The following is a 55,019-nucleotide window of genomic DNA, read 5'->3' on the forward strand; positions in this document are numbered from 1 at the left end:
CCATCGGAAGCCTGGGCATGGAAGTGCGTGCGGGCCGGGCCATGCCGCGTGCACATGCCGGGGCCGCGGTGCTGTCGTGCGTTGCCACCATGGCACAGATCCTGGTGGTGGCGGCCACCGTACAGCCGCAGTGGCTGGGGCTGCTGTGCTTGCCGGCGCTGGCGGGCGGGTGCGTGGCGGGGGCCATAGGCTGGTGGGGCGTGCGGGGTGTGCGCCACCTGCCCGGCCAGGGTGCCGAAGCAGCATCGGCCCCCGCGCTGCCGCCCGACACGCCCATGTTCAAGCTGCGGGATGCGTTGGTCATCGCCGCCCTGCTGACGGGCATCCAGGCCGGTGTACAGCTGCTGACGGCGTGGCAAGGCGATGCCGGCATGCTTGTCGGCGCGCTGCTGGCGGCCCTGGCCGATGTGCATGCCGCGACCGCCGCCGTGCTGGTGCGCGGCGGGCCGGCGAGCGCTGCGGCACCCGCCATCGCGCAAGCCCTGATGGCCGCGCTGCTGGTGCATGCGGGCAGCAAATGTGTGGTGGCCCTGGCCAGCGGAGGCTGGCGCTACGCCCTGGCGGTGGTACCGGGCGTGCTGGCGCATACGCTGGCCTTTGTGGGGGTTCTGGCCCTGAAGTCATAGCGGCCTGTAGGGGGCGGGCCGGATAATCGGCCCATGACCTTCAAAGAAAACCAAGCCCGCACTGATTTCAGCGCGCTGGCCCTGAGCCCAGCCATGCTGGCCAACCTGCAGCAGCTGGGCTACACCACGATGACGCCCATCCAGGCGGCCAGCCTGCCGCCCGCCCTGCTAGGCAAGGACCTGATCGCCCAAGCCAGCACCGGCAGCGGCAAGACCGCCGCGTTTGCGCTGGCGCTGCTGGCGAACCTCAACCCCCGCCGCTTTGCGGTGCAGGCCCTGGTGCTGTGCCCCACCCGCGAGCTGGCCGACCAGGTGACCACTGAGATCCGCCGCCTGGCGCGCGCGGAGGAAAACATCAAGGTCGTGACCCTGTGCGGCGGCGTGCCGCTGCGCGGCCAGATGCTCAGCCTGGAGCACGGCGCGCACATCGTGGTGGGCACTCCCGGCCGCGTGATGGACCACCTGGAGCGCCAGCACCTCACGCTCGAGGCGGTCAACACCCTGGTGCTGGACGAAGCCGACCGCATGCTCGACATGGGCTTCTTCGACGACATCGTCGTGGTGGCCAAGCAGTGCCCCAAGGAGCGCCAGACCCTGCTGTTCTCGGCCACCTACCCTGAGGGCATCGCCAAGCTCAGCGCCAGTTTCATGAAGTCGCCCGAGCAGATCACCGTGCAGGTGCAGCATGCCGAGGGCAAGATCGAGCAGCGCTGGTACGAGGTGAAAAACAGCGAGCGCCTGCATGTGGTGTCGCAACTGCTCAACCACTTCCGCCCAGAATCGTCCATTGCCTTTTGCAACACCAAGCAGCAGTGCCGCGACCTGGTGAGCGTGCTGCAGGCCCAGGGCTTCAGCGCGCTGGCGCTGTTTGGCGAGCTGGAGCAGCGCGAGCGCGACCAGGTGCTGGTGCAGTTTGCCAACAAGAGCTGCTCGGTGCTGGTGGCCACCGACGTGGCCGCGCGGGGGCTCGACATTGCCAACCTGGCCGCCGTCATCAATGTGGACGTGACACCCGATGCCGAGGTGCACATCCACCGCATCGGCCGCACCGGCCGGGGCGATGCCGACGGCCTGGCGCTGAACCTTGCCAGCCTGGACGAGATGGGCAGCGTGGGCAAGATCGAGCAGCTGCAGGGCCGCGAGTCGCGCTGGTTCCCGCTGACAGAATTGACGCCCACGGGCAGCGGCCCGCTCGTGCCGCCCATGGTCACCATCCAGATCATCGGGGGCCGCAAGGAGAAGATCCGCGCTGGTGACGTACTGGGCGCACTGACCGGCGACATGGGTTACACCCGCGAGCAGATCGGCAAGATCAACGTGAACGACTTCTCCACCTACGTGGCGGTGGACCGCACCATTGGCGCTCAGGCCGTGCAGCGGCTCAACAGCGGGCGCGTCAAGGGCAAGAGCGTGAAGGCCCGTCTGGTGACTGGAAACCAGGAATTTGAATAAAAAGGGCCGGATGCGCTAGTGCATCATGCGCTAATAGCTATCAAATTGGTAGCGTTTGACTTCTACCTTTGCTAGGTTCAGCGGCGGATGGCGGCCGCTTCCAGCATCTGCACCATCTCTCCATATCCACGCTGGCGCGCCAGTTGCAGGGGCGTGGTTCCTTGGCGGTCGGTCAGTGCCTGGCTGGCGCCGGCCTTGAGCAGTGCCTGCAGCGTGGCCTGGTGGCGCGGGCCACCGTTGCCCAGCACGATGGATTCGATGAGCGCCGTCCAGTGCAGGTTGTTCACATGGTCCAGCGGCGCCCCGGCCGCTATCAGCTGGCGCACGACGCCGTCGTGCCCCAGGTGGGCGGCGGCGATCAGGGCCGTGCCGTCATAGCGGCTGGTCACCTGTTTGGCGCTGGCGCCCAGTTGCAGCAGCAGGCGCAGCGTGGCCTCGTCATCGGCCACGGCGGCGATGGTCACGGCGTCGTAGCGATCGTTTTCCAGCGTGTTCAGATCGGCCCCGGCCTGGGCGAGCGCGCGGATGGCGTCGGCCTGCCGGGCGTACGTGGCCACATGCAGGGGCGTGCGGCCGTAGGCGTCGCGGGCGTTCAGATCGGCTTTTGCCGCGATCAGCTTGGTGAGCGCGGGCATGTCGCCCCGCGCCGCCGCCGCATGCAGGCCCTGGTAAGCCGCAGTTTCGGCCGCCGTGGGTGGCACCTGGGCCTGGGTCGGAGTGGCACAGGCCAGTGCGGCGGCCAGGGCGAAAACAAGATTCCACGGCTTCATGGGGGCCTCCGTTGAATGCTCAGCTGCCTGTGGTGGGGCTGGCTTACTTCAGCAAATCCTGCACCTTGGCGATGCCCGCCACCGCGCACTGCTCGTCCAGGTGGCCGCCGGGCGCACCGCCCACGCCCACGGCGCCGATCACTTCGTTGCCCACCTTCACCGGCACGCCGCCGCCCAGCAGCAGATAGCCGGGAATGTTCACCAGGTTGGCGGCCGCGGGGTTCTTCTGCGCGCCTTCCATCATGGCCAGCGTGGTGTTCTTGGCCGATGCCGAGGTGTAGGCCTTGAGGCGGCTGGCTTCCAGTGTGTGGGGGCCCGCGTTGTCGGCGCGATGCACGGCGCGCACGGTGCCTGCACGGTCCACCACGGTGGCAGTCACGGCGTAGCCGTTGGCGGTGCAGGTGGCAACGGTCTGGGCGGCGATCTGCGTGGCCAGGTCCAGCGACATATTCTTTTCCGTGCGCACGCCTTCGGCGCTGGCGGCGGTGGCGATCAGGGACAGGGTGAGGGCGGCGGCTTTGACGAGGGTGCTTTGCATGGTGTTCTCCGGTGTTTGTGACGTCGGTGCCACCCTTTGTGGCGCCGTGGGAGAACTGTAAAAATCGCCGCCGTTTTCAGCCATTCGGGCGGCTACGCGCGGGCCTCCGTAGAACTACGGAAGGCCTTTGCAGGCCGATTCAGGATGCGGCATCCACCAGCGCCGCATACCGCCGGATCAGCTGCGCCAACGACTCGGCCCCCAGCTTGGCGAACAGGTTGGCGCGGTGTGTTTCCACCGTGCGGGGTGAGAGTTCCAGCGCCCGGCCGATTTCCTTGTTGGTGAGGCCCTCGACGATCAGCCCCAGCACCTCGCGCTCGCGGGCCGAGAGCTGCGCAAAACGCTCGCGCGCCTGCTGGTCGGCCTGGTGGCGCTCGCGCGAGCGCACATGCTGGCGCACGGCGTTTTGCAGGGCCTCGATCAGCACCTCGTCGTCCACCGGCTTTTCCAGAAACTCGGCCGCCCCGGTCTTGAACGCGCGGCGGCACATCTCCACCGTGCCGTGGCCGGTGAGCAAAATCACGGGCTGGTCCACGCCCTGCGCCAGCAACTGCTCCAGCACCGTGAGGCCGCTGATGCCGGGCATGCGTACATCGAGCACGATGGCGCCGATGCTGGCGCGGTCAAACCCGGCCATGAAGGACTGCGGGTCGGCCCAGGTCTGCACGCGCAGGCCCACGGTGCTGATGAGCAGCGAGAGGCCCTCGCGCACGGCGGCATCGTCGTCCACCAGGTGGATCAGGGGCGAGAGGGAGGGGGCGCTATCGGTCATCGGTGGGTGGTGCGGCTTGCAGGGTCAGCACAAACTCGGCGCCCCGCTGGGCGGCGGACGGGGGCGTGGCCTCGGGCGCCAGGGCGAGCTGCGCGCCCATGGCCTGCGCCAGGCTTTCGCACAGCGTGAGGCCCAGGCCCAGCCCGCCGGTGCGCGTGGTGTAGAAGGGCTCGAACAGGTGCTGGCGCGCTTCGGGCGGGATGCCGGGGCCGTGGTCGCGCACCGACAGGGTTACCTGCCCGCTTGCCGCGCGCGCCATGCCCAGGCGCAGCTGGCGTTCTGCGGGCGGCACCTGCTCCAGCGCCTGCAGCGCGTTCATCAGCAGGTTGTGGACGATCTGCTGCAGGGCCACAGGCTCGGCCAGCACCGGGGGCAAGTCTGCTGCGGCCAACACTTCGGGCACTACGCCACGCTGCGCCAGCTCGGGCTCCAGCAGGTGCAGCACGTCTTGCACGGCGGTGGGCAGTGCCAGGGGCTGGGCCTGGCCTGCCAGGTCGGGCCGCTCCACCAGACGGCGCAGGCGGCCCACCACGGTGGATGCGCGGCGCGCCTGCTCCACGGCGCGGGCCATGGCGGTCTGTGCGGTGTCGAGGTCGGGCGGGTCGTCGGCCAGCAGGCGCTGGGCGGCCTGCGTGCTGGACAGCAGTGCCGTGAGCGGCTGGTTCAGCTCGTGCGCCATGCCCGCGGCCAGTTCGCCCAGCGTGTTCAGCCGCGCCACCTGGCCCAGGCGCAGCAGCTCTTCGGCCCGCTGGCGCGCCAGGCGCTGGCGCCACAGGGCGCGGCCTGTGGCCCACAGCGCGGCGGTCAGCAGGCACCAGCCCAGCATGCGCCACCAGGGCAGCTCGTGCAGGCCCACGCTGCGGCGGGCCACCACGTCCAGCGGCTGGCTGGCGGCGGCCAGCAGTTTGTGAAAGTCGTAGGTGCGGATGCCGCTGTTAGGAGCGACCTGGCCAGGCTGCACCACAACGGCCGTGCCGCCGTGCTCCAGCGTCACGCGCACCGGGCTGGTGGCCAGGTCCATGGGCCACTCGTCGGTGGGGATGGTGGTGCGCAGGTCGATGTGCAGCGCATAGCTTGTGGGCGTGCCCGCCAGCACCAGGTAGTAACGGCCTGCGGGCAGGTCCAGCCCCGCCATCGCGGCGTGGCCCGTGCGCCGTGATGTGGCCTCGGCCGCTGCCAGCTCGGTCTGCAGCGCGGGCGGCCAGTCGCTGTGGGCCGAGCGCTGCAGCACGGCCAGGATTTGCGGGTACACCGACGGGAGGCGGGGCAGGGGCGATGCCCGTTTGTGCAGGCTGTCCGCTGCAGGGTCTGGCTGCAGCAGCGCCAGTGTGGCCATGATGGCGTCGTGCTGCACCACGCGCTGGCTCAGCAGCCGGTGCACGATGCGTGCGTCGGTCTCAAACGCTGCGTGCAGTTGCTGCAGGCGGTCCACCACCAGCCAGCCGCAACCGATGCAGGCCACCAGCCCCCACAGCAGCAGGCTGGGCAGGTGGGGCATGTGTCGCAACAGGAGGCGCCAGGCTGGGAGCATGCGCGGATTCTGGCATGGGGCTGCGTTGCATCAACGCTGGGTGCACACTCTGGGTGCTCTGTTAAACGGAGCTTAAGGTGGCTCTGGTGTAATTTCAGATTCGCATGTTTGTCGCTCCTTCGCCTACCCACCATGTCCGCTGCATCGCCCGCATCCCACCCCTGGCTTTCACCCCGCAACCTGCTGTGGGCCTCGGTGGCTGTGGCGGTGGTCACCATCGCGCTCAAGACACTGGCCTGGGTGGTCACGGGCTCGGTGGGTTTGCTGTCGGACGCGATGGAGTCGTTTGTGAACCTGGCCAGCGCCATGTTTGCGCTGGCCATGGTGACGGTGGCGCAGCGCCCTGCCGATGACGACCACCCCTATGGCCACCACAAGGCCGAATACTTTTCGTCGGGGTTCGAGGGCATCCTCATCATGGGCGTGTCGGCGGGCATCCTGTGGGCGGCGGGGCACCGCTTGTTTGACCCGCAACCCATCGAGCAGGTGGGCTGGGGCCTGGGTCTGTCGGTGCTCAGCTCGGCCCTGAACGGGCTGCTGGCCTGGGTGATGTTCCGCTCGGCGCGCGAGCATCGCTCCATTGCGCTGGAGGCCGATGCCCGCCACTTGGTCACCGATGTGTGGACCTCGGCCGGTGTGCTGGTGGGTATTGCGGGGGCGGCCCTGACCGGGTGGCTGTGGCTGGATGCGGTAGCGGCGATTGCGGTGGCGCTGAACATCCTGAAAGAGGGCGTAGAGCTGGTCTGGCGGTCGTCCCAGGGCCTCATGGATTCAGCGGTGGAGCCCGAGGTGCAGTCCACCATCGACGCCACGCTGCAGCAGTTTGTGGCGGCCCAGGCGCCGGGTGCCGTGCGGTTCGACCATGTCTCCACACGCCGCGCGGGCCAGCGCCAGTTTGTGGACATGCACCTGCACATGCCCGCCGACTGGACCCTGCGCCACGCCGCCGAACTGCGCGGCCAGGTCGAGCGCGCGCTGATGACGGCCGTGCCGGGCCTGCGCGCCACCATCGAGCTGCTGCCCACCGATGTGGAGGCGCACTTTGACGACCCCCGTGACGATTTGAAGGATGCTGTGAAGTGATCACCGTATTGCAACGTGTGCGCGAAGCGCGTGTGGATGTGGACGGGCAGACCGTGGGCGCCATCGGCGCGGGCCTGCTGGTGCTGGTGTGCGCCGAGCGTGGAGACACCGAGGCCGAGGCCGACAAGCTGCTGGCCAAGATCCTTAAGCTGCGCATTTTTTCGGACGCTGCGGGCAAGATGAACCAGAGCGTGCAGGACATCGATGGACGTGGAGCCTGCGGGGGCCTGCTGCTGGTCAGCCAGTTCACGCTGGCGGCAGACACCACCGGCGGCAACCGGCCCAGTTTTACCCAGGCGGCTGCGCCCGACGAGGGCCGGCGGCTGTATGACTATGTGGTGGCTCAGGCCCGCAAGGCGCATCCCGATGTCGCCACCGGGCAGTTTGCAGCCGACATGCAGGTGCATCTGGTCAACGACGGGCCGGTGACGATTCCGCTGCGCGTGGCGCCTGCGTCTCCCACGTTGCCGGCATGACCCGGTGCTGCGCGTGACCGGGCCCGAGCGCCACCCTGCCGCTCCTGCCCCGCCCTCCGCGGCGCTGTGGATCATGTACCTGTGCCTGCTCTCGGCGTTTTCGCTGAGCCAGGCGTTCCGCACGGTAACCAGCATCATTGCCACCGGGCTGCAGGCAGACTTCGGGATCTCGCCGGATTCGCTGGGCGCGTTTGCAGGGCTTTTCGGGCTGTCGTTTGGCGTTACGCAGTTGCTCATGGGCATTGGCATGGACCTGTACGGCCTGCGCAAAACGGTGCTGACAGCCTTCCCCCTGGCGGTGCTGGGGGCTGCGGTGTCGGCCGCTGCACCCAGCTACGGGTGGCTGATGCTGGGGCAGCTGCTGATCGGGGTGGGGTGCTCGCCGGCGTTTCTGGCCTGCACGGTGTTTATCTCGCGCCACTTTCCAGCACAGCGCTTCGCATTTTTTTCGGGCCTCGGGATGGGCGTGGGTGGGCTGGGCCTGCTCTTCACCGGCACACCGCTGGCCTTCATGGTGCAGCACGGGGGGTGGCGCATGGGCTTTGGGGTGCTTGCGGTGCTTTCGCTGTTGTCGTGGCTGCTGATTTTCTGGAAGGTGCGCGAGCCCGCGCTGCCGCACGCTTCCTCAGACCCGCGCGAATCGTGGGGCCAGGCGGCAGCCCGGTTTGGCACGCTGTTCAGGGTGCCGCACACCTGGGGCATCCTGATCCTGGGCATGACCTGCTATGCGGCGTTTCTGTCATTGCGCGGCCTGTGGCTGGGCCCGCTGCTGATGGAGCGCCACCACTTCTCGCTGGTGGAAAGCGGCAACGTGGCGCTGGTCTTGTCGATGATTTCGGTGGTGGTTCCGGTCGTCTACGGGCGCATGGACCCCGGGGCCACGCACCGGCGCGCCTGGATCACAAGGCTTTCATTGCTCATGGGTGGCCTCTTCGTGCTGCTGGGCCTGTTGCAGCACGCAGCGGCCAGTGTGGCGCTGATTTTCCTCATGGGGTTGCTCTCGGGTTACGGGGTGCTGCAGTACGCTGATGTGCGCTCGTCGTACCCCGCGGAGACGACGGGCCGCGCGCTGTCTCTGTACACGATGTCGATGTTTCTGGGGGTGGCCCTGATGCAGTGGTTCACCGGGGTGGTGGCCACATGGGCACAACATGGCGGGCATGACCCCTACCAGGCGGTGATGGTGTGCATTGCCTGCATGCTGGCCGCGGCCTCCACGGCTTTTCGCCTGTTGCCCCGCTCGCCCCTGCTGCTGCCTGGCGCGCACTGAGGCTGTGCCTGCAGCCGATGGCTCAGGCCCGCAGGAAGAACAGGCCCGCCATCACCAGGCCCGTGGCCACGATGCCCCAGCGCAGCCACGCAGCCGGTATGCGCCGCGCCACCCGCGCGCCCCCGTAGCCGCCCGCCGTGGCGGCCACCATCATCATCAGCGCCTGCGGCCACAGCACCACGCCGCCAGCGGCGTAGATGGCCACGGCAATGGCGGTGAGCAGGGCCGACACCCAGTTCTTGAGGCCGTTCATGGCGTTCAGGTTCGTCTGCCCCAGCAGGCCGAACAACGCCAGCAGCAAGATACCCAGCCCGCCGTTGAAGTAACCACCGTAGGCCGCCACCGCCAGGATGCCCACGGTGGCCTTGGCCGTGGACGGCTTGCCACCCGCGAGCAACTTGCGCAGCTGCGGCCCGAAGGCGAACAGCGCCGTGGCCGCCAGCAGCAGCCAGGGCACCACGCGGCGGAAGGTGGCATCGGGCGTGACCAGCAGCAGAGCCGCACCGGCCGCGCCGCCCAGCAGCGATAGCACCACCAGCAAACGCATCGACAGGCCCGGCGGCGGGGCGGTGTCCTCCCGAAAGCCCCAGGCCCCCGCCATGTAGCCCGGCAGCAGCGCTACGGTGCCCGTGGCATTGGCCACCACAGGGGGAACGCCGGTGAAGACGAGCGCAGGCAGGGTCAGAAAGCTGCCGCCTCCGGCAACGGCGTTCAGGGCGCCGGCCATGAAGGCGGCCGCGAGCAGCAGGGCGATTTCGGTCATTTTCTCGGGGTCGGAAGGGGGGGCGCCCCACCACGATGGCGCCCGGGTTGAAGCATTCGTCTGATCTTAGGTGTGCAAGACCCCTGTTTTGCCCACCATTACATACAAAAAAGGTTGCACTGATGTGCTGTGTGATACGGCCCTGCGGCCCGCGCTGGCCCTCTGCAGCCAAGCCTGGGGGGCCGCTGGCTAGCGGGCGTAGGGGTCTGCGTAACCCAGCTCTTGCAGGATGGCGGTTTCGTAGTCTTCCATCTCCTGCGCATCCGCCTCGCTGGTCTCGTGGTCCCACCCTTGTGCGTGCAGCGTGCCGTGCACCAGCATGTGGGCGTAGTGCTCTTCCAGGCTCTTGTTCTGCTCCTTCGCCTCGCGCTCGATCACGGGGGCGCACAGCACCAGGTCGGCGGTCACCACGGGCTCCTGGGCGTAGTCGAACGTGAGCACGTTGGTGGCGTAGTCCTTCTTGCGGTACTCACGGTTGAGCTGCTGGCCTTCTTCAGCACCCACGATGCGCACGGTGATTTCGGCATCCGCGGCCAACGCGTGGCGAATCCAGCGTGTGACCTTGTGGCGGGGCAGCACGGCACGGTGGGCGGCCACGGCGTCAAAGGAGCCGAATTGCAGAGACAGGGCGAGTTGGTTCAAAGGCATTTGGAGTGTTTTTGGCCTCTGGCGCTTGGTGGATAAGCGCAAGCAGCTATGAAAATAGGAGTTAAGTCTGCGAGGCTATTCGCGCACACGCGCTGCCGTCGCACGGCGGGGGGCGTCATAGGCGTCCACGATGCGGGCCACCAGCGGGTGGCGCACCACGTCGGCGCTAGTGAAGTGGGTGATGGAGATGCCCTTCACACGCTTGAGCACGCGTTCAGCATCAATCAGGCCGCTCAGGTTGCCCTTGGGCAGGTCGATCTGGCTCACGTCACCCGTCACCACCGCCTTGGCGCCAAAGCCGATGCGGGTGAGGAACATCTTCATCTGCTCGGGGGTGGTGTTCTGCGCCTCGTCCAGGATGACGAACGCGTTGTTCAGTGTGCGCCCGCGCATGAAGGCCAGCGGCGCGATCTCGATGGCGTTGCGCTCGAAGGCCTTTTGCACCTTGTCATGCCCCATCAGCTCGTACAGCGCGTCGTACAGGGGGCGCAGATACGGGTCCACCTTCTGCGCCAGGTCACCGGGCAAAAAGCCCAGGCGCTCGCCAGCCTCCACCGCCGGGCGGGTCAGCACGATGCGCTGCACGCTGCTGCGCTCCAGCGCGTCCACCGCACTGGCCACGGCGAGATACGTCTTGCCGGTGCCGGCAGGGCCGATGCCGAAGGTGATGTCGTGCGTGGCAATGTTCTGCAGGTACAGGTTCTGCGTGGGGGTGCGCCCGCGCAGGTCGGCACGGCGGGTGTTGAGGATGATGGCGTCGTCTGGCGCCTCCAGCAGCTCGCTGTCGCCCGCCAGCATCAGCTGGATGTAATCCTCGCCAATCGGCCGCTCGGCCATTTCATACAGGGCCTGCAGCAGCTCCATCGCCTGTGTGGCCTTGGCCTTGGGGCCGTCAATCTTGAACTGCTCATGCCGGTGCGCAATGCTCACCTGCAAGGCCACCTCGATGGTGCGCAGGTGCGCATCGGCCGGGCCGCACAGGTTGGTGAGCCGGGTGTTGTTGTGGGGGGTGAAGGTGTGGCGCAGGATCACGCGGATAATTCCAGTCAGGCAACCGAAAAACGGCAAGAAGACGGCGCCGCGCGTCATGCCCGCGTCGCCAAAGGACATCAATGATAGGCAAATTGACCGGCACCCTGCTGGAGAAGAACCCCCCCGAGGTGCTGCTGGACTGCCACGGCGTGGGCTACGAGGTGAACGTGCCCATGAGCACCTTCTACAACCTGCCCGCCGTGGGCGAGCGCGTGAGCCTGCTCACCCAGTTCATTGTGCGCGAGGACGCACAACTGCTGTACGGCTTTGCCACCGCGCCCGAGCGCCAGGCGTTTCGGGAGCTGATCAAGATTTCTGGCGTGGGACCACGCACGGCGCTGTCCATCCTGAGCGGCATGGGCGTGAGCGATCTGGCGCAGGCGATCTCGCTGCAGGAGGCGGGGCGCCTGGTGAAGGTGCCGGGCATCGGCAAGAAAACGGCCGAGCGGCTGCTGCTGGAGCTCAAGGGCAAGCTGGGCGCCGACATGGGCGCCGTGCGTGGCGCCGCCACCAGCGATGCGCAGGCGGATATCCTGCAGGCGCTGCTGGCCTTGGGATACAACGACAAGGAAGCGGCGGCGGCGCTCAAGGCACTGCCCGCGGAGGTGGGGGTGAGCGAGGGGATCAAGATGGCGCTGAAGGCGCTGGCGAAATAGCAGCGCAGCGCGTTGCAGTGTTCAGTGAGAATGGGTGCGAACCAGGGGGTGAAGATGAAAAGCAGATTGTCGGAATGCGTGGTGGCGGTATTTGCAGCAGTGGCGGCGGCCCTGCTGGTGGGTTGCGGTGGTGGCCAGGAGGCGGGTGTGACGTCTTCGAGCCCGGTGCTGCTGGTGGATGGCTGGGTGCAGCCCGACACTGCGGACCAGGGGGTTTCGAATGTCAAGGCACGTAGCGCCGTGGCGTCGCCACCCGAACCTGCACGGGTGAGCCTGGGAGCGCTGGCAGATGCCAAGGTGGCTCAGGCCGCTGGGGGTGTCGGCCCGCGCCAGGTAGGTATCGCGCGCGATGTGGTGGCTACCCATGCGGCCGAGCAGACTCTGCAGCACATGCAGTGGAAGGCCGGTTCGAACGGCGGGCTGGTGGCGGCCATCAGCTTTACCGCAGAGGGAGCCCACGGCCTGCGTCTGGGGGTGGTGGCGCGGCAGTTACCTCCCGGCGCCGTGCTGCGTTTTTACCGCCAGACGGATCCGGGCTCCGTGTTCCAGATATCCGGGCAGGATGTTTTGCAGAGCATCCAGCGCAATGCGCAAGCCGCAGAGACCGGTCTGGATGCGCGCACCTGGTGGAGCCCCGATCTGGGTGCCGACGAAGTGACCCTGGAGCTTGAGGTGCCTGCGGGCACCCGGGTGGGTACGCTGGACTTTTCCGTGCCGCGCGTCTCGCACATCTACGAAAACCTGGCGATACCTACGGAGGAAGAGTTTTCCGCGAAGATCAACGAATCGGCGTCTTGCCACCTGGATGCCAGTTGCCAGGATGCTTATGCAAACCAGCGCAACGCCGTGGCCCGCATGATTTACACGTCGGGGGGCAGCACCTATGTGTGCACCGGCACCCTGCTCAATGACAACCAGTCCTCGGGAACACCTTATTTTCTGACAGCGAACCACTGCATTTCCACGCAGGCCGAGGCCTCTTCGCTGCAAACCGACTGGTTCTATCGGGCGCCAACCTGCAACTCGCGGACGTTGTCAAGCGCTACCACCAAGCGGTTCAATGGCGCTGCACTGCTCTACACCACCACCGCAACAGACATCACGCTGCTCCGGTTGAACGACACACCGCCAGCGGGCGTGTTCTTCGCAGGCTGGGATGCCAGCGTCCAGTCCATCGGCACACCCGTGGTGGGCTTGCACCACCCCAGGGGTGACCTTCTCAAGATGAGCATCGGCGACGTGAACAGCTATTCGTCGTGTGCTGCAACAAGTGGCACGCAGTTCCAGTGCAGCGGCACCACGGGCAACTTCTACCGCGTGATCTGGAACCAGGGCACGACCGAAGGCGGCAGCAGTGGATCGGCGATCTTCAAGGGCGGCACGCACGTCATCGGTACTCTGTATGGAGGCAGCGCAAGCTGTTCTGCCATCACCGCGCCGGAGTTCTATGGACGCTTTGACATCGCGTACAACGATGGCCTCAAGAACTGGCTCGCAGCGGGAACCAGCGCGCAGGCGCGTACAGCGATCTACCGGTTTTTCAACATCCAGACGGGCGCCCATTTTTTCACGTCCAGCGCGGCTGAACGCGATTACGTCATCGCCACCTATCCGCAGTTCCAGTACGAGAACATAGCTTTCTATGCATACCCGCAGCCCACGGCCGGGCAGAGTGCTGTGTACCGCTTCTTCAACCTGTCCAACAGCGCACACTTTTATACGATCAGCCAGGGCGAGAGCGACTTTGTGCGGGCGAACTATCCGGTCTTCAAGTACGAAGGGCCCATCTGGTATGCGCAGACCACTGCGGGCAATGCCGCCATCCCCGTCTACCGTTTTTACAAGCCTGACAAAGGCACCCACTTTTACACGGTCAACGCCGCCGAGCGGGACTATGTGATCGCGAACTACAGGGACTTCAATTACGAAGGTGTGGCCTACCACGCCTGGACCAGCCGGTAGAACACCAGAGATCCTTCAACGGCAGCATCCAGCGCATGACCATCCAGACCGACGACTTCACCCCCGCCCCGCCAAGCGCGTCATCTCGGCCGCCCCCGCTTCGCCCCAGGAGGAGGCGATCGAGCGGGCCCTGCGCCCCAAGCTCCTGCAGGAGTACGTGGGCCAGGCGAAGGCGCGCGAGCAGCTGGAGATCTTCATCGGCGCGGCGAGGAAGCGGGGCGAGGCGCTGGACCATGTGCTGCTGTTTGGCCCGCCGGGCCTGGGCAAGACCACGCTCTCGCACATCATTGCGGCTGAGCTGGGGGTCAACCTGCGCCAGACCAGTGGCCCTGTGCTCGAAAAGCCCAAGGACCTGGCAGCGCTGCTGACCAATCTGGAGAAGAACGATGTTCTTTTCATTGACGAGATCCACCGCCTCTCGCCTGTGGTGGAGGAAATCCTCTACCCCGCGCTGGAGGACTACCAGATCGACATCATGATCGGCGAGGGGCCTGCGGCGCGCAGCATCAAGCTCGACCTGCAGCCCTTCACCCTGGTGGGCGCCACCACACGTGCCGGCATGTTGACCAACCCGCTGCGCGACCGCTTTGGCATCGTGGCGCGGCTGGAGTTCTACACGGCCGAGGAACTGGCGCGCATCGTCAAGCGCAGCGCGGGGCTGCTCAATGCTCCGATGGATGAAGAAGGCGGCTTTGAGATCGCCCGCCGCTCGCGCGGCACACCGCGCATTGCCAACCGGCTGCTGCGCCGCGTGCGCGACTACGCCGAGGTCAAGGGCGACGGCCGCATCACCAAATCGATTGCCGACAAGGCATTGGCCATGCTGGATGTAGACCCGCAGGGCTTTGACGTGATGGACCGCAAGCTGCTGGAGGCGGTCATCCACCGCTTTGATGGCGGCCCCGTGGGGCTGGACAACATTGCCGCCAGCATCGGGGAAGAGGCAGGCACCATTGAAGACGTGATTGAGCCCTACCTCATCCAGCAGGGCTTTTTGCAGCGTACCCCGCGCGGGCGCATTGCCACGCTGGCGGCCTTCCGCCACCTGGGGGTGGCGCCACCCAAGGCGGCGGGCGGGCTCTTCTCTGATTGATCAAAAAAAGGCACGGCACATGACACCCGGAACATCCCTCGCACTTTGGATTTTCTTGTGAACAGGCGCCGCTGGGCCTTGGCGCTGGGCGCAGCAGCACTGGTGGTGGCTGCCGCAGTGGGTGCAATGGCGCTGCGGGGGCCGCAGGTCGATGCCCTGTTGGTGCAGTCGGCGCCGCTGGTGCGCACACTGCAGTTTTCGGCGCGCGTGGCCACGTTGTCGCGCGTCGAGGTGGGCAGCACCATCACCGGCCGCGTGGCCCAGGTGCGGGTGGCAGAAGGCGCACAGGTGCGACAGGGCGACGTGCTGGTGCAGCTCGAACCGGATGAGCTGCACGCTGCACTGGCGCAGGCGCAGGCTTCCGAGCGCCAGGCGCAGGCGCGCCTTGCGGGCCTGCGCAGCAGCGGCCGTAGCGCCGCCCAGGCAGCGCGCGCGCAGGCCGATGCCACCCTGCAGGCGGCGAGCGCCAACCTGGCGCGGGTGCGGCAGCTGGTGGCCCAGGGGTTCTACAGCGCCGCGCAGCTCGATGAGGCGCAGCGCGCCGTCGAGGTGGCCCGGGCGCAGCAGGTGAGCGCGCAGGCGCAGGTCCAGGCCAACGCCGATGCGGGCACCGATGTGGTCCAGGCGCAGGCGCAGCTGGCGCTGGCCCAGGCGGCGATCGTGGCGGCCCAGGCCCGCCTGGCACAGACTACGCTGTTAGCCCCGGCCGATGCCCGCGTGCTGGTGCGCGACGTTGAGCCCGGGCAGATCGTGCAGCCTGGCAAGGCCCTGCTCAGCCTGGCGCTGGCCGGGCCCACCCAGCTGGTGGCCCAGGTGGACGAACGTTTTCTGGACCAGTTGCTGCCGGGCCAGAAGGCCTTGGTGGTGGCCGATGCCTTTGCGGGCCAGCGTTTTGCCGCGCGCGTGCTCACCATTGCACCGGCGGTGGATGCCCAGCGCGGCGCCATCGAGGTGAAGTTTGCACTGGAGCAGCAGGCTCCCGCCTTCCTGCGCGAAGACATGACCTTGTCGGTCGAGGTGGAGACTGCGCGGCGCGAGCGTGCTCTGGTGCTGCCGCAGGCGGCGCTGCGGGGTGCGGTGGTGGGTGACCAGGCGACCGTGCTGGTGCTGCAGGAGGGGCGCGCACAGGCCCGCCCTGTGCGGCTGGGCCTGCGCACACTGGACGCAGCGGAGGTGCTCGACGGCCTGGCCGAGGGCGACACCGTGCTGCGCGGCGGCGCCGTGCAGGCGGGCGACCGCGTGCGAGCCCGCACGGTGGTCTGGTCCGCAGGTTCGGCCACCGCCGTTTCCAACGCCCCGGGGGGCGATGCGGGCTCCGCATTGACCAACGCCATGGGCCGTTGAGCATTCCGCCATGCTGATCTGGCCCGGCTTCGAGTTGCGTGTGGCGCTGCGCTTTCTGCGCGAGGGGCGCATGCAGACCGTACTCATCATCGTGGGCGTGGCGGCGGGTGTGGCGGTCATTGCCTACATCTCGGCGTTGATCAACGGCCTGCAATCGAACACCCTGGCCAAGACGCTGGGCGCCCAGGCGCACATCACTCTGAGGGCGCCCGACGATCTCGTCACACCCGCAGCCCCCGCATTGCCCGGCACCGCTCTGCTTTCCGAAACCCAGCCGCGCGCGCAGCGCCTGCGGTCCGTCGCCAACTGGCAGGCGCTGGTGCCGCTGCTCGAGCGCTTGCCCGAAGTCGCCGGGGTGTCGCCCATGGTCTCGGGCTCAGGCCTGGCGCTGCGCGGCGAGGCGTCGCAGGCGATTGCCCTGATGGGCGTGGACCTGGATCGCTATGACCGCGTGGTGGGGCTGCGCTCCAAGGTGGTCAGTGGCACGGCGCGGCTGGCACCGGGCGAGGCCATCGTGGGGCGCGAGCTCGCGAACGATCTGGGTGTGCGCGTGGGCGACCGCCTCACGGTGCAGACCGGCGGTGCGGGCGGCACGGTGAGTGATTCGGTGCGCGTCACCGCGCTGGTGGACCTGGGCGTGAAAGACCTGAACCGGCGCACCGTGATCGTGCCGCTGCGCGCGGCCCAAAGCCTGCTGGCGCTGCCGGGTGGCGCCAGCCAGCTCGACTTGACCTTGAAGGACGTGTGGGTGGCCCAGACCCTGGCGCGCGCGTTGCAGACCCAGTTCCCCTACAAGATCGAGAGCTGGCAGGAGAGCAATGCCCAGCTGGTGTCTGCGCTCAACGCGCAATCCATCAGCACCTCCATCATCCGGGGCGTGGTGTTGGCCGTGGTGGTGCTGGGTATCGCCAGTGTGCTGGTGGTGTCGGTGGTGCAAAAGGGCCGCGAGATCGGCATCCTGCGCGCCATGGGCGCCACGCGCGGTCAGGTGCTGCGCGTATTTTTGGTACAGGGCGCCGTGGTGGGGGCGCTGGGCTCGGTGTTGGGCCTGCTGCTGGCGGTGGCGCTGATCTGGGTGTTCACGCATTTTGTGCGCGGCTCGGATGGCATGCCGCTGTTTTCCATCGCGCTGCCACTCGCAATGGCGCTGCAGATTGCGCTGATCGCGTCGGTGTGCGGTGTGCTGGCGGCCGTGGCACCTGCGCGGCGCGCAGCGGCGCTGGACCCGGCACAAGCCATCAGGATGTAGTGATGAGACACCCCCCTGTGCGGCTGCGCCGCTTCCCCCCGCTCTCGCAGTGCTGCGCACTGCGGGCAGGGGGACGCCCCCAGCGCGGCGGGGCGGCCCTTGCGCGGGGGCCGCTGGCCTTGGCTGCGCCGGTTTCGTGCGCCACGAACGGTACGCAGCACAGTGGATTGCGAAGATGTTGATCGCGCTCGACGCCGTGCGTAAAAGCTACAACGTCGGCCGCCCCAGCGAGGCCGAGGTGCTGCACGGCATCGACCTGCAGGTGCGCCGGGGCGAGTTCATCGCGCTGATGGGGCCTTCGGGCTCGGGCAAGAGCACGATGCTCAACATCCTGGGCCTGCTCGAACGCATGACGACTGGCAGCTATCTGCTGGACGGCGAGGCGGTGCAGGACCTGGACGACGCGGCGCTCACGCTGCGCCGGCGCAGCACGCTGGGCTTTGTTTTTCAGTTCCACCACCTGCTGCCTGCTTTCTCCGCGCTGGAGAACGTCACGCTGCCGGCCCTCATGGCCGAAGGCCGCGTCAGTGCAGCCCACCGCGAGCATGCCCGCAGCCTGCTCGACGCCGTGGGCTTGGCCCGGGCCATGGACAAGCGTCCCGCAGAGCTGTCGGGCGGCATGCAGCAGCGCGTGGCCATTGCGCGGGCGCTGGTCATGAACCCGCCGCTGGTGCTGGCCGATGAGCCCACGGGCAACCTCGATACAGCTTCGTCGGCCGAGGTGTTTGCGCTGCTGCGCCGTATCCATGCCGAGCGCGGAACGAGTTTTGTGGTGGTCACCCATGACCCCCGCCTGGCCGCGCGCTGCGACCGGCTGGTGGAGCTGATCGACGGGCGCATTGCCCGCGACGAAGCCATCACCGAAGGCGTGGAGCCGGTCCCGCACCGGTAGGCGCAAGCAGTTTTGCTACTGAATTAATAGCTGCTGGCGCTTATGGTGAAAGTGCTGGAGACCGATTTGACTGAAAATCAGGAAGAGCGCGCCGCCGTGCCCGGTGCGACGCTCGGGGCCACGTCCCGGGGCACGGGCGTGCGCCTGTCTCCGGCCGTGTGCGTGGCCTGCGCGGCGATGGCAGGCGACGCTGCCTGGTGTGCCAGCCACCCGCCGACGATCAATGCCTGTGCAGCGTAATAGGTGGACAGCACCCACACCTGCGCCATCGGCAGCGGCATCACGAAGCGGTTGGTGGCCAGCAGCGAATCGCTGAGCATGAAGAACCCGGCGCCGATGGCCACCAGCAGCGAAGGGGTGTCGCGCAGCGCGGTGGCCCGCCCGATGGCCTGGGCGGCCATCAGCGCGATCACCAGCACGTAGGCGGCCACGGGGGCGCGCAACGCAGGCGGCAGCCCCCCGCCCACAAAAAGGCATACATCGCCGCGCCCACCCCCAGCGTGGCGACCAGTGCGCCCCGGTGCGGAAACCACGCCTGACCGCTCTTGAACAGCGCCACGTAAAACAGGTGCGCCACCAGAAAACTCACCAGGCCGGGGATGAAGAAGCCCTGGAACATGAGGAACACATCCCCCGCCAGCGACCCGGCCAGCGCGGCCAGCAGAAGCCACAGGGTTTTGGAGTTAAATCGGCTGCTGGCGCTTGATGGATATGCGCTAGCAGCTACCAAAACAAGAGCAATCACCATCGTCAGCGGCTTGAACAACCAGTACCACTGCGTGAGCCCCAGCGCGCTGGAGGCGGTGGCCAGCGCGCCGCTTTGCAGCATCAGCGCCATCGGCATGCCAATGCGCCCCTGCATCACCGCGCCCAGCGCCCACTGGCTGACCAGCAGCACCGCAAACCACACGGCGCTGTGCGCGAGTGGCGCCGCATCGGCCTGCCACAAAAAGGCCGCCACGCCTGTGAGGATGAGCGCAAACTGCACCAGCGCAAACCGCTGCACCACGCGCGACATGGGCGGGTGGTACAGCTGCATCTGCGCCATGCTGAAGGCGGGCTTGGGAAACCGCTCTGCCACATCGGCCGGGCGCCAGCCCGGTGGCTTGATCCACACCCGCAGCTTGTCTGCCCAGCTGCGCGCATGCCAGCTGTCGTGCGCGAGGCCCGCGTACACCTGCGCGTTGGCCCACAGCGGGTCCCAGCTGTTGAGCAGGCCGCGCGTGCCGTACACGCATTTCTCCTACGCGTCCTCGTCCTTGAAGGTGCCGAACATCCGGTCCCACACGATCAGGACGCCGCCGTAGTTCTTGTCCAGGTAGGCGTCGTTCACTGCGTGGTGCACCCGGTGGTTGCTGGGGCTGCAGAACCAGCGGTCGAACCAGCCGAGCCTGCCCACCTGCTCGGTGTGCACCCAGAACTGGTAGAGCAGGTCGATGAGCGCCACCACAGCAAACACCAGTGGCGGCACGCCCGCCAGCGCCATGGGCACATAAAAAATCCAGCCCAGCAATGCGCCTGAGCTGGTCTGCCGCAGCGCGGTGCTGAGGTTGTAGTCCTGACTCTGGTGGTGCACCGCGTGCGCGGCCCACAGCACCGCTGATTCATGCCCCATGCGGGGCAGCCAGTAGTAGCAGAAGTCGTAGAACACCAGTGCCAGCAGCCAGCCGGGCAGGCTGGTCCAGAACGCATCGTTGCGCCACAGCGCCACATGCTCGAACAGGGCCGTGTAGATGCCGATGCGCAGCAGCCGGGTGAACACGGCACTGGTCTGGCTCAGCATGCCCAGACTGATGCTGCTCACGGCATCGGCCAGGCGGTAGGTGTTGCGCTGGCGCTTGTAGCCAATGGCCAGTTCAATGGCGATCAGCAAAAAGAAGACGGGGGTCGCAAGGACAATGATCTGGCTGGGGCTCATGGAGGACACCAAAAAAGTCCACCGATTCTTGCCCCAATCAGGTCAGCGCGCCTCTGGCATCAACCCTGATGATGCGCTCCACCACACCGTCCAGCAAACCGCCGCGCACGCCGATCAGGAAGTCGTGCAGATTCACCGTGGGGTCGCAATGGCCGGGAATGAGCCAGAGCATGTGCCCCAGGCTGGGCAGGCGGGCCTCGGGGTCGGCCGCGTAGAGCAGGCCGTGCTCGTCGCCGCCGTTGGCATAGCGCAGGGCGCGGCCCTCGGACAGCAGCGCCACGGTGGGCAGGCCCGAGTCGATGGCGTGGCTCTTGTGGCCCGCGTCACACACCGCGTGGGTGTCGCGCACCGACACCACCTGGGTCTTGATGAAGAGGGCGTGTTCAAACACGGGTTGGGCGGGCTCGCGCTCGTTGCGCGCGTAGTCGGCGTCCATGAACAAAAACGAGCCCGCCTGCAGCTCGCCAAACACGCCGCTGGCGGCCTCGTGCACTAGCGTGCCGGTGCCAGAGCCGGTGATCAGCGGCACGGGCAGTCCGGCGGCTTCGATGAGCTGGCGCGTGTGGTCTGCCGCGCGCACCACGGCCGCAATGGTCTCGCGCCGGCCCACGCTGCTAGCCAGGTGCTGGGCGCGGCCGTGGTACGCCTGCAGGCCCGCAAACCGCAGGCGGGGGCTGCGGGACACGGCCAGCGCCAGCGGCACGGCGGCTTCGCCCGGCGGCACACCGCAGCGGCCCTGGCCCACGTCGATCTCCACCAGCACGTCGATGCCCGCATCGCTGCCGGATTGCGCCATGGCTTCGGCCAGGCGCTCAATGCCCTCTGCATGGTCCACGGCCACGCCCAGGCGCCCGCCGCGTGCCGCCAGCTGCGCGGCCAGCCGCGCCACGCGGTGCAGTTTGGGCATGGCAATGATCTGGTTGGTGATGGTGATGTCATGCACGCCACCGGCGGCCAGCGCCTCGGCCTCGGCCACCTTCTGCACACACACGCCCTGGGCGCCTGCGCGCTGCAGTTGCAATGCCAGCTCGGCGCTTTTGTGCATCTTGGCGTGGGGGCGCCAGCGCACCTGGTGCTTGCGTGCAAAGTCGGCCATGCGCTGGATGTTGCGGTCCATGGCGTCCAGGTCCACCACGGCGGCAGGGGTGTCGATCTGGTCGACCCGCTGGCCAATGGTCATCTGCAAGGCTTCAGGCGTGGTTTTCATCGCGCAGCACGATCTGTTCAAGATGTTGGGTGTCTGCCCAACCCACCAGGGTCAGGCCGTCGGGCGTCCACAGCAGGCGGTTGATGGCGGCGTTGGCCAGTTGCCAGGTGCGCGGCGCCTGGATGTCCTGGCGGGTGGCTAGGCGGTACAGCACGTCGAGCACGCCGCCATGCGCCACCATCACCACCTGCTCGCCCACATGCTGCTGCGCCAGGGTGGTCACGGTGTGTTCGATGCGGTCACGCAAGGTGACAAGGGACTCGCCGCCTTCGGGGGTGTAGTGGGGGTCGCGCTTGCGCCAGCGCAGTGCGTCCTCGGGCAGCTCGGCCTCGATTTCGGCAAACGTGCGGCCCTGGAAGTGCCCGAAGCTGCGTTCGCGCAGGCCGGGCTCCGTCATTAAAGGCGCGCCGGTGGTGCGGGCCACGGCCTGGGCGGTGGCATGGGCGCGTCGCAGGTCGCTGGTGTAGATGGCTGCAATCGGCTCGCCCCCCAGGGCCTGCGCGACCTGGGCGGCCTGCCACAGGCCGGTGTCGTTGAGCGGAATGTCCAGGTGGCCCTGGATGCGGGTGTCCACGTTCCAGGCGGTTTCGCCGTGGCGGATGGCAACGATGCGGGTGGCGTGCATGCAGCGGGTGAATGTGACAGGAGTCTTAGCGTGCCGGAGGAACCAGCGGAAGGCGCACCTGCCGTGGCCCCTGGGGCGGTTGGGGAAAGCCGTTGAGTGCCGCGTCGAACAGCACGCCATAGACGGCCGGGTCGCTCACCCACACGTCTTCGTGCACGGCCGAGGTCTCGTACACCACGGCCTGGGTCCGCGCATCGCGCATCAGGACGCTGACCGTGCGCCGGTACAGGGGTGTGGGCGCCCCAAAGCGCAACATGCCATGCACGCCCCAGCCCCGGCCGTACCAGCCGCCCATGCCCCAGTGGTCGGGGCCGTAGGGATCATGGCGCTGCACGGTGTCGGCCTGCACACCCAGCTGCACCAGCAGGCGGGGCGCGGCATCGTCGCGCTGCAGGCCCGCGCGGGCCAGGGCCTGCTCGACCAGCGTGGCGATGGCGTCAAACGATGGGGCCTGCTGCGAGGGCAGGCGCTCGATGCGGTACGTGGCGGGGGCCGGCGCGGCCGCCAGGGTCGAGAAGCTCTGCACCCGGCCTTCGACCACGCGGGTGGTGCTGCAGCCTGCGAGCAGGGCGGCTGTGAGGCCCAGGAGCAGGGCGGGAATCCATCGGCGTTGCGTCATGGTCAGAGCCTCCTGAAAAAAGGTTCTCCGGCAGAGCGCCGCTGCTCTGCCAAGGTTCACGACAGCTGCACCACCTGCACGCCGGGCAGCGAAGGCGACGGCGCCACAAACTCTTCCTTGTCAAACGCCTTGTCGCCGTCTTCGCTGGCAATGCCCGTGGCCCTGGCGTTCTTGAAGTCGTACAGGCTGCCGTCCAGCAGGTGCGAGGGCACCACGTTCTGCAGCGCGTTGAACATGTTCTCCACCCGGCCGGGGAAGCGCTTTTCCCACTCGCGCAGCATCTCGCCCACCTGCTTGCGCTGCAGGTTCTCCTGGCTGCCGCACAGGTTGCAGGGGATGATGGGGAAGTTGCGGTGCGCGGCCCAGCGGGCGGTGTCTTTCTCGGCCACGTAGGCCAGCGGGCGGATCACCACATGTTTGCCGTCGTCGCTCACCAGCTTGGGGGGCATGCTCTTCATCTTGCCGCCAAAGAACATGTTGAGCAGCAGCGTCTGCAGGATGTCATCGCGGTGGTGGCCTAGCGCGATCTTGGTGCAGCCCAGCTCATCGGCCACGCGGTACAGAATGCCCCGGCGCAGGCGGCTGCACAGGCTACAGGTGGTCTTGCCCTCGGGGATCAGCTTCTTGACGATGCTGTAGGTGTCTTCGTTCTCGATGTGGAAGGGCACGCCGGTGCTGGCCAGGTACTCGGGCAGCACATGCTCGGGAAAGCCCGGCTGTTTCTGGTCCAGGTTGACGGCCACCAGGTCAAAGTGGATGGGCGCGCGGGCCTTGAGCTTGAGCAGGATGTCCAGCAGCGCATAGCTGTCCTTGCCGCCGGACATGCACACCATCACCTTGTCGCCTTCTTCGATCATGTTGAAGTCGACGATGGCCTTGCCCACTTCGCGGCACAGGCGCTTTTCCAGCTTGTGGGTTTCGCGCTCAATCTTCATGCGGGCGGCGCCGCTGGTGGCTTCGGTGCTTTCCTCCGTCCAGCCAGTGGATTGGGCTGAGTTTGGGGCTTCATTCAATACTGCGCTCATAGGGTCACCACTGTCCTGTCTCAATGCGAATGGCCACTTCGCAGTCGTCAAAAATTTCGAGTTTGGCAATCTTCACCCGCACGCCCAGCACGCCGGGCAGTTGCATCAGGCGGTTGGCCAGCTTGCCGATCAGGCTCTCCAGCAGGTTCACATGCTCGGCCGTGCACTCGTCGATGATGATCTGGCGCACACGGCGGTAGTCCAGCACATGGCCGATGTCGTCGTCGCGCGGGGCCAGCGGCTGCACGCCCAGGCTCAGTTCGGCATCGACCTGGATGGGCTGGGGGTCGGTCTTTTCGTGGTCGAGGATGCCCAGGTTGGCGTCAAAGCGCAAACCGGTGAGCGTGAGGATCTGGGTGCCTGCAGCGGTGGTCATGAAAAGGTCCTGGGGCGAACAACGGGCGTTCACATCAACGAAAAATCGCGGTCAAACTTCATCAGGTGCTGGCCGCCATCGACCAGCAGCGTGGTGCCGGTGATGGAGCGGTTCTCCAGCGCGAATTTGACCGTAGCGGCCACGTCCTCGGCGGTGGACGAGCGGCCCAGCGGGGAGAGCGCGTGCAGTTGCGCGAACTTTTCGTCGCTGAGCATGTGGCTGGTCAGCGTGAGGCCCGGCGCCACGCCCACCACCCGCACGCGCGGCGCGAGGGCCATTGCCAGCATGGTGCCGGCGGCCTCCAGCGCCGCCTTGGAGAGCGTGTAGCTCATGAAGTCGGGGTTCTGGTTCCAGAGCTTCTGGTCCAGCAGGTTGACCACGGCGCCCTGCGCGTCGGCCTCGCCGGCAGCCACGCGGTCGGCCACATGCTGGTGCAGCGCCTGCGCCAGCAGCACCGGCGCGGCGGTGTTGCTGCGCAGGTGCTTTTCGAGCGCGGCAAAACCAAAGGTGGCGGCGTTGTCATGCTCGAACAACGAGGCGCTGTTGACCACCGCATCCACACGGCCAAAGTGCGCCACCACGCGGGGCAACAGGCCGCGCACCGCAGCCTCATCCTCAAAATCAGCATCAAAATGGGCGCTAGCGCTTGTCAGTTGAGCGCAAGCAGCTACCGTATCGATAGCGTCCTGCTCGGACGATCGGTAGTGCACCGCCACCTGCCAGCCACCCGCCGCCAGGGCCAGCGCAATGCTGCGGCCCAGGCGCTTGGCAGCGCCTGTGACCAGAACGGTGCGTGGGTGGGAGGGAGTTGGCATGTGGGCTGGGAGACAATGCGGGCCGTGACCCAAAGACCCGACAGTTTAACGACCGCCCTGCACCTGCACATCACCCAGGCCATTGCCGCCGAGGGCGGATGGCTGGGTTTTGACCGCTTCATGGCCTTGGCCCTGTACACGCCCGGCCTGGGCTACTACGCCAACGATTCCACCAAATTCGGCGCCATGCCCGAGTCCGGCAGCGACTTTGTGACCGCGCCCGAGATGACTCCCCTGTTCGGCCATACGCTGGCCGTGCAGGTGGGCGAGGCCCTGGCGCAGACCGGGACCGACGAGGTCTGGGAGTTTGGCGCGGGCTCCGGCGCGCTGGCGCTGCAGCTGCTGGAAACGCTGGGCGACCAGGTGCAGCGCTACACCATCGTCGATCTGTCGGGCAGCCTGCGCGCGCGCCAGCAGGCCAGACTGGTGGCGCATGCCCACAAGCTGCGCTGGGTGGATGCTTTGCCCGAAAAGTTCAGCGGGGTGGTGGTGGGCAACGAGGTCCTGGACGCCATGCCCGTGCAGCTGCTCGCGCGCCACGGCGGGCAGCATGGCGGCAAAGACGGTGATGGTTGGCATGAGCGCGGCGTGGTGGTACAGGACGACGGCAGCTTTGCCTGGGCCGACCGCCCCACCGACCTGCGCCCGCCCATCGACATCGAAGGCCCGCAGGACTACCTGACCGAGATCCATGCCCAGGGCGAAGGCTTCATGCGCATGCTGGCCGACCGGCTCACGCGCGGTGCGGCTTTCCTGCTGGACTACGGTTTTGGCGAAGACGAGTACTACCACCCCCAGCGCCACATGGGCACCGTGATGTGCCACCAGGGCCACCTGGCCGATGGCGACCCGCTGGTGGCGGTGGGGCTCAAGGACATCACCGCCCACGTCAACTTCACCGCCATGGCGCTGGCCGCGCAGGAGGCGGGCCTGAATGTGCTGGGCTACACCACGCAGGCGCATTTCCTCATCAACTGCGGATTGCTATCAAAAATGGAGCTATTGCCGCAAGAGGGGCGGGCGACAGCGGCCAAATTGATCATGGAGCACGAGATGGGCGAGCTGTTCAAGGTGCTGGCCGTGGGCGCCGGCGAGCCCTGGGAGCCGATGGGGTTTGTGCACGGGGACCGGTCGCACCGGTTGTGATGCGTGCTGCAGGCCGTGCCGCCCCATCGCCCGCAAGCCCTTTTTGATCTTCAGGACACCAAGGGGGTGTGAGCCCGGCTGGGGGCTGCGCATCTGCATGAGGGCGTTTCAGATGCCCGGCGCCAGAGGGTTGGCTTCATAGCGCAACCAGCCCGCGGTGATTGAAGCGCCGTCGGCACGGTCCTTGGGGTGGCTTCGGCCTTCGGAAACCGGAACCTCTGCAAAATCGAAAGGGCTCATGCCCTCGATGCACGCGACATTGACTCCGTACTGGTGATGGTTGGAGCGGCGCTGGTGGAAGGTGTAGATGCCGCACTTCGCGCAGAAGTAGTGTTTGGCCTCGCCCGTGTTGAACTGGTAGAGCGCGAGAGCTTCTTGCCCCTGGGTCACGTGGATGTCGTTCAAGTCCGCAGAGACCGCCACCGCCCCGCGCATGCTGCAATAGGAGCAGTTGCACCGTCGCGCGGTCCGCAGGCCATCGGCCAATCGCAGAGTGAATCGGACGGTCCCACAGTGGCATGCCGCTTGGTGGAGGGGACGGTCGTCTGGAGATTTTTCGGTCATAACGAGCGGATTTTCATGGATGGATTGCCATGGCGCCAGCGGACAGCGTCCCGTGCTACCGACCAGGCTTCGATGACATGTTTGGCATGGCTATGAGCTATTGATGGCCAGTGCATCGCTGCGGTCCTTGAGCTGTACCCCCGTGAGCTGCAGGCGCTGCGCCTCCTGGCACAGCCACCACAGCCGCGCCGCCGCGGCGGGGGCGCCAGGCCCTCGCGCCGCACGTTGGAGATGCAATTGCGTTCAGCGTCGTGGCGGCCCACCTGCGGGTGCCAGGTCAGGTAGATGCCCAGGCTATCGGGCGAGCTCAGTCCCGGCCGCTCGCCGATCAACACCGCCACCAGGCGTGCTCCGAGCAGCGCGCCCACCTCGTCGCCCAGCGCCACGCGCGCCTGCTGGGCGATCACCACCGGCCCCAGTGTCCAAGGTGCGGGCGCTTGCTGGCGAATCGCGTCGATCAGCGGCGGCGCGTGTCGCGCCACGGCCAGGGACGAAAGGCCATCGGCCACCACCACCAGCAGATCTACGGTCTCAGCGCCGTCGCCCGCTTCGTCCCGCAATGCCTGCGCGTCCGCGTCGGACAGGCGTCGGCCCAGGTCGGGGCGCAGCAAATAGGTGGCGCGGTCTGGCGCGGCGCTGTGTACCAGGCGCGTGGCGTTGCCCAGGGCCTGGAGTTGGGTGGCCAACGCTGGTGCGTCCAGCGGCACGTGCACGGCATCGCGCGCCTGCGCATGCGCCAACCCAAAGCGCAGCAGCTCGGCCGTGGGCAGCGCTGCGCCCGCGCGCCCCAGCGCCACGCGTGCCTGGGTGTGGGCGCGCAGGTCGTCCCAGGGGTCGGGTCGCATGCCATGTGGTGCATGGTCGTATGTCATGCGCCAAACCTCAGTTGCCGCATCTGCGCCAGCGCGGGGTGGTGTGCGTTGGCCGGCAACAACCGCCCGCCAGCATCCGTGATCTGCATGCGCTGCAGCCAGGCATCGAACTCGGGCGCACACCGCAGGCCCAGCACCTCGCGCAGGTACAGGGCATCATGAAACGACGTGCTCTGGTAGTTGAGCATGATGTCGTCCGCCCCCGGCACGCCCATCATGAAGGTCAGGCCCGCCGTGCCCAGCAGCGTCATCAGCGTGTCCATGTCGTCCGAGTCGGCCTCGGCGTGGTTGGTGTAGCAAACATCGCAGCCCAGCGGCACACCCAGCAGCTTGCCGCAGAAATGGTCTTCCAGGCCCGCGCGAATGATCTGTTTGCCGTCGTACAGGTACTCGGGGCCGATAAAGCCGACCACCGTGTTGGTCAGCAACGGCGAGAACGCCCGGGCCACACCGTACGCCCGCGCCTCGCAGGTCTGCTGGTCTACGCCGTGGTGTGCGTTGGCCGACAGGGCGCTGCCCTGGCCGGTTTCGAAATACATCACGTTGTTGCCCAGGGTTCCACGGCGCAGCGACAGCGCCGCATCGCGTGCTTCCTGCAGCAGTGCGAGCGAAATGCCAAAGCTCGCGTTGGCCGCTTCGGTACCCGCAATCGACTGGAACACCAGGTCCACCGGCGCGCCCTGCTCGATCATCTGGAGGGTGTTGGTCACATGCGTGAGCACGCAAGACTGCGTGGGAATGCCCAGCCGCTCGATCACGTCGTTCAGCATGTGAACCAGCTCGTTCAGCGCGGTGATGCTGTCCGTCGCCGGGTTCACGCCGATCACCGCATCGCCCGCGCCATACAGCAGCCCGTCGATCATCGAGGCCGCGATGCCGCGCAGGTCGTCCGTGGGGTGGTTGGGCTGCAGCCGAACGGCCAGGTGGCCGGGCAGGCCAATGGTGTTGCGAAACCGCGTAACCACGCGGGACTTGCGCGCCACGGCGATCAGGTCCTGGTTGCGCATGAGCTTGCTCACGGCGGCGGCCATCTCGGGCGTGATGCCGGGCGCCACGGCGGCGAGGGTGGCGCTGTCGGTTTCGTGCGCCAGCAGCCAATTTCGAAAGTCGCCGACAGTGAGGTGCGCAATGGGTGCGAATGCAGCGGCATCGTGCGTGTCGAGGATGAGGCGCGTGACCTCGTCGCGTTCATACGGGACCAGCGCCTCGTTCAGGAAGGTCGTGAGTGGCACCTCTGCCAGCGCCATGCGGGCGGCCATACGCTCCACCGCGCTGGCGGCAGCCAGGCCCGCCAGTGCATCGCCCGATCGCAGCGGCGTCGCCTTGGCCATCAGGTCGCGCAGGTCAGCAAACTGCCAGCGGTGGCCGGCGGCGGCGTGCTGGTAACGGCTGGAGCAGTCCATGGATCCTCCTCGCAACTGCCATGGTAGCGGTGGTCCTGCTCTGGGGGGCGGCACACGCCTGCACCTACACTTGGCCCACCATGATCCGCTGGTTCCTCGTCATCTTCCTGGCCCTGATGCTGATCAGCTGGCTGTCGCCCTTTTTACGGCGCATGGGGTTTGGGCGCCTGCCGGGAGATCTGCGGTTTCGCTGGCTGGGGCGCGACTGGGATGTGCCGGTGGCGTCCACGCTGCTACTGAGCTTCGTCCTCAGCCTTCTGGTGAAGTGGCTTTGAACCCCGCCCGCAGCATGGTACCTGCCCGCCTGTTATTCCTCTGAATTTTGCAGGGCGCTCAGAAAGGTCTTGCGCCACCAGTGCACGTCGTGCTGGCGGATACGCGCCATGAGTTTCTGGTGACGCGCCTGCCGCTCCACCAGCGGCATTTGCAGCGCCAGCTGGATGGTGTCGGCCATGCCCTGCGTATCGTAGGGGTTGACCAGCAGCGCTTCCTTGAGCTGCTCGGCCGCACCCGCAAAGCGCGACAGCACCAGCACGCCGGGGTCGTCCGCGTCCTGTGCCACCACGTATTCCTTGGCCACCAGGTTCATGCCGTCGCGCAGCGGCGTCACCAGCCCCACCGATGCCGCGCGGCACAGGCCGGGCACGCGTTTGCGCGCGACCATGCGGTGGATGTAGCGCACGGGCATCCAGTCGAGCTCGCCATAGTCTCCGTTGACAGATCCGCACAGCCCTTCAAGCTCCTGGCGCAGGTCGGCATACGCGTGCACGTCGTCCCGTGTGGGCGAGGCGATCATGATGAGTGTGGCGCTGTTGCGGTTCTCGGGGTAGCGGTCCAGCAGCTCGCGAAACGCGCGCACGCGGTGCGGGATGCCCTTGGAGTAGTCGAGCCGGTCGATGCCGAGCAGGAGGCGCCGCCGCGAGTATTCGCCGCGCATCTTCTCGAAGGTTTCCACCGCGTCGGGCGCGGCGGTCAGGCGCATGAACTCATCCACATCGATGCCGATGGGAAAGGCCTGCACCGCCACCGTGGCGCCAAACGCACGCACTCGCTTGTCGTCCACCTCCTCGGCGCTGCCCTCGTTGCGCACATAGCGCTTGAAGTGCGCCACATCGGCCTCGCTCTGCAGGCCCACCAGGTCGTAGGCAAACAATGAGCGCATCAGCCACTCGTGTTGCGGGATGGCCGCCATGATGAGCGGCGGCGGCATGGGGATGTGCAGAAAGAACCCGATGCGCTGTTTGCAGCCCATGGCGCGCAGCTCGGCGGCCAGCGGGATCAGGTGGTAGTCGTGCACCCAGATCACATCGTCGTCGCGCAGCAGCGGCAGCAGCTTGCGCGCAAACATCTTGTTGACGCGCCGGTAGCCTGCGATATAGCTGGCGTTGAAGTCTGCGAGATCGAGGCGGTAGTGGAACACCGGCCACAGCACGCTGTTGCTGTAGCCGTGGTAGTAGCTGTCATGGTCATCACGGCAAAGGTCCACGGTGGCCAGGGTGACGGCACCGGCGTGGCGGGTGTGCAACTCGCCCTCACCCGGGGTACCGTCTTCCACCACGGTGCCGCTCCATCCAAACCACAGGCCCCCCGTCTGGTTCAGGGCTTCGCCCAGTGCCACCGCAAGGCCGCCAGCGGCCGGTTTGCGGGGGTCTGCGACACGGTTGGAAATCACGACAAGTCTGCTCATCCTTCAATCATCCTTGTAACAAGCCGTGGCGCGGTGTCGGACGCCGCCGCAAACCACGCTCAAATCACGCTGTCCCACGGCGCCGACAGGCGCACGGCGGCATTGATCACGCCCACCATCGAGTACGTTTGCGGGAAGTTGCCCCACATCTCGCGGGTTTCGGGGTGCGTGTCTTCCGACAGCAGGCCGAGCGGGTTGCGCGCGGCGAGCATGGTCTCGAAGATGGCCCGTGCCTCGGCCTTGCGGCCAATGCGCGCCAGCGCGTCGATGCGCCAGAAGGTGCAGATGTTGAAGGCCGTCTCGGGTTTGCCGAAGTCGTCAGCCGCCTCGTAGCGGCGCATGTAGGGGCCGTCGCACAGGCTTTTTTCCATGGCCTCCACCGTGCTCACAAAGCGCGGGTCTTTCGGGTCGATGAGGCCCACTTCTGCCATCAGCAGCACGCTGGCATCGAGCTCATGGCCACCAAAACTCTCGGCAAAGGCCTGGCGCGCTTCGCTCCATGATTTTTCGAGGATTTCGGCACGCATGCGGTCCGCATGCTGCTGCCAGTGGCTGGCGCGGTCGGCCAGCTGCAGCGTGGCGGCGATCTTGGCCAAACGGTCACAGGCCGCCCAGCTCATCAGGGCCGACGAGGTGTGCACCCGGGCGCGCGTGCGGAGCTCCCACATGCCCGCGTCGGGCTGGCCATACACGCGCACCGCGTTCTCGCCCACCTGCTCCAGCCGGGTGAATTCGGCCAGGCCTGCGCGGTGCAGCAGGCGGTGGTCGTGGAAGGCCTGGGCGGCGCCCAGCACGATGTTGCCGTACACGTCGTGCTGAAAATGCTCGGCCGCCTGGTTGCCCACCCGCACCGGGCCCATGCCCCGGTAGCCCGCCAGCTGCGGCACCAAACTCTCGGGCAGGTCTTTCTCCAGCCCGATGCCATACAGCGGCTGGATGTGGCCGTCGCCGCCTTCGACCACCACGTTGCTCAGCCAGCGCAGGTAGTCCTCCATGGTGCCCACCTCGGAGATGCTGTTGAGCGCGCGCACGACAAAAAACGCATCGCGCAGCCAGCAGTAGCGGTAGTCCCAGTTCCGCCCACTGTGGGCCGACTCGGGGATGCTGGTGGTCATGGCGGCCACGATGGCGCCGGTGTCTTCGTACAGCGAAAGCTTGAGCGTGATGGCCGCGCGGATCACGGCCTCCTGCCACTCCAGCGGAATGGCCAGGGCGCGGCTCCAGCTGCGCCAGTAGGCCGTGGTCTCCTGCTCGAAAAGGCGGGCGGTGTCGGCAATGCCGTCCACCAGCGTTTCGTCAGCGCCCAGCAGAAAGTTGTGTTCGGTTGTGAGCACAAACGCCTGGCCCGACAGCACGTGCGAGACCGGCGCGTCGGTGGACAGGCGCAGCGTCATGCTCTCGCCCTCGTAGCGGATGTGGTTGCTGCCGCGCGTGATCTCGGGTGGCGTCTGCCCCCAGTCGTAGCGCACCTTGAGCGCCACCCGGATGCGCGGCGCGCCCTGGATGGGGCGCACGCGGCGCACCAGCGTCATGGGCCGAAAGTAGCGCGAGCGGCTGTAAAAGCGCGGCGCGAAGTCGGTGATCTCCACCCCATGCCCAGCCTTGTCAAACAGCTGCGTGCGCAGGATGGCGGTGTTGGGCTCGTACCACTGGTGGGCCGAGGCCAGGTCTTCGAGTTCGATGGCGAAGTGGCTGCCTTCTTCGCCAGGCTGCAGCAGGGCGTTGAACACCGGGTCGCCGTCAAAACGGGGCAGGCAGCACCACACCATGCGGGCGTGGTCGTCAATCAGTGCACTGATGGCGCAGTTGCCGATCATCCCGAGGTTGAGCGAGCCCGCTTGGGGGTCGTGGGCGGCGGTATTCATCGGTTTCGCTCCGGTTGCGGTGGGTTCCAGTGGGTGCGCGCGGCCGAGAGCCAGCCCCGCAATGCGGCGGGCGTCATGCAACGGTGTTGCGCCATGGTCGGGCCCTCGCCCACCTTGATGCCCCAGCCGCCCAGCGCCTGCACGGCGGCAAAGCCCGCCTCGTCGGTGACGTCGTCGCCCACGAACACCGGAATTCGCCCTGCGAACGGCGTCTGGGTCATGAAATCGGTGATGGCCCGGCCTTTGTGCACGCCGCGTGGCTTCACCTCGAACACGCACTTGCCGCGCAAAAGCTCTACGCCTTCCACGTGCTGCATGGCACTGGTCAGCGCATCGTGGCACAGGGCCTCCAGATGGTGGGCCTGGCGGTAGTGCAGGGCCACGCTCACCCGCTTGTGCTCTACCAGCAACCCCGGGTGGCGTGCGGCGAGGGCGTGGGCGGCCTGCAGAACGGGCGCCAGGTCGGGCGGTGAAATCGCAGGCCGCGAGATGTCGTCAAGGCGGTATTGCGCGCCGTGCTCACTGGCCAGCGGCAAGCGCAGAGGCGCCAGAAATCCGTCAATATCGGCCTCGGGCCGGCCCGTCACGATGGCCAGCGCGCCGCCCAGGTGGGCATGCAACGATGACAGTGTGGGAACCAGCCCCGAGGCGACGCGCACCGCCTCAGGGCGGGGCGCCAGCTCGGTGAGCGTGCCGTCGAAATCCAGGAAAAGCGCATGCGCCGTTGTCAATTGTGGGAGCAGCTGCATGGGCCAAACCTTAGCAGACACGGCGAAACTGACTGCGGGGCAAGGGTGTTTCCTCGCGGTGGATGGCGTGCTGGCTGGGGGAAGGCACCGGCCCACCAGGGTTCATTGCGGGGTGCGTCACGCCTTGAAATTCAGGGAGCGCGGTGCCATCTGCAAACCACCGGGTGCCTGTCACCCCCGTTTCTGATTACCGCCCATGACCGAAGCACTGCACATTGTCTGCCCCCATTGCCACACCACCAATCGCGTGCAGAGTGCCGACTTGGGCAGCGCGCCTGATTGCGGCAAGTGCCACCAGCACCTCTTTGCTGGCGCGCCGCTGGAGCTTGATGCCACCAGCTTTGACAAACACGTGGCGCGCAGTCACATCCCGGTGCTGGTGGACTTCTGGGCTCCGTGGTGCGGACCCTGCCGCCAGATGGCGCCTGCGTTTGCGCAGGCGGCCCGCGAGCTGGAGCCCCGTGTGCGCCTGGCCAAGCTCAATACCGAAGACCAGCAGGCCATCGCGGCGCGCTATGCCATCAGCAGTATTCCGACCATGATCCTGTTCCAGCAGGGACGCGAGGTGGCGCGCATTTCCGGCGCGCTGGGGGCTGCAGACATCGTGCGCTGGGTGCGTACCACCGCAGGTTGATGCGCAGCGGTCAGCGGATTCCCAGCACGCGGTCCGCCGACACGCTGCCTGCGCCGCGCCCCACCAGGTACAGCATCAGCCCTGCCCATGACAGATGGGTGGCCCACGCATCGGGGTAGACAAACACCTGGATGATCAGTGTCATGCCCAGCAAGGCCAGGGCAGACAGGCGGGTGAACAGGCCCAGCACCAGCAGCACCGGAAACACATGCTCGGCCACGGTGGCCATCTGCGCCGCCAGATCGGGCGGCAGCAGGGGCAGCCTGTATTCCTCGCGGAACAGCATGTAGGCGCTGTCGGAGATGGTGAACCAGCCATCGACCTTGGTGCGGGCCGACATCCAGAAGATGCCTGCGATGGCCACCCGGTTGACCAGCGCCAGCAGGCTGTGCGGGGTAAGCCATGTGGCGGTGTCGGCCAGGCGCGCGCCCAGCCCGCGAGGGCCCTTGGGAGGTACAGCGGGCACGTGTGTGCGGGTGGTCATGAAGGGCTCCTCAGCATGGTCGTGAATCGGTGGGTATCAATGCGCCTGCGTCCAGCAAGGTGTTGATCAGCGCCGCAAAGTCTGTGGTGGGTTCGACACCCAGCGCCGAAGTGGCGGCGGCCTCCAGCGCGTGACCCTGGGCGCAGGCGTCCAGAAAAGCCACTCCAGCGCGCGACAGGGGGTGCCACACCACTTCTGCATGGGGCCGGGTGAGCAAGGCGCCATCGCCAGTCCACTCCAGCGGCTCTTTGGGTGTCAGGCCGTCACGGTGGCTTTGCCACAGGGTGTACGCAGGATGTTCGTCGCTCCAGGCCCAGCGCGTGGCGGGGTGGGGGCGCAGTCGCATCAGGGGCAATGTGTCGGGCGTCTGCTGTGCCAGCCAGTCGCGGCCAAGTGTGGGGGTATGGGCGGTAGCGTCTGCCGCCAGATGGCATTCGGTCCAGCAGCGGTCCAGGCGCGCCACGGCACTCAGGTAGGGCAGCTCGGCCGCCGGTGCAAACCCGGTCAGAAAGTCGGCAAACCCCGCGCCGTAGTCCACCAGCAGGCCGTCAAGTGGCGGCCGGGCGCGGGCAAACACCCCCGCAGCGGCGCGGAGCCACTCTTCGCCCACCAGCTGGCACACCGTGGGGTAGTTGGCCTGCAGCGCATCGATGCAGCCTTTGAGCGCGGTGTTGCGGTACACGGCAAAGCCCGGTTGGCATTCCAGCGCAGACAGCCACGGTGCTTGCGCAGCATGGCCGAGCAACGCGGCAGAGAAGCCGTCCTGGAAGGCGCTCAGCTGCATGGGGCCTCCTCGGGCTGCGTCGCTGTGAGCGCGCTGTGGGCCTGGTCGCGCTCTGCCAGTAGTTCGCAGAAGGCGGGCAGCTGGTCGTCCCGCTCGACGAGGGTGGGCACGGGGCCGGTGCGTGCAATCACCTGTGCGTACAGCGCCCATACCCCGGGGGCGATGGGCACATCGTGGCTGTCGATCAGCAGGGCATGGCCATGCACCGGGTCGGCATGGTGGCCTGCCAGGTGGATTTCGGCCACGGCGTGCAGGGGGAACGCATGGAGGTAGGCGTGCGCGTCAAAGCCCAGGTTGTTGGCGCTGACGTACACGTTGTTCACGTCCAGCAGCAGGGCACAACCGGTGCGCTGCACCAGTTCGGCCAGAAAGTCGGTTTCGGCCCAGTCGTGGCCATCGATGTGCAGGTAGTGCGTGGGGTTCTCGATGGCGATGGGGCGTTGCAGCACGTCCTGTGTGCGGGCGATGTTGTCTGCGATGCGTTGCAAGGCAGCCTGCGTGCGCGGAAACGGCAGCAGGTCGGGCAGGTACTGCCCGCGCCAGCTGGACCAGGCCAGGTGTTCTGAAATGATGACGGGCTCCACCCGCCTTGCAAGGGCGGCCAGCCGCGTCAGGTGAGCCTCATCGGGCGGCGCATCGGCTGCGAGCGACAACGACACGCCGTGCAGTGCCACGGAGTGGCGCGCGCGGATGGCCTCCAGCCAAGCCACGCGGGGGCCGCCATCGGCCAGGTAGTTTTCGGGGTGCACCTCCCACCACAGGCCCGGGGCGGTGCAGTGCAGCGCCTCGGCATAGTGCTGGGGCTTGAGGCCCAGGCCGGCGGTGAGAGAGCACTGGGCCATGGATCAGGCCTTGGCGGGTGTCAGCGAGCCCATGCCCTTGGGGGTCTTGATAGTGGCGCAAGTGCCTGCGGGCACATACTTCCAGGCGTTGCCCTGGTAGTCCATCTTGGAGGTGCCTGCGCAGGTGGTGCCGGGGCCTGCGGCGCAGTCGTTCTTGCCCGCCATCGAGACGCCGTAGCACTTCTCCATGGCGGGCTTGGCGCCGTCCATGGGGGCCGCGTTGGTTTGGGCCATGGCGGCGCCAGAGGTCAGGGCTGCGAGGGCCAAGGCGCCGAGGCTGAGGGTGCGAGTGGACATGGTACGTTTCTCCGAGGGTTGGACAAGGGTTGAATCCGACCGGGGTGCTGCGCAGTGGCCGCGTTGAAATACCCGATCTGCGTTGTAATTCGGGCTGCGCAGCAGGCGGGTTACAGCACTGCGCAAAAAAAATGCGTGGCGACATGCCGCCAAAGTTTTTTTGCATGGCCTGTAACCCATCGGTCCCGGCATCCGAATTGCCTTCAGGGAGACACCATGGAGAGTGTGGAAGAGCGCCTGCGAGGCTTGTTGCTGCAGGGGCTGGATACCGACGCAGCCGCCTACCAGCGCTTTTTGAAAGAGCTGAGTGCCCACCTGCGCGCCTTCTTGCGCCGCCGCCTTGCGCAGCGGCCCGATGAAGTGGAAGACCTGGTGCAGGAAACGCTGCTGGCGGTGCACAACCAGCGCCACACCTACCGGCCCGACATGCCGGTGACGGCCTGGGCGCATGCCATTGCGCGCTACAAGCTCATCGACTGGCTGCGCTCGCACGCAGTGAAAGAAGGGCGCAACGACCCGCTGGACGATGCCGACGAGTTGTTTGCCAGCAGCGACAGCGAGGCCGCCGAAGCCCGGCGGGACCTGGGGCAACTGTTGCGCACGCTGCCCGACAAGCAGCGCCTGCCGATTGAGTATGTGAAGCTGGAAGGTTTGTCGGTGGTTGAGACGGCGCGCCTCACGGGGCTGTCGGAGTCAGCCGTCAAAGTCGGCGTGCACCGGGGGCTGAAGGCCTTGGCCGGCAGGATCAGAGACATGACTTACGCAAAACAGGGTTCAAGCAAATCGACGGGTGCATCCAAAGGCTCGTCGTTGCAGCCTGAATTGCGCAAGTCCCAGGAGGAATGGCATGAAAACCGATGAATTGATCCACCTGCTGGTCGCCGATGACCGGCCAGTGCAGCGCAACGCGATAGAGCAGCGGTTTTTGGTGGCCACGCTGGCGGGCATGGCCGGTGCCGGGGTGTTGATGCTGGCCCTGTTCGGCCTGCGCCCCGGTTTGCTGGCGACCATGGCGCTGCCCATGTTCTGGGGCAAGCTGGTGTTTGCGGCTGCGCTGGCTGCTGCCGGGCTGGCGCTGCTGCGCCGCATGGCCCGCCCGGGCATGGCGGTGGGGCACGCGGCGCTGTGGCTGGCCATGCCGCCGCTGGTGCTGTGGGGCATGGCCTTGTGGGCGTTGTCGCAGGTGTCGGCTGCAGAGCGCATGCCGCTCATCCTGGGAAGCACCTGGCGCACCTGTCCGTTCAGCATCGCGGCGCTGTCGGTGCCAGCGTTTGTGGCGAGCTTCTGGGCTCTCCGGGGGGCCGCGCCCACGCGCCTGGCGTGGGCGGGCGCCGGCGCCGGCTTGCTGGCAGGTGCGCTGGGTGCGCTGGTGTACGCCCTGCATTGCCCCGAAATGGCCGCCCCGTTCCTGGCGGTGTGGTACCTGGCGGGCATGGCGATTCCGACGGCGCTGGGTGCGGTGCTGGCGCCGCACCTGCTGCGCTGGTAGCTGCGCCCTTCGCCGCTGTGCAGAGGTATCGCGCAGGACCAAGTGCTCTTGCGGTGTTTTCCCGTGTACTCCTTCAGGTTTGACTGATTGGTATTAAAAATATACCATTCAGTCGTTTTGAAACCAACATGTACAGGATTTCGCCATGCGCCCTGCCGTCCTTGCCATTTCCCCTTCTGCAGTTCGTATTGCAGCCCTGCTGACCGTCACCGCACTGGGGGCGGTGATGGCGTCTGGCGCCCATGCCCAGGCCTTTGACGCGGTGCGCCTGTACGGCGCAGCGGCCGACCGCGATGGCGGAACCTTGGGGCTGGCTGTGGTAGCCGGGCATCAGTACATGGGCTCGGACGAGCGCCGCACGCGCGCCTACCCTGCCATTGACTACCGCTGGGCCAGCGGCTGGTTTGCGGGTACCACCAACGGCGTGGGCTACAACTTTTCGCGGCAGGCCGGTGTGCAATATGGTGTGCGCCTGACGGCAGACTTCGGCCGCGACGAGAGCCGCTCGGCGGTGTTGCGGGGCCTGGGGGACGTGGATGCCTGCCCGGAAATCGGTGCGTTTTACAACCTGCAACCCACGGCCCACACCTTTCTGACCTCATCGCTGCGCTACGGCGCGGGGCAGGGGCGCGATGGCCTGCTGCTGGACCTTGGGGCGGGCCTCACCGCGCAGGTAGCACCCGCATGGCGCGTGGGCGCGGGCGTAGCCACTACGTGGGCCAACGCGGCCTACACGCAGTCCTACTTTGGCGTCGATGCCGTCCAGGCTACCCGCAGCGGCCGAGGCGTTTACACAGCCGGCGCCGGTGTGCGGGATGTACGGGTGTCCGTGTCTGCCACCTACGCCATCACGCCGCGCGCATCGGCCACGGCCGCGCTGTCGTACAGTCGGCTGCAGGGCGATGCCGCCCGCAGCCCCATCGTGCGCGACCGCGCCGGGGTCAACGGCGTTCTGGCGGTGGCATACGCGTTCTGAGGGCGTCTGCGGGTAAACGGGGCTGCGCGCCCGGAGGGGAGGTCACTCGGGCGCCGCTTCACGCAGCCAGTGCGCCACCGCATCCACCCGCGCCTGGTGGATCAGCGCACCCACCTTGGGCCCGGTGAGGCCCTGGGCTGCCGCCCGCGCAGCAATGTCGCGCGTGACAACCGACTGTGCGGCCTGCAGCACGGCGGCCAGGCGCTGGCGCTGCGGGTAGGCGGCCTCGTCAAACCCCAGCCGCCCGCGTGCGTCGCACTCGCACGCCAGCAGAATCTCGGCAAACCGCTCTGGCTTGCGTATGGCGTCGCAGCGCTCCAGCAGGCGCACCAGCGCAGCGGCCGAAAGCTCGCCGCTGCGGTGGATGTTGCCGTGCTCGCGCGCCACCACATCGGCCGTCTCGCGGCAGTCCACGGGTACACGCAGCCGTTCGGCAAGTGTCCTGAGCAGCCTGGCGCTGCGCTCTTCGTGGCCGATGTGGCGCGGCAACACGTGCGCGGGCGTGGTGCCCTTGCCCAGATCGTGCACCAGGCATGCGAAGCGCACCGTGAGCGGCGCCTGCAGCCGGGCGGACATGTCCAGCACCATCATCAGGTGCACGCCGGTGTCCACCTCGGGGTGGTATTCGGCCCGCTGGGGCACGCCCCACAGGCGCGCCACTTCGGGCAACAGCACCTGCAGCGCGCCGCACGCGCGCAGCACCTCGAACATGCGCGACGGTTTTTCTTCCATCAGCCCGCGCGCCAGCTCCTGCCACACGCGCTCGGGCACCAGGTGGTCCACCTCGCCATGCGCCACCATCTCGCGCATCAGCTGCATCGTTTCTGGCGCCACGGTGAAATCAGTGAACCGCGCCGCAAACCGCGCCACGCGCAGGATGCGCACCGGGTCTTCGCGGAACGAGTCGGTCACATGGCGCAGCACCCGCGCCTCGATGTCTTTGGCGCCAGAATATGGGTCAAAAATGCCTCCAGCGCTTGTCCCATAAGCGCTAGTAGCTATTGCATTGATAGTGAGGTCGCGGCGGGAAAGGTCTTCTTCCAGCGTCACGTCGGGCGAGCTTTCCACCACAAAGCCCCGGTAGCCCCGCCCGCTCTTGCGCTCGGTGCGGGCCAGTGCGTATTCCTCGCGCGTTTCGGGGTGCAAAAACACCGGGAAGTCGCGCCCCACCGGCAGATAGCCCAGCTCCAGCATCTGCTCGGGCGTGGCACCTACCACCACCCAGTCGTGGTCGTTCACCGGCCGGCCCAGCAGCTTGTCGCGGACGGCGCCGCCCACCATGTAGATTTGCATGGAGCGAGTTTAGAACCTGCGCCGCGCCGTATATTCAACCCACCATGCCTCCATCGTCTGAACTTTCCGACCTCACCATCGCCCAGCTCAACCCCGACGGCAGCATGCCCGTGCCCACGGCGCCGGACGCAGCCGCCAACGCGGCTGCCGAGGCCCTGCAGCGCGAGGCGCAGCTCGAAGCCTTGAAAGCCAAGGTGGATGACCTGCAGGAGATCCTGGCCAAGCCGCTCAACGACATCCTGGCCGAGCACGACAAGTTCAAGGAGATGGCGGCCGCATGGGATTCGTTCGGCGCCATGTGGATGCTGTCGCAGCGCGCCATGCGCCGCGTGGCGCTGGACCTGGCCGCCACGCAGGGCGTGAGCGAAGAAGAGGTGGTGGCCCGTGCGCTGGCCTATGCCAACCAGGTGCTCAACACCGAGGACGAAGACCTGGGCGGCACCATCGCCCCCGCCCAGCTGGCGCACATCGCACGGCACAAGCCGTTTTTGCGCAAGCAGTTCCGCTAGCGGGCCCTTCAGCGCCGCAGGCGGTAGGGCTCTTCAAAGGCCAGAAAGTCCTTCTCGGCCAGGGCCTCGTCGACCCAGGCCTGCACGCCCGGCAGGGCGCGCACGCGGTCCACATAGTCTTTGATAGCGGCGGGCACAGGCAGTGCGTAGGTGTGCAGGCGCATGCACACGGGGGCAAAGTAGGCGTCGGCCACGGTGAATTCGCCAAACAGCAGGGGGCCGCCGTGCTCTTGCAGCAGCGCGCTCCACATGTCCACCAGGCGCTGCACGTCGGCGCGCACGCCGGCCTGGTCGCGCCAGATCAGCGCGCCCGTGTCGGGCAGGTGGGCCTCGATGTTCATGGGGCAGTGGCTGCGCAGGGCGGTGAAGCCGCTGTGCATCTCGGCGCAGACGCTGCGTGCGCGAGCGCGTGCCTTGGCGTCTGCGGGCCAGAGCTTCTTGTCGGGGTGGGTTTCGGCCACGTATTCGGCAATCGCCAGCGTGTCCCACACCACCAGGTCACCATCCACCAGCACCGGCACCTTGCCCGTGGGGCTCACGGGTCCCATCGTGCGCTTGAACTCCGAGTTGGCGTCAAAGCTGTCGAAGCGCACGCGCACTTCTTCAAACACGATGCCCGCCTGCTTGAGCAGCACCCAGGGGCGCATGGACCAGGACGAGTAGTTCTTGTTGCCGATATAAAGCTTGAGCATGGTGGGCCTCTGAAGTGAAGAGATCAGCCCGCCATGCTAGCGGCTACCGGGCGCAGCCGCGATGCCAAAAATCGGCCTGAATGATGCGCAGCAGGCATCACCGGCCACCGGGCCGGTGGTCAGACCGGCCAGACCACGCCGTTGTCGTTCAGGATGGCATCGAGCGGAAGATCGAACTCTTCGGGCTCAAAGTCGTCCAGATAGCCATGCGTGAAACCAAGACCCACGGTAAAAGGCTGCGGCTGCAGCGTGGCCAGGGTGCGGTCGTAAAAGCCACCACCGTAGCCCAGCCGGTAGCCGCCCGGCGCGTAGCCCACGCAGGGCACAAACAGCAGCGTGGGCACGATGACCTCGGTGTCCTTGGGCTTGGGGATGCCGTAGGCGTCTTCTTCCATGGGGCAGCCGGGGTACCAGGCGTGGAAGGTGAGCGTCTTGTGCTGCTTGTTGACCACGGGCAGGCCGATGCGGCGCAGCTGGGGTTCGTCCAGCAGCTCGCCGTCTTCCTTCCAGCGGTGCAGGGCGGGCAGGGGGTCGAACTCGCCCTTGATGGGCCAGTAGGCGCCGATCACCGTATCCGGCCGGTTCACCAGCCAGATGCGCATCACCTGCTGCAACAGGTCGGATCGCTGCAGGCGGTCGGGCAGGTTGAGGCGTTCTTCAATCAATGCGCGCCGAAGGGCTGCTTTGTCCATCAGATAATTCCCCCATGCAATTTCTCAGAGCGATTCTGACACCCCTTGTGGCCGCTACCGTGCTGGCCGCCACCGCGCCCCTTGTCCTGGCGCAAAACCGTGGTGACGAGACCCTGCTGGAGATGCACCAGGCCTTCCGCAAGGGCGACCGCAGCAAGCTGGCGCAGCTGCTGCCCGCTGCACGCGGGCATGCGCTGGAGCCCTGGGCGGCCTACTGGGAGCTCAAGGCGCGCCTGGGCGAGGCACAGCCGGCCGAAATCCAGTCGTTTTTGCAGCGCTACGCGGGCAGCTACCAGGAAGACCGCCTGCGCAACGACTGGCTGCTGCTGCTGGGCCAGCGGCGCGACTGGTCGCAATTTGCCGAACAGCACCCCCACTTTCGCATGTCGGACGACCGTGAGGTGCGCTGTTACGCCCTGCTGATCGACCAGATCAAGGGCACCGCGCCCGCCACTGCGGCAGACGAAGTGCGCCGCAACTGGTATGCACAGCGCGATGCCGACGACGGCTGCACCCACGCGGCGGGCGAGTTTTTCAGCTACAAGAAGCTCTCGGCGCTGGATGTCTGGCGCAAGGCCCGGCTGGGTGCCGAAGCCAACCGCCCGCGCGCGGTGCGGGCGGCGGTGGAGATCGTGGCCCCCGAGGCGCTGGGGCAGCTCAAAGAGGCTTTGGACGCGCCCAGCAAATACCTGTCTTCGCGCTCCACAGCCGGTGGCCGGGTGCGCCAGGAGCTGGTGTTGCTAGCCCTCATCCGGCTGGCTGGGGGCGACCCCGATGGCGCCGCCCACCAGCTCGACAGCAAGTGGAGCGAATACCTTTCTGCCGAAGAGCGCAACTGGGCCTGGGGCGTTATTGGCAAATCTGCCGCGCAGAAGCTGGCGGGCAGCGCGCACGGCTATTTCTCCAACGTGACGCGCAGCAGCCACCTCAACGACGACTTGCTGGGCTGGAAGGTGCGCGCCGCCTTGCGCGCCGGCCAGTGGAAAACGGTGAGCAATGCCGTGGACGCCATGAGCGACGAGGCCCGTCAGGACAGCACCTGGGTGTACTGGAAGGCGCGCGCCTTGCTGGCGGGCAAGCCCGGCGAGGCGGACCGTGCCGAGGCGCGCCAGCTGCTGGAAGGCATTGCCAGCACGCGCGGCTTTTACGAAATGCTGGCGCTGGAGGAGCTGGGCCAGCGCATCACCACGCCGCCCGCCCCCGCGCCGCTCACGGCCGAGGAAAAGGCCGCCGCCCGCGCCAACCCAGGGCTGAATCGCGGCCTGTACGCCATCCTGCTCGGGCTGCGCAGCGAAGGCGTGCGCGAGTGGAACTACACCACCAACCTGCACCAGAGCGGCGGCATGGGCGACCGCGAGCTGCTGGCCGCCGCCGACTTCGCCTGCCAGCGCGAGGTGTGGGACCGCTGCATCAACACCAGCGAACGCACCAAGAGCGTCGTCGATGTCGCGCAGCGCTTTCCCACGCCGTTTCGCAGCGCGGTGGTGGAGCGCGCCAACGCTATCGGCCTGGACCCGGCCTACGTGTACGGCCTGATCCGCCAGGAAAGCCGCTTCATCATGGATGCGCGCTCGCACGTCGGCGCATCGGGCCTCATGCAGGTCATGCCCGCCACGGCGCGCTGGACGGCCCGCAAGATCGGCATGACCAACTTCACCGCCGACCAGATCAACGACCGCGACACCAACATCGCCATCGGCACGGCCTACCTCAAGCTGGCGCTGGATGATTTTGCGGGCTCCATGCCCATGGCCGCCGCGGCCTACAACGCCGGCCCCGGCCGCCCGCGCAGCTGGCGCAACGGCCCCGTGCTGGATGCCGCCATCTGGGCCGAGAACGTGCCCTTTGCCGAAACGCGCGACTACGTGAAGAAGGTGCTGTCCAACACCACCAACTACGCCGCCATGCTCACGGGGCAGCCGCAGTCGCTCAAAAGCCGTCTGGGCACCGTCGGCCCGCGTGATGCGGCCGCGCCCGAGGTGAACAAGGACCTGCCTTGACGCAGGGGTTGCCGAAGACTGGGGCAGGCGGTGAATGGAAGAATAACGGTTTTGCTATAAATATAAGAGCTGTCAGCGCTTGGTCGATAAGCGCTGAAGCCTGATTTGATTGTGATTTTTTGGGAGGAGAGGGATGACAAAGCGCAAAGAGATGGTGGCTGCTGCGGCCATCGGACTCATGCTGTGGGCGACCTGCGGGGCTGCCCAGGCGCAGCCGGTCTACAAATGGGTGGACGAGAACGGCAAGACCCACTACGGATCACAGCCACCGCCCGCCAAGCCGGACGCCGCGCCCCTCAAGCTGCAAGGCAGCAACGGTACCAGCGGCGGCGCGGGTGCGGCCGGCAAGGGCAGCGCCAGCGCCCGTGCCCAACAGGAATACAACCCCGACGGCACCAAGAAGGTTCCCAAGGACGTGGCGGAGTTCGGCAAGGCCCTCAAGGATTCTCTGGGCAAGGTGGACAGCAAGCAGGTGCCGCTGAACTGCACCGCGGCTGTGGACAACATCCAATACCAGGCCGACCTGATGCTGGAAGTGGGCCAGAAGAACGTGCGCGACGGCTACATGACACAGGCGGCTTTCGACGCCACGGCGCCCAAGATCCGCGAAGCCAGGGGCAAGTACAGCGTGTCGGACTGCCAGGGGGCGTCAGGCAACAAGAAGTCGTTCTACCAGTGCATGTCCAGCAGCTACAACCACGTGACGGGTTGCGACAAGCAGTTCAAGCACTGACCTGCTGAGCCCGGGCCCTCAGCCAGGCGCTCATGCGTTGTGCAGCATCTGCGCGTGGCGGGTGGCTGCGCCTGAGCGCACCAGCTCATCGGCCAGATGGGCGAGCCATTCGCCTTCGGCCTGCTCGGCAAAGTGGCGTGCGCGCAGCATGCCGAAGTAGGGTGTGGCCTGCGCCCAAGCCCTGAGGTCTTCCATGCGGATCTGCTGCCACTCCAGCAGCTTGTACTTGAGCAGCACCTTGGCTGCATACATCGCGTGTTTGCCCGGGTTGCGCACAAAGCCGTCGAGGCGCCGCCGTGCGCCGTCGATGGCGCGGGGGGCATCGGCAAATACGGGGCCGTGGCCGGGGATGACCACCCGGGGCGAGAGCTTTTCGATCACGTCCAGCGTGGCGGCGACATCGGCAAACGCATCGTCACCCTCCAGCTCGGGAAACACCACGCCAAAACCGTTTTCCCACAGTGCGTCGGCCGAGATCAGGATGCGGTCCCGGGGCTCGAACAACACCACCGAATGGGGGTCGTGGCCGGGCGCAGCGTGCACCTGCCACGGGGTATCGCCCAGCAGCACGCTGGAGCCCGGCTCCAGCACCGCCTCAAAGCGGAACTGCGGGCATTCCTGGCCGGTGGGGGTGTAGCTCAGCGCATAGGCGTCCCACTGGCGCACCTGGGTGGCCTGGCCCGGGGGGATGGCCGTGTGCACGGCAGGCCATGCACGTTGCAGCGCGGCGTTGCCGCCGCAGTGGTCGCTGTGCAGGTGGGTGTTGAGCACCCGGTCCAGCGCCCGCCCGCCGAGGGCATCCTGCACCAGCGCCACGGTCTGGTCCGCATGGCTGCAGTAGCCGGTGTCCACCAGTGCGGTGTCGTGCTGGCCGATGAAGAGGATGTTGTTGGCCGACAGCCAGCCGCGTTCCAGGACGGTGATGGCAGGGGGAAGAAGCGCGTGGGGAGCGGGGCTGTGGGGCATGGGCGGCATGAGGGGCGTGGTCATTGCAGCGGCAGGGTGCCACGGCGTGCGGTAACGCGCCAGCGTACCCCACGCGCCGGGGTAACCAAGCCCTCCAAAACCCGCAATCAACAATGAAGGGCCAGGGCCAGGGTGCGGTGGCGGCCGCCCTGGTGTGGGCTGCAACAAGGGCGCCGAAGCGCCCTTGGGAATGAAATGGTGAAGCAGTAATGCGGTGGGGGCTCAGCGCCCCCCGGCGCACTACGCGGTGGGTGACCGCAGCTCGCGCCGCAGGATCTTGCCCACGTTGCTCTTGGGCAGTTCGTCGCGGAACTCGATGTACTTGGGGCGCTTGTAGCCGGTGAGGTTCTGGTGGCAGTAGTTGGCCACCTCGTCCTCCGTCAGGGCCGGGTCGTTCTTGATGATGAAGACCTTGATGGCTTCGCCCTGCTTTTCGTCGGGAATGCCGATGGCCGCGCATTCCACCACGCCGGGGCACATGCTGATGACCTGCTCCAGCTCGTTGGGGAACACGTTGAAGCCGCTCACCAAAATCATGTCCTTCTTGCGGTCGATGATGCGGGTGAAGCCCTGCGCGTCCATGATGCCGATGTCGCCCGTGCGCATGAAGCCGTCTGGGGTGAAGGCCTTGGCATTCTCTTCGGGCTGGTTGTAGTAGCCCGTCATCACGTTGGGGCCGCGGATGCAGATCTCGCCCGATTCGCCCTGGGGCAGGCTGTTGCCTTCGTCGTCCTTGATGGCAATGTCGATGCCCGGCAGCGGCAGGCCGATGTTGCCGCTAAACGACGTGTTGTTCACCGGGTTGTTGGTGCCGATGGCGCAGGTCTCGCTCATGCCCCAGCCCTCGATCATGGTGCTGCCGGTCACTTTTTGCCACTGCTTGGCCGTGCCTTCGCTGGCCGCCATGCCTCCGGCCTGCGACACGCACAGGTGCGAGAAATCGAGTGCACGGAACTGCGGGTTCTGCAGCAGCGCGTTGAACAGCGTGTTCACTGCGGGCAGCATGTGGAAGGGGCGTTTCTTGAGCTCGGCGACAAACTTCGGAATGTCGCGCGGATTGGGAATCAGCGTGAGGCTGGAGCCCTGGCGTATGGCCAGCAGGCACAGCGTGAGCGCAAAGATGTGGTACAGCGGCAGCGCGGCAATGCTGTTGGCCTTGCTCACATCGCCCACCTTGGACAGCGCGGGCGTGAACCACGCCTCGGCCTGCAGCGTGGCGGCCACGATGTTGCGGTGGGTGAGCACTGCGCCCTTCGACAGGCCTGTGGTGCCCCCCGTGTACTGCAGGAAGGCAATGGAGTCGAGCGTGGCCTGGCTGGGTGCGAGCGACTTGTGCTCGCCCAGCGACAGCGCCTTCTTGAAGGTGACGACCTTGCGGCCATTGGACAGCGGCAGCTCATACGCAGGCACCATCTTGGCGAGATGCCGCACGGCAAAGGTGATCCATTTGCCAAACCAGAAACCCAGCAGGTCGCCCATGGAGGCCATCACCACGTGCTTCACGGCCGTGTGGTCCACCACCTCGGCCAGCGTGTGGGCAAAGTTCTCCAGGATCACGATGGCCGTGGCGCCCGAGTCCTTGAGCTGGTGCTGCAGCTCGCGCGCGGTGTAGAGCGGGTTCACGTTCACGCAGGTGTAGCCGGCGCGCAGCACGGCGGCCATGGTCACGCCAAACTGCGGGATGTTGGGCAGCATGATGGCCACGCGCGCGCCGGGCTCGAGCCCCAGGCTTTGCAGGTAGGCGCCCAGCGCGGCCGAGCGGCGCTCGAGCTCGCCATAGCTCATCCACTGGTCCATGCAGACCGAAAACGGGCTCTTTGCGTGTTTGCGGAACGACTCTTCCAGCAGGTGGGCCACAGAGCGGTATTGCTCGGGCTGCACGTCATGCGGGACGCCCGGGGGGTAGCTCTTGAGCCAGATCTTTTCCATGCGCTTGTTTCCTTGTGCTCGCCAAATGCCATTGATAGGTGGGCACAGATTGTGGAAGGCGGGCGCGTTGCGGGCTATCGGGCTTGTCCTAGTGTGTTGGCGAGCTGGGTCCCGCAGGTGACAGGGTCGGCATCGAAGAGCAGGTCCATCAGCGCCCGCTCGCGTTGCTCGATGGTGGCCAGAAACTGCTCCACCCCGCCGCGCTGGCGCGCAAGCTGGCCGAAGGTGTCAAACCCCGCCTCCAGAAACTTCTGCAGCGCCCCCATGCCCGCGGCGTTGGCGGGGCCGCGCATCATGCGCAGCATCATCCGCAGGCCGGGTGTGCGCGTGAGGCGCGCCAGGTCGGTGCCCATGGCCAGCACGCGCTCCAGCTGCTGCTGGCGCGCATGGCGCTGGGCCACAGTGCGCCAGGCGGTGGTGTAGCGAGCAACCTCGCTGGCTGCCCCGGCCCCTTGCGCCAGCCATGCGCGGCCCATGTCCTGGTCCAGCTCTTCGGTCTGTGCGTGCAACACCGCCAGGGCCACGGCGGTGTTCACCACCGGCTGGGGGAACATGGTCTGCAGCGTACCCGCGATGCGGCCAAACTGCAGATCGCGGTCTGTGTAGTCGGTGTCGCTGTACAGCTCCTCCAGAAAAAAACCTGCCGCCGGGCCGAACGAGGGCGAGGCCATCAGATCCGCATAGGTGCCGCGAAAGCGCCGCGCCTGGAACGTCTTGACGCTGCCCACCGCCGCCCCCAGCGCCGGGTCGCCCGTGCGGTGCAGGCGCAGGGCGGTCACGTCGGCAATGGCATCGCGGATGGTCTGGGCGGCATCCATGGGGCGGGGTTCCTTCCTGTTGTGTTGATGGCCTCGGGGCGGTGCCCAAGCCGCACAATGCGGCTGGTCGATTACATCATTGCATCCTCACCACCATCACCATGATTGCGCGCTGGCAACGAATCCTTCTCCTGTGCATCCTGCTGGCCATGGCCGCCTGGCTGGTGTGGCAGTGGCCCCATTCACCCCTGCGCGCCGTGCTGGGCGCCTTGGTGCCGCTGGGGATGTTCCTGGTGGTGATGGCGGTGGAGTTTGTACTGATGCATATCACCAACCGTACCGACGCGGCGCCCCGCGCCCGCCTGTCGCAGGTGGTGGGTGCCTGGTGGGCCGAGGTGTGGGTGGCGCTGCAGGTCTTTGGCTGGCGCCAGCCGTTTCGCCACCAGTCCGTGCCCGACTGGCTGCCCGCCCAGCCAACGGGCAAGCGCGGCGTGGTGCTGGTGCACGGCTTCATGTGCAACCGGGGCCTGTGGCTGCCGTGGTTTGCGCCACTGCAAGCCCAGGGCCATGCCCATGTGGCGGTCAATCTGGAGCCGGTGATGGGCTCGATTGACGAGTACGCGGACATCATTGAAGACGCTGTCTTGCGGGTAACTGCCGCCACGGGGCAGGCGCCGGTGGTGCTTTGCCACAGCATGGGGGGCTTGGCGGTGCGGGCGTGGCTGCGCGCGCACCAGGCCGATGGGCGGGTGCACCGGGTGTTGACGCTGGGCACGCCGCATGGCGGAACATGGCTGGGGCGCTTCAGCCGGGCGGTGAATGGGCGGCAGATGAGCCTGGCGGGGGACTGGGTGCTGGCGCTACAGAGGGCCGAGCCTGCGGGGCGGGCTGCGTTGTTTACCTGCTGGTATTCCAACTGCGACAACATCGTGTTTCCGGCGAGCACTGCCAGTTTGCCGGGGGCGGACAACCGGTTGGTTCAGGGGGTTGCGCATGTGCAGATGGCGTTTGATGCGGGAGTGATGAAGGCTTGTCTTGAGGAGATGGGGTGGGGGTGATTTTTTTATTGTTTTTGGCCTCTGGCGCTTATGTATAAAGCGCTAGCAGCTATTGTTTTCATAGTCATCGAGTTTCCGTCTACCGTTCGGGCTGAGCCTGTCGAAGCCTGGGCGCGCTGGTTTGAAGCGCATGCTTGTGGTGAGTGCGGAGGCCGGGAGTCGCCCCGGCGGGCGAGGTACTTGTTCTTTGCTTCGCCAAAGAAAAGTACCCAAAAGAAAGGCGACCCCCAGTCTGCGACCCCTGCGCTGCGCTACGGGGCAAACCTGCGGCGGGGCGGTTGCGGGGTGCGCCGTGGAACTCGCTTTGCGCCTGCGGCGCGCCGCTCGGACAACCACGGCGAGTCAGTTCACAAGGCATGGGCGCTCCGACGCCCATGCTCACCCCACAACCGCCCCGCCGCAGGCGCAGCCAGCAGGGGTGAGGAGCCGAACATCTAACAGCCGAACGGGCCATCGCTGCGCTCGGCCCAGCTTTCGCAGCGCGTGGCGCTTGCGCCCGCGTGAGGGGGCCGAGCGCAGCGCAGCGAAGCAATGGCCCGAGTGGATGTCCCTCGGGTTCCCTTCTGCGCGTGCCGAGAAGCGCAGGGCAGGGGGTGCGTGCGTGTGCCGAAGGACACACGCACTTCGTGCTCTGACTTGCCGCAGTTGTTTGAACGGAGCGCGTAGCGCGCAGTGAGTTCTGCGGCGCACCCCCTGTGCGAGCATCGCAGGTTGCCCGTTAGTGCAGCGAAGGGACGCGCGCAGTAGGGTCGCCCTTTCTTTGGTGACTTTCTTTCGGCGACGCGAAAGAAAGTTACTCGCATGCCGGGCGACTCCCGGCCTCCGCCTCAACCACGACACGCTGTCCATCAGCGAGCCTGTGAGCGCGCCCCGGCTTCGACAAGCTCAGCCCGAACGGGTTGGTGGTGCGCAGGCTTCGACAGCGCGCACGGGCGGAGGGCGCAAAGCAGTACGTGCCGCCGCCTGAACATGCAAAAACAATAGCTATCAGCGCTTGCCAGATAAGCGCTAGCGGCCGATTTGACTCAAAATCAAGCCGCCACAGCCTCCCGCTCATCCGCCGCAAACTCCGGCAACCCCCGCAGCCGCTCATAAATCGGCGCAAAGTCCGCCGCCGTCATCTCAAACAGCTGCTCAAAACTGTCGATCACAAAATACGTCTGCTGGTACGTATCAATCTTGTAGCGCGTGCGCATGGTGCGCTCCAGCTGCAGCGCAATGCGCTGCGGCTCCGGGCTCTGCACCGAATACGCCAGCTCGCCCGACGAACTCAAAATCCCCGCGCCATACGCCCGCAACTGCCCCGCCTCGCGGATCAGCCCGAACTCGATCGTGTACCAGTACAGACGCGACAGCATCTCGCACGACCCCAGCCCTTGCGCCTTCAGACCGCCCTGGCCGTAGCGCTGCACATAGTCCGCAAACACCGGGTTGAACAGCAGCGGCACATGGCCGAACAGGTCGTGAAAGATGTCGGGCTCGACGATGTACTCGAACTCCTCGGGCTTGCGGATCCAGTCCGTCACCGGGAACTTGCGGTTGGCCAGCAATGTGAAAAACGGCACCTCCGGGATCAGCCCCGGCACGCCCACCAGCTCCCAGCCGGTGGCTTTGTACAGGCGCTCGTTCACCTCTTCAAAACGCGGGATGCGGTCGCTCGCGCCCAGTGAGGGCAGGGCGTCGATAAACGCCTGGCTCGCCAGGCCCGGCAGCAGGGCGCGCTGGCGTTCGTACAGGCGGCGGTAGGTGTCGTGGTCGGCGGCGGTGTAGCTCGCGTAATCCTGGGTGCAGGTGTAGTCGGCACGGGCGCGGCTGTAGTCGCCGCGCGGAGGGCGGTCGCTCGCGCCGTATACGACGGGTTTGACGACAGACTCGGTGGTCATGGCGCTCACTCCCTCTCAGGCCTTCTTGGCCTCAAGCACGCCGCGGGCGATCTGGTCGCGCTCCAGCGATTCGAACAGGGCCTTGAAGTTGCCTTCGCCAAAGCCGTCGCGGTAGTCGCCCTTGCGCTGGATGAACTCGAAGAACACGGGGCCCAGCATGGGGGTCGAGAAAATCTGCAGCAGCAGGCGCGGTGTACCGTCGGCCGTGGTGCCATCGAGCAGGATGCCGCGCGACTGCAGTTCGCCCACGGGCTGTCCATGGCCAGGCAGGCGGCCTTCCAGCATCTGGTAGTAGATGTCGTTGGGGGCTGGGGCCATGGGCACGCCGGCCAGGCCGAGCTTGTCCACGGTGGACAGGATGTCGTCGCAGATCAGCGCGATGTGCTGGATGCCTTCGCCGTTGAACTGCATCAAAAACTCTTCGATCTGCCCGCCGCCCTGCTTGGACTCTTCATTCAGCGGGATGCGGATCTTGCCGTCGGGCGCCGTCATGGCCTTGCTGGTGAGGCCGGTGTATTCGCCCTGGATGTCGAAGTAGCGGATCTCGCGAAAGCCGAACAGCTTCTCGTAGAAGTTGGCCCAGAAGCCCATGCGGCCGCGGTACACGTTGTGCGTCAGGTGGTCGATCTCGTTCAGGCCATGGCCCACGGGGCGGCGGTCCACACCTTCGATGAATTCGAAGTCGATGTCGTAGATGGACTTGCCGTCTTCAAAACGGTCGATCAGGTACAGCGGAGCACCCCCGATGCCCTTGATGGCGGGCAGGCGCAGTTCCATGGGGCCGGTGGGGATCTCGATGGGCTGGGCGCCCAGCTCCAGGGCACGCTGGTAGGCCTTGTGCGCGTCCTTCACGCGGAACGCCAGGCCGCAGGCCGAGGGGCCGTGCTCGGCGCCAAAGTAAGCCGCCTGGCTGTGGGGCTCGCGGTTCAGGATGAAGTTGATGCCGTTCTGGCGGTAGAGCACCACGTCCTTGGAGCGGTGCCTGGCCACGAGCGTGAAGCCCAGCTTTTCAAACACCGCCTCCAGCACGCCCGGCTGGGGCGAGGTGAATTCGACGAACTCGAAGCCCATCAGGCCCATGGGGTTGTCCCAGGCGTCGAGCTGGGCGGCGGTTTGTTGCGGCAAGGCGGCGTTCATGGGTGTCTCCGGCATTCGTCGTTGATGAATGTCATGGACTGTAGGCGCGCCCTGCCTCATGTTTCTGGCGAAATCAAGAGCCGGTGGCGCTTGATTTGCAGGAATATTGTGAATCGTCAATCTTTGGCGCACTTGTTGCGCTTGGAAAGCGCTGTGGAGGCCGCCTTGTCAGGAGCCGGGCGCAGCGGACTGCAGCTTGCGCAAAGCCAGTGCGGCTTCGATGCGGGGCTGCTCCTGTTCGCTGAAGAGCTGCTGGCGCAGCTGCTGCAGGCCGGGGCCATCGCCGTGCTGCGCACGCGCCTGGTCGTATTGCGCCAGCCGCTGCTGCCAGTGCTGTTCTTCCCGGTCGAGCCGGGCCATGTTGTGGGCGGCGGCCTCGCCGTAGCGGGCACTGCGCGCGGCGTGGCGGGTGCGTTCGTCGGTGTTCTGGGCGTTGAACGTGGCGGTCTGGGCCGCGGCGTCGAGGTGGACGGTGGCGGCGGCGCGCTCGGCGCGGCGTGCCTCGGGCAGTTCGTTGTCTGCATCGCGCAGCGCCTGGGCGCGTTGCTCGGCAGTGAGGCCGGGGTTGTGCGCAATCTCCAGGCGCGCCAGGGTGTAGCGGTCCAGGTCTGCCTCGCGGGCGAACAAAGCGTCGTACTCGGGGCCGTCAAAAAACTGCTGGCGCACCCGGTGCCGTGCCTGAAGCGCCTCGCGCAGGGCGGCGGGGTCGTTCATGTCCTGGGGCGAGCGCAATTGGCCCAGCGCCACCCGGTAGTCCACGTAGCGCTCGGCCAGTGCCAGCGCGCGGGTGGCCAGATCTGCAGAAAAGTGCTGGCCTACCAGCGCCGCCAGCCGCTGCTTGAGCGCGGCGGGGTCGCTCGCATCCTCGGCCCGCGCTTCCAGGAGCAGGGCTTCCAGCGTGTCGCGCAGGCCGTGCACCAGCAGCGGGTCTGCGCTGTGGTCGGCCACCGCGGCGCGGCCGGGGGCAAAAAAGCTGTCCTCCATGGGCCGCGCCGGCTGCGATATCCCCGCAAGCATCGCACCCCCGGCGGGCGCGGCGGCCGCACCCTGCGGGGTTGGCGTGGATGCGGCGTCCGGCAGACCGGGGGCCCCGAGCCACCACACCACGGCGGCCGTGGCGGCGGCAAGGGCCACCCCTGCACTGAGGGCGCGCGCGGCCTTCATGGCTTACAGGCCCACCGATTTGAGGCGGTTGGCGTGCTGGCGGTACAGCGTGACGGGGTCGGTAGAGAACCAGTCGCGCAGGCCCAGCAGCTGGTTGACTTCGTCCAGATGGTTCTGGCGGTAGTCGCCCAGGTGTTTGCCCAGGCGCGACGAGCAGGCCGATACCAGGCCGTCGTTGGACTCGCCAAATGTGAGGCTCAGCGTGGCCAGCAGGGCGTCGCTGGCGTCGAGCACGTTGGTCAGGGGCAGGGTGCCGGTCCAGGAGTAGTAGCGCACGCCGTTCACCAGCTCGGCGCCGCTGCCGCAGCCCGAGGTGGGCACGCCGTGCGGGAAGCGGCTGTTGAACTTGGCCGAGCCTGCGGTGGTCAGCGAGTCCAGCGCTGCCGTGGGCATCTGGGGCAGGCCGGTACCGCCGGAGGTCAGGTTGATCAGGCCCACCAGCGCCCTGGCGGCGGCGCTGGCCACCACCTCCGACACCGAGCCCGCGGGCGCCACGCCCCGCAGGATGTCGGCCACGCGCGAGCCCCGGTTCACGCCACCAATCGATGTCACGGAGGCCACGAGCTGGGGGGCGACTCCGGCCACATAGCGCGTGGTGGGGCCACCGTGCGAATGGCCCACCAGGTTCACCTTGGCAGCGCCGGTGATGGCCAGGATGGTCTTGACCTGGGTCAGCAACTGCTCGCCGCGCACCTCGGTGCTGTTGGCGGCCGACACCTGCGCCACGTACACCCTGGCGCCGCCCTGGCGCAGGGCGTCGGGGATGCCGTAGAAGTAGTCGATGCCCAGGGCCGAGTCAAAGCCAAAAAGGCCGTGCACCAGCACGATGGGGTAGCGCGTCTGGGTGTAGCCGCTCTGTGCCTGGGCATTGGCGCCCATGAGCAAAAGCCCCGCCGTGGCCGCCAGCAACAGTCGCCGCAAAAAGCGGCTGAAAAATCCGGTCATGTGTTTGTCTCCGTTGGTATGGTTTCTTATGGTGCAAAAACGAACGACCGTTCTTTTTTGCAGGATCAATTTTTCTATTGAGCGCAGGGAGTCACTATCGGGACATACCCGTGCCCGCGGTGTGGCATGCGGGGTCGGCGCGGTGTTTCGTAAAATCCTGCGCCATGAATGGTTTCAACGCACTCGACAAGCTGGACAGGGCCATCCTGCGCCGCCTGCAAGACAACGGCAGAGAAACCTATGACGTCATTGGCGAACAGGTGGGCCTGTCGCCCAGCGCGGTGCTGCGTCGGGTCAAGCGCCTGGAAGACAGCGGCGTGATCCAGCGCTATGTGGCGCTGGTGTCGCCGGAGGCCGTCGGCCTGGGGCTCACGGCGTACCTGAACGTGCGGCTCGAAAAGCACACCGAGAGCCACAAGCGCAACCCCATGGACCTGTTCCGCGCCAGTGTGCAGACCTGGCCCGAGGTGGTCGAATGCGCCTCGCTCACCGGCGAGATGGACTACCTGCTGCGCGTGGTGGTGGCCGACATGGCGCACTACAGCCGCTTCATCATGGACACCCTGCTCAAGCACCCCAGCGTGCAGGACTGCAAGACCAGCTTTGTGCTGGACCGCGTCAAGGCCACCACTGCCGTTCCTGTCTGACGCAGCAGGGCGGGCGCTTGCCATCGGGCCGCAAGCCGCGATACCCTGCGCAGCCATGGTCCACGGGTCGGCTGGCGGT

53 protein-coding genes and 3 pseudogenes are annotated in these 55,019 nt (G+C 66.9%); 22 read left to right on the forward strand and 34 right to left on the reverse strand.

Annotation, left to right across the window (positions count from 1 at the left end):
- Together KYG_RS21985 and dbpA are read left to right on the forward strand one after the other, a co-directional pair.
- The coding region (locus KYG_RS21985; protein ID WP_008907141.1) for a DUF4010 domain-containing protein at positions 1–626 on the forward strand (626 nt) is incomplete at its 5' end.
- 33 nt (positions 627–659) lie between these two features.
- Positions 660–2,078, forward strand: a complete 1,419-nt coding sequence (dbpA, locus tag KYG_RS21990) for an ATP-dependent RNA helicase DbpA (RefSeq protein ID WP_008907142.1) — start codon at positions 660–662, stop codon at positions 2,076–2,078.
- Positions 2,079–2,155: 77 nt separating this feature from the next.
- Here dbpA and KYG_RS21995 read toward each other — a convergent pair whose 3' ends face one another.
- From KYG_RS21995 to KYG_RS22010, 4 genes are all read right to left on the reverse strand, one after another.
- Complete coding sequence (locus KYG_RS21995; protein WP_008907143.1) at positions 2,156–2,848, reverse strand: ankyrin repeat domain-containing protein; 693 nt, start codon at positions 2,846–2,848, stop codon at positions 2,156–2,158.
- A 43-nt stretch (positions 2,849–2,891) separates the two neighbouring features.
- Entirely contained in the window at positions 2,892–3,386 is a 495-nt protein-coding gene (locus KYG_RS22000) for a heme-binding protein (RefSeq protein ID WP_008907144.1), read from the reverse strand.
- A gap of 139 nt (positions 3,387–3,525) precedes the next feature.
- Entirely contained in the window at positions 3,526–4,158 is a 633-nt protein-coding gene (locus tag KYG_RS22005; RefSeq protein WP_008907145.1) for a response regulator transcription factor, read from the reverse strand.
- Positions 4,148–5,689 (reverse strand): sensor histidine kinase, encoded by a 1,542-nt coding sequence (locus KYG_RS22010; protein WP_008907146.1) that lies wholly within the window; start codon positions 5,687–5,689, stop codon positions 4,148–4,150. Before KYG_RS22010 ends, KYG_RS22005 begins: the two co-directional genes overlap by 11 nt.
- A 132-nt stretch (positions 5,690–5,821) precedes the next feature.
- Between KYG_RS22010 and KYG_RS22015 the strand changes: the two genes are divergently transcribed.
- The 3 genes from KYG_RS22015 (at position 5,822) to KYG_RS22025 (ending at position 8,518) form a co-directional block, all read left to right on the forward strand.
- Entirely contained in the window at positions 5,822–6,772 is a 951-nt protein-coding gene (locus KYG_RS22015; protein ID WP_008907147.1) for a cation diffusion facilitator family transporter, read from the forward strand.
- Positions 6,769–7,248, forward strand: a complete 480-nt coding sequence (gene dtd / locus KYG_RS22020; protein WP_008907148.1) for a D-aminoacyl-tRNA deacylase — start codon at positions 6,769–6,771, stop codon at positions 7,246–7,248. Before KYG_RS22015 ends, dtd begins: the two co-directional genes overlap by 4 nt.
- A gap of 73 nt (positions 7,249–7,321) precedes the next feature.
- Entirely contained in the window at positions 7,322–8,518 is a 1,197-nt protein-coding gene (locus KYG_RS22025; RefSeq protein ID WP_139019451.1) for an MFS transporter, read from the forward strand.
- Between the two features lie 22 nt (positions 8,519–8,540).
- On the opposite strand, the gene KYG_RS22030 is transcribed toward KYG_RS22025, so the two are convergent.
- From KYG_RS22030 to KYG_RS22040, 3 genes are all read right to left on the reverse strand, one after another.
- Positions 8,541–9,281: a sulfite exporter TauE/SafE family protein gene (locus tag KYG_RS22030; protein WP_008907150.1), complete on the reverse strand. Its 741-nt coding sequence runs from the start codon at positions 9,279–9,281 to the stop codon at positions 8,541–8,543.
- 189 nt (positions 9,282–9,470) lie between these two features.
- A complete protein-coding gene (gene ybeY / locus KYG_RS22035; RefSeq protein WP_008907151.1) occupies positions 9,471–9,929 on the reverse strand; it encodes an rRNA maturation RNase YbeY in 459 nt (152 codons plus the stop codon).
- A gap of 75 nt (positions 9,930–10,004) precedes the next feature.
- Positions 10,005–10,961: a PhoH family protein gene (locus KYG_RS22040; RefSeq protein ID WP_034695888.1), complete on the reverse strand. Its 957-nt coding sequence runs from the start codon at positions 10,959–10,961 to the stop codon at positions 10,005–10,007.
- A gap of 80 nt (positions 10,962–11,041) precedes the next feature.
- Here KYG_RS22040 and ruvA point away from each other — a divergent pair, with 80 nt between their 5' ends.
- The 6 genes and pseudogenes from ruvA (at position 11,042) to KYG_RS22070 (ending at position 18,157) form a co-directional block, all read left to right on the forward strand.
- Entirely contained in the window at positions 11,042–11,617 is a 576-nt protein-coding gene (ruvA, locus tag KYG_RS22045) for a Holliday junction branch migration protein RuvA (protein WP_008907153.1), read from the forward strand.
- Positions 11,618–11,671: 54 nt separating this feature from the next.
- Positions 11,672–13,579 (forward strand): trypsin-like peptidase domain-containing protein, encoded by a 1,908-nt coding sequence (locus tag KYG_RS22050; protein ID WP_034695890.1) that lies wholly within the window; start codon positions 11,672–11,674, stop codon positions 13,577–13,579.
- A 35-nt stretch (positions 13,580–13,614) separates the two neighbouring features.
- Positions 13,615–14,672: pseudogene (gene ruvB, locus KYG_RS22055) on the forward strand (Holliday junction branch migration DNA helicase RuvB).
- Positions 14,673–14,729: 57 nt separating this feature from the next.
- On the forward strand, positions 14,730–16,016 hold the full coding sequence (locus KYG_RS22060; protein ID WP_008907156.1) for an efflux RND transporter periplasmic adaptor subunit: 1,287 nt from the start codon (positions 14,730–14,732) through the stop codon (positions 16,014–16,016).
- A 10-nt stretch (positions 16,017–16,026) separates the two neighbouring features.
- Complete coding sequence (locus KYG_RS22065) at positions 16,027–17,265, forward strand: FtsX-like permease family protein (protein WP_008907157.1); 1,239 nt, start codon at positions 16,027–16,029, stop codon at positions 17,263–17,265.
- Positions 17,266–17,440: 175 nt separating this feature from the next.
- On the forward strand, positions 17,441–18,157 hold the full coding sequence (locus KYG_RS22070; RefSeq protein WP_008907158.1) for an ABC transporter ATP-binding protein: 717 nt from the start codon (positions 17,441–17,443) through the stop codon (positions 18,155–18,157).
- Between the two features lie 77 nt (positions 18,158–18,234).
- Here KYG_RS22070 and KYG_RS22075 read toward each other — a convergent pair.
- The 7 genes and pseudogenes from KYG_RS22075 to KYG_RS22105 form a co-directional block, all read right to left on the reverse strand.
- A pseudogene (locus tag KYG_RS22075) lies at positions 18,235–20,075 on the reverse strand (lysoplasmalogenase family protein).
- A gap of 37 nt (positions 20,076–20,112) precedes the next feature.
- Positions 20,113–21,282, reverse strand: coding sequence for a DSD1 family PLP-dependent enzyme (locus KYG_RS22080; protein WP_008907159.1), 1,170 nt, complete (start codon positions 21,280–21,282; stop codon positions 20,113–20,115).
- The gene (locus KYG_RS22085; RefSeq protein ID WP_008907160.1) at positions 21,266–21,907 is read right to left on the reverse strand and encodes a histidine phosphatase family protein; all 642 of its coding nucleotides are present in this window, start codon (positions 21,905–21,907) and stop codon (positions 21,266–21,268) included. The genes KYG_RS22080 and KYG_RS22085 overlap by 17 nt, the downstream gene beginning before the upstream one ends.
- A 25-nt stretch (positions 21,908–21,932) precedes the next feature.
- Positions 21,933–22,526: a DUF4136 domain-containing protein gene (locus tag KYG_RS22090; RefSeq protein ID WP_008907161.1), complete on the reverse strand. Its 594-nt coding sequence runs from the start codon at positions 22,524–22,526 to the stop codon at positions 21,933–21,935.
- Positions 22,527–22,582: 56 nt separating this feature from the next.
- On the reverse strand, positions 22,583–23,551 hold the full coding sequence (gene ttcA, locus KYG_RS22095; RefSeq protein ID WP_008907162.1) for a tRNA 2-thiocytidine(32) synthetase TtcA: 969 nt from the start codon (positions 23,549–23,551) through the stop codon (positions 22,583–22,585).
- 4 nt (positions 23,552–23,555) lie between these two features.
- Positions 23,556–23,927, reverse strand: coding sequence for a dihydroneopterin aldolase (locus KYG_RS22100; RefSeq protein WP_008907163.1), 372 nt, complete (start codon positions 23,925–23,927; stop codon positions 23,556–23,558).
- A 29-nt stretch (positions 23,928–23,956) separates the two neighbouring features.
- Positions 23,957–24,742 (reverse strand): SDR family oxidoreductase, encoded by a 786-nt coding sequence (locus KYG_RS22105; RefSeq protein WP_008907164.1) that lies wholly within the window; start codon positions 24,740–24,742, stop codon positions 23,957–23,959.
- Between the two features lie 15 nt (positions 24,743–24,757).
- Between KYG_RS22105 and KYG_RS22110 the strand changes: the two genes are divergently transcribed.
- Complete coding sequence (locus tag KYG_RS22110; RefSeq protein WP_034695876.1) at positions 24,758–25,888, forward strand: class I SAM-dependent methyltransferase; 1,131 nt, start codon at positions 24,758–24,760, stop codon at positions 25,886–25,888.
- Between the two features lie 108 nt (positions 25,889–25,996).
- On the opposite strand, the gene KYG_RS22115 is transcribed toward KYG_RS22110, so the two are convergent.
- The 3 genes and pseudogenes from KYG_RS22115 to KYG_RS22125 all read right to left on the reverse strand — a co-directional run bounded on the left by KYG_RS22115 (position 25,997) and on the right by KYG_RS22125 (position 28,727).
- On the reverse strand, positions 25,997–26,452 hold the full coding sequence (locus KYG_RS22115) for a GFA family protein (protein ID WP_085942653.1): 456 nt from the start codon (positions 26,450–26,452) through the stop codon (positions 25,997–25,999).
- Between the two features lie 90 nt (positions 26,453–26,542).
- A pseudogene (gene eutC / locus KYG_RS22120) lies at positions 26,543–27,324 on the reverse strand (ethanolamine ammonia-lyase subunit EutC).
- Positions 27,321–28,727, reverse strand: a complete 1,407-nt coding sequence (locus KYG_RS22125) for an ethanolamine ammonia-lyase subunit EutB (RefSeq protein ID WP_008907168.1) — start codon at positions 28,725–28,727, stop codon at positions 27,321–27,323. Before KYG_RS22125 ends, eutC begins: the two are co-directional and overlap by 4 nt.
- Positions 28,728–28,807: 80 nt before the next feature.
- On the opposite strand from KYG_RS22125, the gene KYG_RS22130 reads away from it, so the two are divergent.
- Positions 28,808–29,002, forward strand: a complete 195-nt coding sequence (locus KYG_RS22130) for a DUF2905 domain-containing protein (RefSeq protein WP_034695895.1) — start codon at positions 28,808–28,810, stop codon at positions 29,000–29,002.
- Between the two features lie 32 nt (positions 29,003–29,034).
- On the opposite strand, the gene otsA is transcribed toward KYG_RS22130, so the two are convergent.
- From otsA to otsB, 3 genes are read right to left on the reverse strand one after another with little or no spacing between them, the layout of a single operon-like run.
- Positions 29,035–30,414 (reverse strand): alpha,alpha-trehalose-phosphate synthase (UDP-forming), encoded by a 1,380-nt coding sequence (otsA, locus tag KYG_RS22135; RefSeq protein ID WP_008907170.1) that lies wholly within the window; start codon positions 30,412–30,414, stop codon positions 29,035–29,037.
- A gap of 59 nt (positions 30,415–30,473) precedes the next feature.
- Positions 30,474–32,279 (reverse strand): glycoside hydrolase family 15 protein, encoded by a 1,806-nt coding sequence (locus tag KYG_RS22140; protein WP_008907171.1) that lies wholly within the window; start codon positions 32,277–32,279, stop codon positions 30,474–30,476.
- Positions 32,276–33,028, reverse strand: coding sequence for a trehalose-phosphatase (otsB, locus tag KYG_RS22145; protein WP_008907172.1), 753 nt, complete (start codon positions 33,026–33,028; stop codon positions 32,276–32,278). The genes KYG_RS22140 and otsB overlap by 4 nt, the downstream gene beginning before the upstream one ends.
- A 196-nt stretch (positions 33,029–33,224) precedes the next feature.
- On the opposite strand from otsB, the gene trxC reads away from it, so the two are divergent.
- Positions 33,225–33,662 (forward strand): thioredoxin TrxC, encoded by a 438-nt coding sequence (gene trxC / locus KYG_RS22150; protein WP_008907173.1) that lies wholly within the window; start codon positions 33,225–33,227, stop codon positions 33,660–33,662.
- Between the two features lie 10 nt (positions 33,663–33,672).
- Here trxC and KYG_RS22155 read toward each other — a convergent pair whose 3' ends face one another.
- The 4 genes from KYG_RS22155 to KYG_RS22170 are packed head-to-tail and all read right to left on the reverse strand — an operon-like array spanning position 33,673 to position 36,069.
- Complete coding sequence (locus KYG_RS22155) at positions 33,673–34,146, reverse strand: DoxX family protein (RefSeq protein WP_008907174.1); 474 nt, start codon at positions 34,144–34,146, stop codon at positions 33,673–33,675.
- Between the two features lie 10 nt (positions 34,147–34,156).
- Entirely contained in the window at positions 34,157–34,930 is a 774-nt protein-coding gene (locus KYG_RS22160; RefSeq protein ID WP_008907175.1) for a DNA-binding domain-containing protein, read from the reverse strand.
- Positions 34,921–35,772, reverse strand: coding sequence for a DUF692 domain-containing protein (locus tag KYG_RS22165; RefSeq protein WP_008907176.1), 852 nt, complete (start codon positions 35,770–35,772; stop codon positions 34,921–34,923). Before KYG_RS22165 ends, KYG_RS22160 begins: the two co-directional genes overlap by 10 nt.
- A 3-nt stretch (positions 35,773–35,775) precedes the next feature.
- Positions 35,776–36,069 carry a DUF2282 domain-containing protein gene (locus tag KYG_RS22170; RefSeq protein WP_008907177.1) on the reverse strand — a complete coding sequence of 98 codons (294 nt, stop codon included), beginning with the start codon at positions 36,067–36,069 and terminating at the stop codon, positions 35,776–35,778.
- Between the two features lie 216 nt (positions 36,070–36,285).
- On the opposite strand from KYG_RS22170, the gene KYG_RS22175 reads away from it, so the two are divergent.
- The 3 genes from KYG_RS22175 to KYG_RS22185 all read left to right on the forward strand — a co-directional run bounded on the left by KYG_RS22175 (position 36,286) and on the right by KYG_RS22185 (position 38,534).
- Entirely contained in the window at positions 36,286–36,930 is a 645-nt protein-coding gene (locus KYG_RS22175; RefSeq protein ID WP_008907178.1) for a sigma-70 family RNA polymerase sigma factor, read from the forward strand.
- Positions 36,917–37,558, forward strand: coding sequence for an NrsF family protein (locus KYG_RS22180; protein ID WP_008907179.1), 642 nt, complete (start codon positions 36,917–36,919; stop codon positions 37,556–37,558). Before KYG_RS22175 ends, KYG_RS22180 begins: the two co-directional genes overlap by 14 nt.
- A 145-nt stretch (positions 37,559–37,703) precedes the next feature.
- The gene (locus KYG_RS22185) at positions 37,704–38,534 is read left to right on the forward strand and encodes a MipA/OmpV family protein (protein WP_008907180.1); all 831 of its coding nucleotides are present in this window, start codon (positions 37,704–37,706) and stop codon (positions 38,532–38,534) included.
- Between the two features lie 42 nt (positions 38,535–38,576).
- Here KYG_RS22185 and KYG_RS22190 read toward each other — a convergent pair whose 3' ends face one another.
- The gene (locus KYG_RS22190) at positions 38,577–39,827 is read right to left on the reverse strand and encodes a multifunctional CCA addition/repair protein (RefSeq protein WP_034695880.1); all 1,251 of its coding nucleotides are present in this window, start codon (positions 39,825–39,827) and stop codon (positions 38,577–38,579) included.
- 44 nt (positions 39,828–39,871) lie between these two features.
- On the opposite strand from KYG_RS22190, the gene KYG_RS22195 reads away from it, so the two are divergent.
- Positions 39,872–40,336: a hypothetical protein gene (locus KYG_RS22195; RefSeq protein ID WP_008907182.1), complete on the forward strand. Its 465-nt coding sequence runs from the start codon at positions 39,872–39,874 to the stop codon at positions 40,334–40,336.
- Positions 40,337–40,344: 8 nt separating this feature from the next.
- Here the strand turns inward: KYG_RS22195 and KYG_RS22200 are convergent, their stop codons facing one another.
- Positions 40,345–41,028: a glutathione S-transferase family protein gene (locus KYG_RS22200; protein ID WP_008907183.1), complete on the reverse strand. Its 684-nt coding sequence runs from the start codon at positions 41,026–41,028 to the stop codon at positions 40,345–40,347.
- Positions 41,029–41,147: 119 nt separating this feature from the next.
- Positions 41,148–41,720 (reverse strand): 5-formyltetrahydrofolate cyclo-ligase, encoded by a 573-nt coding sequence (locus KYG_RS22205; RefSeq protein WP_008907184.1) that lies wholly within the window; start codon positions 41,718–41,720, stop codon positions 41,148–41,150.
- Positions 41,721–41,734: 14 nt separating this feature from the next.
- Here KYG_RS22205 and KYG_RS22210 point away from each other — a divergent pair, with 14 nt between their 5' ends.
- Both KYG_RS22210 and KYG_RS22215 read left to right on the forward strand, forming a co-directional pair.
- Complete coding sequence (locus tag KYG_RS22210) at positions 41,735–43,720, forward strand: lytic transglycosylase domain-containing protein (protein WP_008907185.1); 1,986 nt, start codon at positions 41,735–41,737, stop codon at positions 43,718–43,720.
- A gap of 133 nt (positions 43,721–43,853) precedes the next feature.
- On the forward strand, positions 43,854–44,453 hold the full coding sequence (locus KYG_RS22215; RefSeq protein WP_008907186.1) for a DUF4124 domain-containing protein: 600 nt from the start codon (positions 43,854–43,856) through the stop codon (positions 44,451–44,453).
- A 30-nt stretch (positions 44,454–44,483) separates the two neighbouring features.
- Here KYG_RS22215 and KYG_RS22220 read toward each other — a convergent pair whose 3' ends face one another.
- The 3 genes from KYG_RS22220 to KYG_RS22230 all read right to left on the reverse strand — a co-directional run bounded on the left by KYG_RS22220 (position 44,484) and on the right by KYG_RS22230 (position 48,166).
- A complete protein-coding gene (locus KYG_RS22220; RefSeq protein ID WP_008907187.1) occupies positions 44,484–45,443 on the reverse strand; it encodes an MBL fold metallo-hydrolase in 960 nt (319 codons plus the stop codon).
- Positions 45,444–45,659: 216 nt separating this feature from the next.
- On the reverse strand, positions 45,660–47,348 hold the full coding sequence (locus KYG_RS22225) for an AMP-binding protein (protein ID WP_008907188.1): 1,689 nt from the start codon (positions 47,346–47,348) through the stop codon (positions 45,660–45,662).
- Positions 47,349–47,422: 74 nt separating this feature from the next.
- Positions 47,423–48,166, reverse strand: a complete 744-nt coding sequence (locus KYG_RS22230) for a hypothetical protein (RefSeq protein ID WP_008907189.1) — start codon at positions 48,164–48,166, stop codon at positions 47,423–47,425.
- Positions 48,167–48,267: 101 nt separating this feature from the next.
- On the opposite strand from KYG_RS22230, the gene KYG_RS22235 reads away from it, so the two are divergent.
- Entirely contained in the window at positions 48,268–49,164 is an 897-nt protein-coding gene (locus KYG_RS22235) for a triacylglycerol lipase (RefSeq protein WP_008907190.1), read from the forward strand.
- 1,031 nt (positions 49,165–50,195) lie between these two features.
- Here KYG_RS22235 and phhA read toward each other — a convergent pair.
- From phhA to KYG_RS22255, 4 genes are all read right to left on the reverse strand, one after another.
- Entirely contained in the window at positions 50,196–51,047 is an 852-nt protein-coding gene (gene phhA / locus KYG_RS22240) for a phenylalanine 4-monooxygenase (protein WP_008907191.1), read from the reverse strand.
- A 15-nt stretch (positions 51,048–51,062) separates the two neighbouring features.
- Positions 51,063–52,184 carry a 4-hydroxyphenylpyruvate dioxygenase gene (gene hppD, locus KYG_RS22245; protein ID WP_008907192.1) on the reverse strand — a complete coding sequence of 374 codons (1,122 nt, stop codon included), beginning with the start codon at positions 52,182–52,184 and terminating at the stop codon, positions 51,063–51,065.
- Between the two features lie 168 nt (positions 52,185–52,352).
- Complete coding sequence (locus KYG_RS22250; protein WP_008907193.1) at positions 52,353–53,348, reverse strand: lipase secretion chaperone; 996 nt, start codon at positions 53,346–53,348, stop codon at positions 52,353–52,355.
- 3 nt (positions 53,349–53,351) lie between these two features.
- Entirely contained in the window at positions 53,352–54,293 is a 942-nt protein-coding gene (locus KYG_RS22255) for a triacylglycerol lipase (protein ID WP_008907194.1), read from the reverse strand.
- 164 nt (positions 54,294–54,457) lie between these two features.
- Between KYG_RS22255 and KYG_RS22260 the strand changes: the two genes are divergently transcribed.
- Entirely contained in the window at positions 54,458–54,940 is a 483-nt protein-coding gene (locus KYG_RS22260) for an Lrp/AsnC family transcriptional regulator (protein ID WP_008907195.1), read from the forward strand.
- Positions 54,941–55,019 lie beyond the last annotated feature (79 nt).

Origin of the sequence: Acidovorax sp. NO-1 (assembly GCF_000238595.1) — a bacterium.
In the GTDB taxonomy this organism is placed as follows: Bacteria; Pseudomonadota; Gammaproteobacteria; order Burkholderiales; family Burkholderiaceae_C; genus Acidovorax.

Bases quoted from the DNA above. Each gene is read 5' to 3' on its own strand.
- dbpA (WP_008907142.1), top strand. From the start codon at position 660: ATGACCTTCAAAGAAAACCAAGCCCGCACTGATTTCAGCGCGCTGGCC.
- KYG_RS21995 (WP_008907143.1), bottom strand. From the start codon at position 2,848: ATGAAGCCGTGGAATCTTGTTTTCGCCCTGGCCGCCGCACTGGCCTGT.
- KYG_RS22000 (WP_008907144.1), bottom strand. From the start codon at position 3,386: ATGCAAAGCACCCTCGTCAAAGCCGCCGCCCTCACCCTGTCCCTGATC.
- KYG_RS22005 (WP_008907145.1), bottom strand. From the start codon at position 4,158: ATGACCGATAGCGCCCCCTCCCTCTCGCCCCTGATCCACCTGGTGGAC.
- KYG_RS22010 (WP_008907146.1), bottom strand. From the start codon at position 5,689: ATGCTCCCAGCCTGGCGCCTCCTGTTGCGACACATGCCCCACCTGCCC.
- KYG_RS22015 (WP_008907147.1), top strand. From the start codon at position 5,822: ATGTCCGCTGCATCGCCCGCATCCCACCCCTGGCTTTCACCCCGCAAC.
- KYG_RS22025 (WP_139019451.1), top strand. From the start codon at position 7,322: ATGTACCTGTGCCTGCTCTCGGCGTTTTCGCTGAGCCAGGCGTTCCGC.
- KYG_RS22030 (WP_008907150.1), bottom strand. From the start codon at position 9,281: ATGACCGAAATCGCCCTGCTGCTCGCGGCCGCCTTCATGGCCGGCGCC.
- ybeY (WP_008907151.1), bottom strand. From the start codon at position 9,929: ATGCCTTTGAACCAACTCGCCCTGTCTCTGCAATTCGGCTCCTTTGAC.
- ruvA (WP_008907153.1), top strand. From the start codon at position 11,042: ATGATAGGCAAATTGACCGGCACCCTGCTGGAGAAGAACCCCCCCGAG.
- KYG_RS22050 (WP_034695890.1), top strand. From the start codon at position 11,672: ATGAAAAGCAGATTGTCGGAATGCGTGGTGGCGGTATTTGCAGCAGTG.
- KYG_RS22065 (WP_008907157.1), top strand. From the start codon at position 16,027: ATGCTGATCTGGCCCGGCTTCGAGTTGCGTGTGGCGCTGCGCTTTCTG.
- KYG_RS22070 (WP_008907158.1), top strand. From the start codon at position 17,441: ATGTTGATCGCGCTCGACGCCGTGCGTAAAAGCTACAACGTCGGCCGC.
- KYG_RS22080 (WP_008907159.1), bottom strand. From the start codon at position 21,282: ATGAAAACCACGCCTGAAGCCTTGCAGATGACCATTGGCCAGCGGGTC.
- KYG_RS22085 (WP_008907160.1), bottom strand. From the start codon at position 21,907: ATGCACGCCACCCGCATCGTTGCCATCCGCCACGGCGAAACCGCCTGG.
- KYG_RS22090 (WP_008907161.1), bottom strand. From the start codon at position 22,526: ATGACGCAACGCCGATGGATTCCCGCCCTGCTCCTGGGCCTCACAGCC.
- ttcA (WP_008907162.1), bottom strand. From the start codon at position 23,551: ATGAGCGCAGTATTGAATGAAGCCCCAAACTCAGCCCAATCCACTGGC.
- KYG_RS22100 (WP_008907163.1), bottom strand. From the start codon at position 23,927: ATGACCACCGCTGCAGGCACCCAGATCCTCACGCTCACCGGTTTGCGC.
- KYG_RS22105 (WP_008907164.1), bottom strand. From the start codon at position 24,742: ATGCCAACTCCCTCCCACCCACGCACCGTTCTGGTCACAGGCGCTGCC.
- KYG_RS22110 (WP_034695876.1), top strand. From the start codon at position 24,758: ATGCGGGCCGTGACCCAAAGACCCGACAGTTTAACGACCGCCCTGCAC.
- KYG_RS22115 (WP_085942653.1), bottom strand. From the start codon at position 26,452: ATGACCGAAAAATCTCCAGACGACCGTCCCCTCCACCAAGCGGCATGC.
- KYG_RS22125 (WP_008907168.1), bottom strand. From the start codon at position 28,727: ATGGACTGCTCCAGCCGTTACCAGCACGCCGCCGCCGGCCACCGCTGG.
- KYG_RS22130 (WP_034695895.1), top strand. From the start codon at position 28,808: ATGATCCGCTGGTTCCTCGTCATCTTCCTGGCCCTGATGCTGATCAGC.
- otsA (WP_008907170.1), bottom strand. From the start codon at position 30,414: ATGAGCAGACTTGTCGTGATTTCCAACCGTGTCGCAGACCCCCGCAAA.
- KYG_RS22140 (WP_008907171.1), bottom strand. From the start codon at position 32,279: ATGAATACCGCCGCCCACGACCCCCAAGCGGGCTCGCTCAACCTCGGG.
- otsB (WP_008907172.1), bottom strand. From the start codon at position 33,028: ATGCAGCTGCTCCCACAATTGACAACGGCGCATGCGCTTTTCCTGGAT.
- trxC (WP_008907173.1), top strand. From the start codon at position 33,225: ATGACCGAAGCACTGCACATTGTCTGCCCCCATTGCCACACCACCAAT.
- KYG_RS22155 (WP_008907174.1), bottom strand. From the start codon at position 34,146: ATGACCACCCGCACACACGTGCCCGCTGTACCTCCCAAGGGCCCTCGC.
- KYG_RS22160 (WP_008907175.1), bottom strand. From the start codon at position 34,930: ATGCAGCTGAGCGCCTTCCAGGACGGCTTCTCTGCCGCGTTGCTCGGC.
- KYG_RS22165 (WP_008907176.1), bottom strand. From the start codon at position 35,772: ATGGCCCAGTGCTCTCTCACCGCCGGCCTGGGCCTCAAGCCCCAGCAC.
- KYG_RS22170 (WP_008907177.1), bottom strand. From the start codon at position 36,069: ATGTCCACTCGCACCCTCAGCCTCGGCGCCTTGGCCCTCGCAGCCCTG.
- KYG_RS22175 (WP_008907178.1), top strand. From the start codon at position 36,286: ATGGAGAGTGTGGAAGAGCGCCTGCGAGGCTTGTTGCTGCAGGGGCTG.
- KYG_RS22180 (WP_008907179.1), top strand. From the start codon at position 36,917: ATGAAAACCGATGAATTGATCCACCTGCTGGTCGCCGATGACCGGCCA.
- KYG_RS22185 (WP_008907180.1), top strand. From the start codon at position 37,704: ATGCGCCCTGCCGTCCTTGCCATTTCCCCTTCTGCAGTTCGTATTGCA.
- KYG_RS22190 (WP_034695880.1), bottom strand. From the start codon at position 39,827: ATGCAAATCTACATGGTGGGCGGCGCCGTCCGCGACAAGCTGCTGGGC.
- KYG_RS22195 (WP_008907182.1), top strand. From the start codon at position 39,872: ATGCCTCCATCGTCTGAACTTTCCGACCTCACCATCGCCCAGCTCAAC.
- KYG_RS22200 (WP_008907183.1), bottom strand. From the start codon at position 41,028: ATGCTCAAGCTTTATATCGGCAACAAGAACTACTCGTCCTGGTCCATG.
- KYG_RS22205 (WP_008907184.1), bottom strand. From the start codon at position 41,720: ATGGACAAAGCAGCCCTTCGGCGCGCATTGATTGAAGAACGCCTCAAC.
- KYG_RS22210 (WP_008907185.1), top strand. From the start codon at position 41,735: ATGCAATTTCTCAGAGCGATTCTGACACCCCTTGTGGCCGCTACCGTG.
- KYG_RS22215 (WP_008907186.1), top strand. From the start codon at position 43,854: ATGACAAAGCGCAAAGAGATGGTGGCTGCTGCGGCCATCGGACTCATG.
- KYG_RS22220 (WP_008907187.1), bottom strand. From the start codon at position 45,443: ATGACCACGCCCCTCATGCCGCCCATGCCCCACAGCCCCGCTCCCCAC.
- KYG_RS22225 (WP_008907188.1), bottom strand. From the start codon at position 47,348: ATGGAAAAGATCTGGCTCAAGAGCTACCCCCCGGGCGTCCCGCATGAC.
- KYG_RS22230 (WP_008907189.1), bottom strand. From the start codon at position 48,166: ATGGATGCCGCCCAGACCATCCGCGATGCCATTGCCGACGTGACCGCC.
- KYG_RS22235 (WP_008907190.1), top strand. From the start codon at position 48,268: ATGATTGCGCGCTGGCAACGAATCCTTCTCCTGTGCATCCTGCTGGCC.
- phhA (WP_008907191.1), bottom strand. From the start codon at position 51,047: ATGACCACCGAGTCTGTCGTCAAACCCGTCGTATACGGCGCGAGCGAC.
- hppD (WP_008907192.1), bottom strand. From the start codon at position 52,184: ATGAACGCCGCCTTGCCGCAACAAACCGCCGCCCAGCTCGACGCCTGG.
- KYG_RS22250 (WP_008907193.1), bottom strand. From the start codon at position 53,348: ATGAAGGCCGCGCGCGCCCTCAGTGCAGGGGTGGCCCTTGCCGCCGCC.
- KYG_RS22255 (WP_008907194.1), bottom strand. From the start codon at position 54,293: ATGACCGGATTTTTCAGCCGCTTTTTGCGGCGACTGTTGCTGGCGGCC.
- KYG_RS22260 (WP_008907195.1), top strand. From the start codon at position 54,458: ATGAATGGTTTCAACGCACTCGACAAGCTGGACAGGGCCATCCTGCGC.